The sequence below is a fragment of the Planotetraspora sp. A-T 1434 genome, from assembly GCF_025420585.1.
Classification (GTDB): Bacteria; Actinomycetota; Actinomycetes; order Streptosporangiales; family Streptosporangiaceae; genus JAOEGB01.
The window spans coordinates 1-56,436 of the sequence record NZ_JAOEGB010000033.1 but is presented as its reverse complement, the minus strand read 5'-3'; the positions used below and the strand labels follow the sequence as shown (position 1 = coordinate 56,436).

At 71.1% G+C, this 56,436-nt stretch carries 53 protein-coding genes (1 of these 53 only partly in view); 21 read left to right on the top strand and 32 right to left on the bottom strand.

Annotated features, from left to right (window positions below):
- A protein-coding gene (locus N5079_RS31100; RefSeq protein ID WP_261587743.1) for an SAM-dependent methyltransferase crosses the window boundary here: on the top strand, positions 1-127 show its final stretch. The gene continues 692 nt to the left of window position 1, outside the view; only the last 127 of its 819 coding nucleotides appear in the window; its start codon lies off the left edge, out of view; its stop codon occupies positions 125-127.
- Between the two features lie 15 nt (positions 128-142).
- Here N5079_RS31100 and N5079_RS31095 read toward each other — a convergent pair whose 3' ends face one another.
- Positions 143-739: a TetR/AcrR family transcriptional regulator gene (locus tag N5079_RS31095; protein ID WP_261587742.1), complete on the bottom strand. Its 597-nt coding sequence runs from the start codon at positions 737-739 to the stop codon at positions 143-145.
- Between the two features lie 73 nt (positions 740-812).
- On the opposite strand from N5079_RS31095, the gene N5079_RS31090 reads away from it, so the two are divergent.
- Positions 813-1,307, top strand: coding sequence for an FBP domain-containing protein (locus N5079_RS31090; protein WP_261587741.1), 495 nt, complete (start codon positions 813-815; stop codon positions 1,305-1,307).
- Positions 1,308-1,793: 486 nt separating this feature from the next.
- Here N5079_RS31090 and N5079_RS31085 read toward each other — a convergent pair whose 3' ends face one another.
- The gene (locus tag N5079_RS31085; protein WP_261587740.1) at positions 1,794-2,735 is read right to left on the bottom strand and encodes a M56 family metallopeptidase; all 942 of its coding nucleotides are present in this window, start codon (positions 2,733-2,735) and stop codon (positions 1,794-1,796) included.
- A 10-nt stretch (positions 2,736-2,745) separates the two neighbouring features.
- Complete coding sequence (locus N5079_RS31080) at positions 2,746-3,135, bottom strand: BlaI/MecI/CopY family transcriptional regulator (protein WP_261587739.1); 390 nt, start codon at positions 3,133-3,135, stop codon at positions 2,746-2,748.
- 292 nt (positions 3,136-3,427) lie between these two features.
- Here N5079_RS31080 and N5079_RS31075 point away from each other — a divergent pair, with 292 nt between their 5' ends.
- The 3 genes from N5079_RS31075 to N5079_RS31065 all read left to right on the top strand — a co-directional run bounded on the left by N5079_RS31075 (position 3,428) and on the right by N5079_RS31065 (position 6,827).
- Positions 3,428-4,729, top strand: coding sequence for a glycosyltransferase family 4 protein (locus N5079_RS31075; RefSeq protein WP_261587738.1), 1,302 nt, complete (start codon positions 3,428-3,430; stop codon positions 4,727-4,729).
- Complete coding sequence (locus N5079_RS31070) at positions 4,726-5,562, top strand: undecaprenyl-diphosphate phosphatase (RefSeq protein WP_261587737.1); 837 nt, start codon at positions 4,726-4,728, stop codon at positions 5,560-5,562. The genes N5079_RS31075 and N5079_RS31070 overlap by 4 nt, the downstream gene beginning before the upstream one ends.
- 107 nt (positions 5,563-5,669) lie before the next feature.
- A complete protein-coding gene (locus tag N5079_RS31065) occupies positions 5,670-6,827 on the top strand; it encodes a mandelate racemase/muconate lactonizing enzyme family protein (protein ID WP_261587736.1) in 1,158 nt (385 codons plus the stop codon).
- Positions 6,828-6,869: 42 nt separating this feature from the next.
- On the opposite strand, the gene N5079_RS31060 is transcribed toward N5079_RS31065, so the two are convergent.
- From N5079_RS31060 to N5079_RS31040, 5 genes are all read right to left on the bottom strand, one after another.
- Positions 6,870-8,039 (bottom strand): hypothetical protein, encoded by a 1,170-nt coding sequence (locus tag N5079_RS31060; RefSeq protein WP_261587735.1) that lies wholly within the window; start codon positions 8,037-8,039, stop codon positions 6,870-6,872.
- Positions 8,036-8,356, bottom strand: a complete 321-nt coding sequence (locus tag N5079_RS31055) for a PadR family transcriptional regulator (protein WP_261587734.1) — start codon at positions 8,354-8,356, stop codon at positions 8,036-8,038. The genes N5079_RS31060 and N5079_RS31055 overlap by 4 nt, the downstream gene beginning before the upstream one ends.
- 142 nt (positions 8,357-8,498) lie before the next feature.
- Positions 8,499-9,215, bottom strand: a complete 717-nt coding sequence (locus N5079_RS31050; protein WP_261587733.1) for a ferritin-like domain-containing protein — start codon at positions 9,213-9,215, stop codon at positions 8,499-8,501.
- A 274-nt stretch (positions 9,216-9,489) separates the two neighbouring features.
- Positions 9,490-10,314, bottom strand: a complete 825-nt coding sequence (locus N5079_RS31045) for a ketose-bisphosphate aldolase (RefSeq protein ID WP_261587732.1) — start codon at positions 10,312-10,314, stop codon at positions 9,490-9,492.
- Between the two features lie 111 nt (positions 10,315-10,425).
- Positions 10,426-11,424, bottom strand: coding sequence for a 1-phosphofructokinase family hexose kinase (locus N5079_RS31040; RefSeq protein WP_261587731.1), 999 nt, complete (start codon positions 11,422-11,424; stop codon positions 10,426-10,428).
- Between the two features lie 335 nt (positions 11,425-11,759).
- On the opposite strand from N5079_RS31040, the gene N5079_RS31035 reads away from it, so the two are divergent.
- Positions 11,760-12,539 (top strand): mechanosensitive ion channel family protein, encoded by a 780-nt coding sequence (locus N5079_RS31035; protein ID WP_261587730.1) that lies wholly within the window; start codon positions 11,760-11,762, stop codon positions 12,537-12,539.
- Between the two features lie 83 nt (positions 12,540-12,622).
- Here N5079_RS31035 and N5079_RS31030 read toward each other — a convergent pair whose 3' ends face one another.
- The gene (locus N5079_RS31030) at positions 12,623-12,931 is read right to left on the bottom strand and encodes a DUF6401 family natural product biosynthesis protein (RefSeq protein ID WP_261587729.1); all 309 of its coding nucleotides are present in this window, start codon (positions 12,929-12,931) and stop codon (positions 12,623-12,625) included.
- Positions 12,932-12,957: 26 nt separating this feature from the next.
- Positions 12,958-13,551 carry a nucleosidase gene (locus N5079_RS31025; protein ID WP_261587728.1) on the bottom strand — a complete coding sequence of 198 codons (594 nt, stop codon included), beginning with the start codon at positions 13,549-13,551 and terminating at the stop codon, positions 12,958-12,960.
- Between the two features lie 390 nt (positions 13,552-13,941).
- On the opposite strand from N5079_RS31025, the gene N5079_RS31020 reads away from it, so the two are divergent.
- The 9 genes from N5079_RS31020 to N5079_RS30980 all read left to right on the top strand — a co-directional run bounded on the left by N5079_RS31020 (position 13,942) and on the right by N5079_RS30980 (position 21,419).
- Positions 13,942-14,508, top strand: a complete 567-nt coding sequence (locus N5079_RS31020) for a CGNR zinc finger domain-containing protein (protein WP_261587727.1) — start codon at positions 13,942-13,944, stop codon at positions 14,506-14,508.
- Between the two features lie 288 nt (positions 14,509-14,796).
- A complete protein-coding gene (locus N5079_RS31015; protein ID WP_261587726.1) occupies positions 14,797-15,231 on the top strand; it encodes an ester cyclase in 435 nt (144 codons plus the stop codon).
- 77 nt (positions 15,232-15,308) lie between these two features.
- Positions 15,309-16,013 carry a response regulator transcription factor gene (locus N5079_RS31010; protein ID WP_261587725.1) on the top strand — a complete coding sequence of 235 codons (705 nt, stop codon included), beginning with the start codon at positions 15,309-15,311 and terminating at the stop codon, positions 16,011-16,013.
- The gene (locus N5079_RS31005; RefSeq protein WP_261587724.1) at positions 16,010-17,527 is read left to right on the top strand and encodes a sensor histidine kinase; all 1,518 of its coding nucleotides are present in this window, start codon (positions 16,010-16,012) and stop codon (positions 17,525-17,527) included. The genes N5079_RS31010 and N5079_RS31005 overlap by 4 nt, the downstream gene beginning before the upstream one ends.
- A 41-nt stretch (positions 17,528-17,568) precedes the next feature.
- Positions 17,569-18,123, top strand: coding sequence for a hypothetical protein (locus tag N5079_RS31000; protein ID WP_261587723.1), 555 nt, complete (start codon positions 17,569-17,571; stop codon positions 18,121-18,123).
- Entirely contained in the window at positions 18,120-19,160 is a 1,041-nt protein-coding gene (locus tag N5079_RS30995; RefSeq protein WP_261587722.1) for a peptidoglycan-binding domain-containing protein, read from the top strand. The genes N5079_RS31000 and N5079_RS30995 overlap by 4 nt, the downstream gene beginning before the upstream one ends.
- The gene (locus N5079_RS30990) at positions 19,157-19,906 is read left to right on the top strand and encodes an ABC transporter ATP-binding protein (protein WP_261587721.1); all 750 of its coding nucleotides are present in this window, start codon (positions 19,157-19,159) and stop codon (positions 19,904-19,906) included. The genes N5079_RS30995 and N5079_RS30990 overlap by 4 nt, the downstream gene beginning before the upstream one ends.
- On the top strand, positions 19,900-21,123 hold the full coding sequence (locus N5079_RS30985) for an ABC transporter permease (protein ID WP_261587720.1): 1,224 nt from the start codon (positions 19,900-19,902) through the stop codon (positions 21,121-21,123). The genes N5079_RS30990 and N5079_RS30985 overlap by 7 nt, the downstream gene beginning before the upstream one ends.
- 104 nt (positions 21,124-21,227) lie before the next feature.
- Positions 21,228-21,419, top strand: coding sequence for a DUF4236 domain-containing protein (locus N5079_RS30980; RefSeq protein ID WP_261587719.1), 192 nt, complete (start codon positions 21,228-21,230; stop codon positions 21,417-21,419).
- A gap of 80 nt (positions 21,420-21,499) precedes the next feature.
- On the opposite strand, the gene N5079_RS30975 is transcribed toward N5079_RS30980, so the two are convergent.
- Both N5079_RS30975 and N5079_RS30970 read right to left on the bottom strand, forming a co-directional pair.
- Complete coding sequence (locus N5079_RS30975) at positions 21,500-21,880, bottom strand: hypothetical protein (protein ID WP_261587718.1); 381 nt, start codon at positions 21,878-21,880, stop codon at positions 21,500-21,502.
- A 107-nt stretch (positions 21,881-21,987) separates the two neighbouring features.
- Entirely contained in the window at positions 21,988-24,744 is a 2,757-nt protein-coding gene (locus tag N5079_RS30970; RefSeq protein ID WP_261587717.1) for an AfsR/SARP family transcriptional regulator, read from the bottom strand.
- A gap of 68 nt (positions 24,745-24,812) precedes the next feature.
- Between N5079_RS30970 and N5079_RS30965 the strand changes: the two genes are divergently transcribed.
- Together N5079_RS30965 and N5079_RS30960 are read left to right on the top strand one after the other, a co-directional pair.
- A complete protein-coding gene (locus tag N5079_RS30965) occupies positions 24,813-28,406 on the top strand; it encodes a WD40 repeat domain-containing serine/threonine protein kinase (protein ID WP_261587716.1) in 3,594 nt (1,197 codons plus the stop codon).
- 58 nt (positions 28,407-28,464) lie between these two features.
- On the top strand, positions 28,465-28,878 hold the full coding sequence (locus N5079_RS30960; protein WP_261587715.1) for a CoA-binding protein: 414 nt from the start codon (positions 28,465-28,467) through the stop codon (positions 28,876-28,878).
- Between the two features lie 36 nt (positions 28,879-28,914).
- Here N5079_RS30960 and N5079_RS30955 read toward each other — a convergent pair whose 3' ends face one another.
- From N5079_RS30955 to N5079_RS30920, 8 genes are all read right to left on the bottom strand, one after another.
- The gene (locus N5079_RS30955; RefSeq protein WP_261587714.1) at positions 28,915-30,096 is read right to left on the bottom strand and encodes a globin domain-containing protein; all 1,182 of its coding nucleotides are present in this window, start codon (positions 30,094-30,096) and stop codon (positions 28,915-28,917) included.
- A 69-nt stretch (positions 30,097-30,165) separates the two neighbouring features.
- Complete coding sequence (locus N5079_RS30950; RefSeq protein WP_261587713.1) at positions 30,166-30,594, bottom strand: RrF2 family transcriptional regulator; 429 nt, start codon at positions 30,592-30,594, stop codon at positions 30,166-30,168.
- Between the two features lie 36 nt (positions 30,595-30,630).
- Positions 30,631-30,831, bottom strand: a complete 201-nt coding sequence (locus N5079_RS30945) for a response regulator transcription factor (RefSeq protein ID WP_261587712.1) — start codon at positions 30,829-30,831, stop codon at positions 30,631-30,633.
- A gap of 195 nt (positions 30,832-31,026) precedes the next feature.
- Positions 31,027-31,965 (bottom strand): NADP-dependent oxidoreductase, encoded by a 939-nt coding sequence (locus N5079_RS30940; RefSeq protein ID WP_261587711.1) that lies wholly within the window; start codon positions 31,963-31,965, stop codon positions 31,027-31,029.
- Positions 31,966-31,998: 33 nt separating this feature from the next.
- Positions 31,999-32,799, bottom strand: a complete 801-nt coding sequence (locus N5079_RS30935; protein ID WP_261587710.1) for an alpha/beta hydrolase — start codon at positions 32,797-32,799, stop codon at positions 31,999-32,001.
- Between the two features lie 298 nt (positions 32,800-33,097).
- On the bottom strand, positions 33,098-33,877 hold the full coding sequence (locus N5079_RS30930) for an oxidoreductase (protein ID WP_261587709.1): 780 nt from the start codon (positions 33,875-33,877) through the stop codon (positions 33,098-33,100).
- Positions 33,878-33,962: 85 nt separating this feature from the next.
- On the bottom strand, positions 33,963-34,847 hold the full coding sequence (locus N5079_RS30925; RefSeq protein WP_261587708.1) for an alpha/beta fold hydrolase: 885 nt from the start codon (positions 34,845-34,847) through the stop codon (positions 33,963-33,965).
- Positions 34,848-35,440: 593 nt separating this feature from the next.
- Positions 35,441-38,389 carry a CBM35 domain-containing protein gene (locus N5079_RS30920; protein ID WP_261587707.1) on the bottom strand — a complete coding sequence of 983 codons (2,949 nt, stop codon included), beginning with the start codon at positions 38,387-38,389 and terminating at the stop codon, positions 35,441-35,443.
- Between the two features lie 556 nt (positions 38,390-38,945).
- Here N5079_RS30920 and N5079_RS30915 point away from each other — a divergent pair.
- Positions 38,946-39,791 (top strand): mechanosensitive ion channel family protein, encoded by an 846-nt coding sequence (locus N5079_RS30915; RefSeq protein WP_261587706.1) that lies wholly within the window; start codon positions 38,946-38,948, stop codon positions 39,789-39,791.
- A gap of 62 nt (positions 39,792-39,853) precedes the next feature.
- Here N5079_RS30915 and N5079_RS30910 read toward each other — a convergent pair whose 3' ends face one another.
- Entirely contained in the window at positions 39,854-40,156 is a 303-nt protein-coding gene (locus N5079_RS30910; protein WP_261587705.1) for a DUF6401 family natural product biosynthesis protein, read from the bottom strand.
- Between the two features lie 170 nt (positions 40,157-40,326).
- Positions 40,327-40,674, bottom strand: a complete 348-nt coding sequence (locus N5079_RS30905) for an STAS domain-containing protein (RefSeq protein WP_261587704.1) — start codon at positions 40,672-40,674, stop codon at positions 40,327-40,329.
- Positions 40,675-40,923: 249 nt separating this feature from the next.
- On the opposite strand from N5079_RS30905, the gene N5079_RS30900 reads away from it, so the two are divergent.
- Positions 40,924-41,949, top strand: coding sequence for a right-handed parallel beta-helix repeat-containing protein (locus tag N5079_RS30900; protein WP_261587703.1), 1,026 nt, complete (start codon positions 40,924-40,926; stop codon positions 41,947-41,949).
- Between the two features lie 95 nt (positions 41,950-42,044).
- Positions 42,045-42,701, top strand: a complete 657-nt coding sequence (locus tag N5079_RS30895; RefSeq protein ID WP_261587702.1) for a hypothetical protein — start codon at positions 42,045-42,047, stop codon at positions 42,699-42,701.
- Positions 42,702-42,758: 57 nt separating this feature from the next.
- Here N5079_RS30895 and N5079_RS30890 read toward each other — a convergent pair whose 3' ends face one another.
- The 5 genes from N5079_RS30890 to N5079_RS30870 form a co-directional block, all read right to left on the bottom strand.
- Positions 42,759-43,415 (bottom strand): fasciclin domain-containing protein, encoded by a 657-nt coding sequence (locus tag N5079_RS30890; RefSeq protein ID WP_261587701.1) that lies wholly within the window; start codon positions 43,413-43,415, stop codon positions 42,759-42,761.
- 42 nt (positions 43,416-43,457) lie between these two features.
- Positions 43,458-45,089: a molybdopterin-dependent oxidoreductase gene (locus tag N5079_RS30885; RefSeq protein ID WP_261587700.1), complete on the bottom strand. Its 1,632-nt coding sequence runs from the start codon at positions 45,087-45,089 to the stop codon at positions 43,458-43,460.
- 123 nt (positions 45,090-45,212) lie between these two features.
- A complete protein-coding gene (locus tag N5079_RS30880; protein WP_261587699.1) occupies positions 45,213-45,980 on the bottom strand; it encodes an anti-sigma factor domain-containing protein in 768 nt (255 codons plus the stop codon).
- On the bottom strand, positions 45,977-46,594 hold the full coding sequence (gene sigK / locus N5079_RS30875; RefSeq protein WP_261587698.1) for an ECF RNA polymerase sigma factor SigK: 618 nt from the start codon (positions 46,592-46,594) through the stop codon (positions 45,977-45,979). The genes N5079_RS30880 and sigK overlap by 4 nt, the downstream gene beginning before the upstream one ends.
- Before the next feature lie 112 nt (positions 46,595-46,706).
- Positions 46,707-46,895, bottom strand: coding sequence for a transposase (locus tag N5079_RS30870; RefSeq protein ID WP_261587697.1), 189 nt, complete (start codon positions 46,893-46,895; stop codon positions 46,707-46,709).
- A gap of 163 nt (positions 46,896-47,058) precedes the next feature.
- Here N5079_RS30870 and N5079_RS30865 point away from each other — a divergent pair, with 163 nt between their 5' ends.
- On the top strand, positions 47,059-49,221 hold the full coding sequence (locus N5079_RS30865) for a glycogen debranching N-terminal domain-containing protein (RefSeq protein WP_261587696.1): 2,163 nt from the start codon (positions 47,059-47,061) through the stop codon (positions 49,219-49,221).
- Here N5079_RS30865 and clpB read toward each other — a convergent pair.
- From clpB to dnaK, 5 genes are read right to left on the bottom strand one after another with little or no spacing between them, the layout of a single operon-like run.
- Positions 49,218-51,887: an ATP-dependent chaperone ClpB gene (gene clpB / locus N5079_RS30860; RefSeq protein WP_261587695.1), complete on the bottom strand. Its 2,670-nt coding sequence runs from the start codon at positions 51,885-51,887 to the stop codon at positions 49,218-49,220. The two genes, N5079_RS30865 and clpB, sit on opposite strands and share 4 nt — an antisense overlap.
- Complete coding sequence (locus tag N5079_RS30855; protein WP_261587694.1) at positions 51,869-52,207, bottom strand: chaperone modulator CbpM; 339 nt, start codon at positions 52,205-52,207, stop codon at positions 51,869-51,871. Before N5079_RS30855 ends, clpB begins: the two co-directional genes overlap by 19 nt.
- Complete coding sequence (locus tag N5079_RS30850) at positions 52,204-53,328, bottom strand: J domain-containing protein (protein ID WP_261587693.1); 1,125 nt, start codon at positions 53,326-53,328, stop codon at positions 52,204-52,206. The genes N5079_RS30855 and N5079_RS30850 overlap by 4 nt, the downstream gene beginning before the upstream one ends.
- Positions 53,328-53,873, bottom strand: a complete 546-nt coding sequence (locus tag N5079_RS30845; protein ID WP_261587692.1) for a nucleotide exchange factor GrpE — start codon at positions 53,871-53,873, stop codon at positions 53,328-53,330. The genes N5079_RS30850 and N5079_RS30845 overlap by 1 nt, the downstream gene beginning before the upstream one ends.
- Before the next feature lie 15 nt (positions 53,874-53,888).
- On the bottom strand, positions 53,889-55,817 hold the full coding sequence (gene dnaK / locus N5079_RS30840) for a molecular chaperone DnaK (RefSeq protein WP_261587691.1): 1,929 nt from the start codon (positions 55,815-55,817) through the stop codon (positions 53,889-53,891).
- Between the last annotated feature and the right edge of the window lie 619 nt (positions 55,818-56,436).

The window sequence follows — 56,436 nt, the reverse complement described above, 5'->3', positions numbered from 1 at the left end:
TTACTTCGACGGCCTGGAACTCTTGGACCCCGGCGTCGTGTCAGTGTCGCGGTGGCGGCCGGAGCCCAGCCCGTGGGGTGACCCTCCCCTGGTCGCCTGTGCCGGCGGAGTCGCGCGCAAGCCGTAGGGCACCGTCAAAAGGTCATTGCTCCGCCGCGTGACGTGACGGATCCGCGGGCCAGTTCTCCAGCAGGATGTGGAGGCCGTCAAGGCCCCGCTCCCAGGACCTCTGCACGTCGCGGGAATGCCTGAACCCACCGTTGACCTCCAGGGTGATGTAGCCGTGGAAAGCGCTGCGCAGCAGGCGCCCCGCGTCGGTCAGGTCCGGCTCGACCAGCCTGTATGCGCGCAGCATCGCGTGGGTGAGTTCGATGGTGCGGATGTAGGCGGTGGACCCGGCGAGGACGGCGGGGTCCGGTTGGACCGCCTGGGTCGCCGCGTAGCGGCCGGGGTGGGCCAGCGCGTAGTCACGGTAGGCATTGGCGAACGCGGTCATGGCGTCCTTGCCCGCCCGGCCCGCGACCGCCGCGCCGATGTGGTCGGCGAGCTCGCCCGCAGCCAGCAGCGCGACCCGTTCCCGCAGGTCCTGAAGATTCCTGACGTGCGAGTACAGGCTCGCGTCCTTGACCCCGAAGCTCCGTGCCAGCGCGGACACGGTCATGTTCTCGAACCCGACGGCGTCCGCGAGGTCCGCGGCCGCCTCCGTCACGCGCTCGGCCGTCAGACCCGCACGAGCCATCCGCCACCCCCCATGCTTCCTAGAGTCATTAAGTAGTTGCTTACTATATCTAGGCAGTTGTAGCGTCCGCGCCATGAAAGCACTGAGTGAACAGGAGATTCGCGCGTCGTTCGTCAACTGCTCAAAGGGGGAGGCCAAGCGGCTGGCGCTCCCGCGGGGCCTGGCCGAGCAGCCCTGGGACGACCTCGACTTCCTGGGATGGCGCGACCCCGGCGCGCCGGATCGCGGCTACCTTGTCACAGATTTCGGCGGCCAGGTCGTCGGCCTGGCGCTCCGCGTGGCCGCCCGGCAGCGCGGATATCTCCACAGCGGCATGTGCTCCGTGTGCCTGACCACGCACCCCGGCAGCGGCGTCTCCCTCATGACCGCCCGGCGAGCGGGTCAGGCCGGCCGGGACAGCAACTCGGTCGGCGTGTACGTGTGCAGCGACCTGGCCTGCTCCCTGTACGTGCGCGGCGTGAAGATCCCGGATCTGGGATGGCGTCTCGAAGCGTCCCTGACGCTGGAGGAACAGATCGATCGCACCAGGGCCAGATTGTCCGCCTTTCTAAGCAAGGTCATGGCGTGAATGTAGGCGGTGCGCACGGGCCTGCACGCCGCGGCCCGAGACAACGGTTTCCCCGCCGGCTAGTGCGCAGCTTGTCCGGTGGGCACGCGATCAGGTCGTGTTCAGGTGGCCGGTGCGACGCTACGCGGTATGACCACCTCATACGAAAGGCCTGGACACCATGCCGTGGGCCGCCGGATGCTCAACAAGGTTCCAGAGGTAACAATCTACTTCTGGATCATCAAGATCCTCTGCACCACCGTCGGGGAGACGGCTCCTCCGAACCTCCGCTCCTGTACGGCTCAGCCGCGGAGGCCGGCTTGTTCTTCGCAAAGCTCTTAGACATCTTCGTCCGCCTTCCGCGACTCCCGTCCGCTGATCAAGGTTCGGGTCAACGAGCGGTCGATGCTGCCTCGTATGGATGGCGGCCGAGGTCCCGGCAGTGGCCGACAGCACAGAGCCGATCACGTCGGGGTGCGCCCGTCTACACCACATGGCGCGGGGTGGCTACCAGGCGCCGACGACCTCCAGCAGGCGGTGGAGGTCGTCGGCGGCATCGGCGGTGGACCAGGCCACTGCGGCGAGGAGCGCCGCGGTGGCGAACACGAGTCCGGGGTGGCGGCGAAGCGGTGGGGCGAGGAGGGCGGCGACCCGGCGGGGAACCGGGCCGGCGGCGCTGAGTCCGCTGCGGCGGCCGAGGATGCCGAGGGCGGCGCCCGAGACGCGGGTGCGGGCGGGGGCGTGGTGGCCGGCCAGGGCCGCCTTGCCGACGGTGCGGGCGACCCGGGCCCGGTCACCGGCGGTGATGGCTGCGCTTTCGTCGGCCCAGCGTTCGACGGTGTAGGTGACGGCGGTGGCGAGCGGGCGCAGCAGGGGGTTGGCGGCGGCGCCCAGCCCCGCGAAGGCGACGAAGAGGTAGTGGTGCGCCGCCAGATGGGCCCGCTCGTGGGCGAGCAGGATGTCATGCTCGCTCTCTTCCAGCGCTTGAAGCATGCCGGTGGAGACGATGACGCGCCCCGGCAGTCCGGGCAGGGCGAAGGCGTCCGGAGTCTCGTCCTCGACGACGACGAGACCGTCGGGTGCGGGCATGCACGCGGCTTCCTGGGCCGCCGCGGCGAGTGAGCGGGCCCGGCGCCACAGCACGCGCGCTGCGGCGAGCACGGCGCCGCCGAGCAGTACGCCGGCGAGCAGGGCGACGGAGAGCTCGGCGGGGTCGTCGCGCTGAGCGGCACGGGCCGACCAGTGGCCGAGGTGTGCCAGCAGCGGGAAGCGGATCACCCCGGTGACGGCCAGGAGGCCCAGGGAGATGGTGCTCGCCGCCGCCAGCACCACCGCGGAGGTGGTGAGCAGCCAGGTGGCGAGGCGGGGCTCGCAGCGTTCGGCCAGTAGCCGTGCGCCGAAAGGGGCGAGCAGGGACAGCAGCAGCGGGAGATAGACGGCGATGCGCATCCAGTCGGCCCTACCGGTCGGACTGTGGATCGGACCCGAGCAACTGGCGCAGCAGCTCGGCGTCCGCACTGGACAGGCTGTCAGCGAAGCGCGCCAGGACTGCCTCGCGGTCGGGCCGCTCCTCCAGGACGGTCCGCATGCGGCGGGCGGCGAAGCCGGGGTCGTCGGTGACGGGTGTGTAGGCGTAGGCACGGCCACGGGGGCTGCGGGTGAGCAACTCCTTGGCGTGCAGGCGGGTGAGGATCGTCACCACCGTGCTGTAGGTCAGCTCGCCGCCGAGGCGTTCGGTGACCTCGCCGGGGGTCAGCGCACTGTCAGCCTGTAACAGCAGGTCGAGGATCTCGGCCTCCCGCTCGCCGTTGGCCCGTTTCGGGCCCCGCTCCTGCGCGTTGGCACCCATGAGTTTGTCGTTCCCTCGGCTATCTTCTACAGTCGTGTAAAACTTCTACGGCGGTGTAAAAGCTGCCGCGTTCCAAGTGTGCCATGCGCCCATGCCCCCAGACAGCGCACGGCAGGAAAGGACCCTGGGGTGTCACAGGCGCTCAATCCGCTGGACGCCACCTCGCTGCTGACCACCCGTACCAGTGGTGCGCGCCTTTCGCTGCCCCGGGTGCCAGCCGCCGCCGTATCTGCCGCCCCCGGGCGGCGTGGTTGTCACCGTCTCTCTGAAGAGACCCGATGAGGGACGCGTCATGAAGATCACTTTTCTGATCCACAACGTCTACGGGATCGGCGGCACCATCCGCACCACGCTCAATCTCGCAGGCGCGCTCGCGGGGCGTCACGAGGTGACGATCGTCTCCCTGTTGCGCGATCGCGACCGCCCCCGGTTCGCGATCGACCCGCGGGTGACGGTGACACCACTGGTCGACCTGCGTGAGGACGCGCCCGACGCGGCGAATCCGCTGCTGCGCCGGCCCGCCGAGGTCTTCCCCGCCGCCGAGAAGCGCTACGGGCAGTACAGCAGGCTCACCGACCAGCGGGCCGAGGAGTATCTGCGCGCGTGCGACGCGGACGTGATCATCGGCACCCGGCCGGGCATCAACGTCTACCTGGCCCGCTTCGCCCCGCCACATGCGCTGCGCATCGCCCAGGAGCATCTCACCCACGACTCCCACAGCAAGGGGCTGCGCGCCGGACTCGCACGCGCCTACCGCATCCTGGACGCGGTGGTCACCACCACGGAGGCGGACGCCGGCGTCTATCGGGCCAGGATGCGGCTGCCGGGCGTGCGGATCCTCGCCATGCCCAACAGCGTGCCCGACCCCGGCCTGCCGTCCGCCGACGGCACTGCCAAGGTCGTCGCCGCCGCCGGCCGCCTGGTCCGCGCCAAGCGGTTCGACCTGCTCATCGAGGCGTTCGCCGAGGTCGCCGGCGCGCACCCCGACTGGTCGCTGCGCATCTACGGCGTGGGGACCGACAAGCAGCGCCTTCAGCAGTTGATCGACAGCCATGGCCTGCGCGGGCACGCGAGCCTGATGGGCGCGGTCTCGCCCATCGAGGCCGCGTTCGCCCAGGCGTCGATCGTCGTGAGCGCCTCCGACGCCGAATCCTTCGGCATGACCCTGGTCGAGGCGATGCGCTGTGGCGTCCCTGTAGTAAGCACGGACTGCCCGCTCGGCCCCGCGGAGATCATCGACGATGGCGCCGACGGCCGCCTGGTCCCCGTCGGCGACCGTCAGGCGCTGGCCGGCGCGCTTCTCGACCTGATCGCCGACGAGCCCGCCCGTCGCCGGATGGGGGAGGCCGCCCGCATCGCCGCTCGGCGCTTCGATCCCGCCCCCATCGCCCGCGCCTACGAGGACCTGTTCACCGAACTGGCCGCCACGCGCCGCTCCCGCGACCGGCTGCGCCACCAACCCCGGTGGCACAGCCGAGTGCGCCGGGCTCTGGGCAGCCTGCGGCGTAATCTGAGCGCCCCCCTTGTGCGCCATCCCGGCACGGCGCATGCCGTTCGCCCGCCGGACCACCCACCTCAGAGATGGATCCCATGAGTGCTATCAGTGTCAGCCAGGCCGTCGTGCTGGGAGTCGTGGAGGGGGTGACGGAGTTCCTCCCGGTTTCCTCCACCGGCCATCTGAAGATCACGGAAGGACTGATGGGCATCCCGGTCGACGACACGTCCGTGGTGGGGTTCACCGCCGTGATCCAGGTCGGCGCGATCGCCGCGGTGCTGGTCTACTTCTTCAAGGACATCGTGCGGATCGTCTCCGCTTGGGGCCGCGGCCTGGCGAACCGGCGGGAGCGCGACAACCATGACTACAAGTTCGCCAGGTGGGTCATCTACTCGACCATCCCGATCGTGGCCGTGGGTCTTGCCGCCAAGCCGTTGATCGAGGGGCCGCTGGCCTCGCTGTGGGTGGTAGCCGGCTCGCTGATCGCCGGTAGCGGCGTGATGTGGGCGGCCGATCGGATGGGCCGCCACAAGCGCGGCGAGGAGGACACCTCCCTCAAGGACGCGATGCTCGTGGGCTGCTCGCAGATCCTCGCCCTGCTCTTTCCCGGCTTCTCCCGCTCGGGCGCGACGATGTCCACCGCCCTGATCTTGGACCTGGACCGGGTAGCGGCAACGAGGCTCTCGTTCTTCCTCGGCATTCCCGCGCTGACCGGTGCGGGGCTGTACGAACTCAAAGACGCCGCCGGCGCCGGGGTCGGCGCCGCGCCGCTCATCGTGGGCACGGCCGTCTCCTTCGTGGTCGCCTACGCCTCCATCGCGTGGCTGCTGAAGTTCGTCGCCCGGCACTCCTTCAATGCCTTCGTCATATACCGGATCATCATCGGAACGCTGCTCTTCGCGCTGCTGGGCACCGGAGTCCTCACCGCCTGAACGATGACCATGCGCCCCGGCAGCACCCTCCGCAGCCGTGTCGAACGCGTCCAGGGCGAGGTCGTCCTGCGCGCGAGCAGCGCACCTCCTCCGGTGAAAGGATGTCCGTGAACCTGAACGACCTGACTGTGGACCGTGTGGAAACCTACGCGGTCGCCCTGCCCACTCTGCGCTCCTTCGGCGTCTCCGGCGGCTCGGTCGCCGTCGCCGGGCGCCCGAGCATCCGCGTCCTGGTCAAGGTGAGCGCCGACGGCGTCCACGGCTGGGGCGAGGCGACTCCGATCCCCGCCTGGACGTACGAGACGGCCGAGTCGATCGTCACGACCATCGACCGCTATCTCGCGCCGGCGATCCTCAGCCGCCCCGCCTGGGATCTGGACGGCGTCACCAGGCTGTTCGACCGGGCCATCAACCGGGGGTTCTCCATCGGCGCGCCGCTGGCCAAGTGCGCGGTCGACGTCGCGCTGCACGACCTGCTGGGCCGGGCGGCGGGCGTGCCGGTCGGGGTGCTCTGGGGGCAGCGGCGGGCCGAGGAGATCCAGCTCGCCTGGATCGTGTCCGGCCAGACCCCCGCCGAGGTCGCCGAGGCCGTGGCGGAGGGAAAGGAGGCGGGCTACCGCGCGTTCAAGGTCAAGATCGGACTGCACGACGAGGAGACCGACCTGTCGGTGGTGGCCGCCGTCCGCGACAGCGCCCCCGAGGCGCCGCTGTGGGTGGACGCCAACCAGGGCTACACCTGCGACGCCGCGCTACGGCTGGCCGGACGGCTGCTCGACCTGGGGGTGACCGCGTTCGAACAGCCACTGCCCGCGAACGACGTTGCCGGGCTGCGCAGGCTCCGTGACTCCTCGCCCCTGCCCGTGGCGCTCGACGAGAGCCTGCGCCACCCCACCGACCTGGCCACCTTCGTCAAGCTCGGGGCGATCGACGTGGCCATCGCCAAGGTCCAGCGCAGCGGCGGGCTCACCCTCTCGCGGCGGCTGTGCCAGCTCGCCGAGGACTCGGGGGTCCGGCTCATGGGCTCCGGGCTGACCGACTCAGACCTCGGCCTGGCCGCGTCGCTGCACCTGTTCGCGGCCCACGGGATCACCGGCCCGGTGGACCTCAACGGGAGGCAGTTCATCGCCTCGCCGTACGCCTCGGGGACGACCGTCAAGCTCGCGGCCGGCGTCGCCCAGGTCCCCACCGCCCCCGGTCTCGGCGTCGAGGTGGACGAGTCCGTCGTCCGCGAGCTCGCGGTGAACGTTCTCGAACGGCGCGACTGAGACATGCCGCTCCGGCGGAGCGTGCCTTGCCGGCCGCCGGATTCACGAGCCGACCTGACCGCCCGCCCCCGAGGGGATCCGTTCTCCTCGCGGGCCGGCGAACAGGGCGAGCATCCCGGCCACCAGCGTGGCGACGACCACGAGGACGGCCGCGCCTTCCTCCCCGGCGGCCGCGCCGATGAGGGCGAGAACCGCGCCCGCGACGGTCAGCGCCTGGAGGCCGCGCGTGAACCGGCGGGTCGCGGGGCGCATCATCGCGCCGAGCACGGCGACGAGCAGACAGCCCCAGATCAGGCCCGCTATGTACTCGTCCCCGGCCTCCAGCCGGGACAGCGCGTGCCGTACGGCGGGCGGCCCGGCGCCCCGCGGGACGATGCCGGGCATCTGGTCGGGGAAGAGCAGGAACGCCCCGTAGCCCAGCAGGGCGACCACCGCCGCGCAGACGGCGCCGGCGCACAGCACTGTCATGAGGGCCTGCCTGGCGCTGCGCGTCCGCCAGGCGACGACGACCATCGCCGCCCCCGGCGCGCCGGCCACGACCAGGAGCAGCCAGAGGCCGTGCCCCGGCAGGCCGTCCGCGAGCGGCGGCAGGACGCGCTCGAAGGGCAGGACCAGGAAGCACGCCAGGCCTGCGACCAGACCCGCGCCGATGCCGGACAGCAGGCAGGCGGGGCCGGCCGTCGAGCCGCGGGCCGTGATGGCCAGTGTCACGACGGTGTAGAGCACCAGCGTGATCATGCCGGGCAGGAGGCCGTCTTGCGGTCCCAGGAGCTGCGGTCCCCGGTGGTCCATGACGGAAACCACCAGGTAGCCGCATGCCAGGGCGTACCCGGCAGCTCGCACCGCACGGGATGTCCGGGACCGTCCCACCGGGCCGAGCAGGCCCGGCCTGCCGCCCCGCCAGGCGAGCGCCGCGAGGACCGCCACCAGGGCGATGATCTCGAATCGGGCCCCGGGATAGGTGACGCCGCCGGCCAGCACCAGCGTCACCGCGGCGGCCGTCGCCGCGAGGTGGCCCAGGGCACGCAGCGCCGCCGGCTGCGCCAGCGCCACCCGCACGCAGCCGAGGGCGAAGCCCAGACGGGCCCGTCCTCCCTCGACCTGGAGGAGCTCGGCCCGCATGGCCTGGCCCCAGCCCCGTCTGGCGGCGGGAAGGAGCCGGACGGCCAGGGCGACCAGCGCGCCCGCCACGTCGCGTGGCGGCCGGCTCACCAGGCGCTCCGCAACTCGCCCCGGACGCCGGGCCTGTCCCGCTCGACGGCGTCGGCCGCGACCTGTGCGGCCAGCGCGAGGCCACTCCCGGTGAGCCGGTACAGATGCCGGGGAGGCCGGCCCACGGGAGGATCGGACTCCCACGAGGCCTCAAGCAGGCCCCGGTCGGTCAGCCGCATCAGGATCGGATACAGCGAGCCGGCCTTGATCCCGACCTGCTGGCCGAGCTCGTAGCCGTAACGCCAGGTGGAGGGGTCGGCCGCCAGGGCGGCCAGGACTTTCACCGTCTGCGGGGAGGGGCGTCTCGTCCGGGTCACCCAATAACTCTATCTAGGTAGACTTTCCTCTGGCAAGGTCGCCGAGGCGCGTGAGCGACCCGCGCGCCGCCAGGATCAGGGCTGCCACCCGAGCTGGTTCGGCGCCCGCAGATCGCGCCAGAGGTCTACTGGACGGAAAGGGTCACCGGGTCGGTGACATCACGTCGGCGACGACGGTGCGGAAGCGCGCCATGACGTCGTCGATGAAGGCGGTTCGGGACACTCCGACCTCGCGTAGGGCGTGACCGTGGTCGAGCGCGACCACGGTCACCGTGCCGGCCAGCAGCAGCCACCACAGGGCCGAGGCGGTCGCCCGCGACAGGCGGGAGGACCGCTGGAAGGACCGCCGCAGCCGGTAGCAGTGGAACGGCACGTGGCGAAGCTCGTCGGCGAGGATCCGGCCCGCGACCTCCGCGGCGAGGGGGTCGCGGACGCCGTCACGCACGCTGCGGTAGTAGCTGAGCGCGACCACCTCCGCGAGCATCAGGACCATCAGTTCCGCGCGCAGGCCGAGGAGCCGGCGCAGCCGGACGAAGGCGGTGTCGGTCCAGTGGTACGGGATCGTCGCCGCACTCGCCGCATCCAGCAGGCGGCCCAGCAGGCGGGCGTGCTCGCGCTCCTCCGCGACGAACAGGCGGACCGCGTCCGCGTACACGGAGTCTCCCGCGCGGTCGGCCTTGGCCGTGAGGCTGCGACCGTCGCCGTCCTCTCCCACCTGGAACCGCTGGAGGCTCCGCACCAGGGCGGGCGCCAGCCGCGCTCCCCGGCTCCAGTCGGGGTCGCCCCACGTCCACCGGAGCAGCGCCGCGCCCTCGAAGTCGCGCAGCCAGGGCGTGAAGTCGCCGGTATCGGCTGTCATGGCCCGCAATCTAGAAAGCCGGTGTGCAGATTCCGGGGGTGAAGTTGTAGAGGTTCGGCGTTGGTGGGATGCGAAGCGGGATCACATGGCGGGGCCTGCTCGAACCGCCCGATCGACTCACCGACGTCCTCCGGTCGCGGCGGAGGCGCCCCAGCCCGCTGAGATGGACGAGTGGGGCAGCCCGGTCCGGGAGCCGACGCTCGGCGAGGCATTCGGCGGCCGGTAGGCCTCGGGGTGTCCGTCGATCCGGGCGCGTGGCTCGTCGACCCCGTCCTCAGCCCGCGAGGACGCCGAGGAGATGCGTGACCTCGCGGGCGACGGCGTCACGGCCGTGCCTGACGTAGGTCCGCGAGTCCACCGCGGAGGGGTTCGCCGCGAGGTAACCGCGGACGGCTTCGGTGAAGGCCTTGTTGAGGTGGGTGGCGATGTTGATCTTCTTCATGCCGTGCCGTACGGCGGCGCGGATGGTCTCGTCGGGGACGCCGGAGGAGCCGTGGAGCACGAGAGGCACCGGCACGGCGGCGTGGAGCTCGGCGATCAGGGCCAGGTCGAGGACGGCGTCTCTGGTGGTCATCGCGTGAGAGCTGCCCACGGCCACCGCGAGGGCGTCGACGCCCGTCCGCGCGACGTAGCCGGCGGCCTCGCCGGGCCTGGTCCGGGCGCCGGGCGCGTGCGCTCCGTCCTTGCCGCCGATCTCGCCCAGCTCGGCCTCCACCCAGACGCCGCGTTCGTGGCACCACGCGGCCACGTCGGCGGTCGCCGCCACGTTGGCCGCGTCGTCGAGGGCCGAGGCGTCGAACATCACCGAGCCCAGGCCCAGCCGTACGGCCTCCTCGACCAGCGCGCGGTCGGTGGCGTGGTCGAGATGCACGGCCACGGGCACGGCCGCGGCGTGGGCGACCGCGAGTGAGGCCGCGGCGATCGGCGCCAGCGCGCCGTGGTACTTGACGGCGTTCTCGCTGATCTGCAGGACCACGGGAGCCCCGGCGGCCTCCGCCCCCGAGACGATGGCCTCCGCGTGCTCCAGCAGGATGACGTTGAACGCGCCGACACCCGCGGGCGCGTTCCGAGTGATGTCGTCGATGCCGACGAGGGGCATGGCCGGTGTCTCCGTTTCCAGGGGTCGAGCGAGTGGGGGAGCGGGCGGGCGGAACCGAGATCAGAGGACCGGAGTAAGGGATCGGCGTCGGGGATCGGCGTCATGTAGGCGTCATGGAAACGGTGTGATGGTGATCGCGGGGTGGAGGGCGTCGTAGACGCCGAGGTCGAAGTCGCCCGCGACGGGAGCGGCGACCGCGGCGGCGCCGAGCGCGGTGGCGCGCCTCAGCCGCTCCGGCCACGGCATCCCCTCCACGAGGCCGAGAGCGAGCCCCGCGACCAGGGCGTCTCCCGCGCCGGTGGGGTTGCCGGCCAGCGCGTACGGCACGCGCGCCCGCCATGATCCTTGAGGGGTCACGGCCAGCAGCCCGTCGGCGCCGAGCGAGACCACGACCGACTCGGCTCCGGCGTCCCGCAGCACCGCCGCCTCTGCCGCGCCGGGAGGCGGCTGCGGGACGCCTGGAGGCGGCTGCGCCGAGCCGGCCGGGATACCGGGGAGCACGGCGCGGGCGAGCTCGTCGGCGTTGGGTTTGACGATCGTGGGACGGCCGGTCACGGCGTGGCGGAGGGAGGCGCCGTCGGCGTCCACGATCGCGGGAACGCCGTGGTCGGCCGCCATGGCGGTCAAAACGGCGTAGAAGTCGGCGCGTACGCCACGAGGCAGGCTGCCGGACATGACGACGGCGTCGGCCTGAGCGAGTAGCCCTCGGTAGTGCGAGAGAAAACGGGCGATCTCCTCGGCGGTCACGACCGGGCCCGGCTCGTTGAAGAGCGCGTTTCCGCCGGCCGTACGGTGCGACGCGGGGACGGCGGGATCGATCTCGGGGTCGGAGACCACGAGCGTGGTGCGGGACTCGGCGGCGATGGGCGTGAAAGCCGCGGCGATGCCCGCCAGGGCGAGGTCGGCCAGGACGGCGTCGCCGGTAGGCCCTCCGGCGACGCCGGTGGTGATGACCTCGTGGCCGAGAGCTGCGAGCACGCGGGCGACGTTGACGCCCTTGCCGCCCGCGCGCCGGTGGACGGCGCGGACACGGTTGACCCCGTTCCAGTCGACGCCGTGGACGAGGTACGTGACGTCGAGAGCGACGTTCAGCGTGACGGTAAGGATCATGCCCGGGGCCGGGGGGCGTTACAGGGGCGTTCGTCCGTCATCGGCGGTTTCCTTCGTGTCGCCGCTACGCGGGGGAGGACGGGGGTGGGTGCGGACGGTCATGCCGAGGGGAGTTCATTTCTGCATCTTTCATAACACTATTGGACACTTTTGTGCAGATGCCGTCCGTGAATCAGGCGTGCTCGGGCCGGAGACGCGGCGGACTTTCCAGGCTCCGATGTGGTCCGTCCTGGAAAGGGCAAAAGTTCGGTGGGATGTCGGGAAACCTGCGTCCCCCTCGTGTCCCGCGGTGAGTGGACTCGCCCGCTTCGGAAACACCCCCGTTTGGTGAACCCATGAGGGGGGTCATGGCCATGGACCTACGTCAGGGCCTGTTGGACGCATGGCGGCAGATAGCCACATTCGTTCCAAAGTTCATCGGCTTCATCGTCGTGCTGATCATCGGCTGGCTGGTGGCCAAGCTGCTGGAGAAGGTCGTCGACAAGCTCTTGGAGCGGGTCGGCTTCGACCGGGCGGTGGAACGCAGTGGGGTGGGCCGGATGCTGGAGCGAAGCCGTTATGACGCCAGCAGCCTCATCGCCAGGCTTGTCTACTACGCCGTCCTGCTGTTCACGCTTCAACTCGGCTTCGGGCTGTTCGGCCCCAACCCGGTCTCCAACCTGCTGGCCGCGGTGGTCGGCTGGCTGCCCAAGGCGATCGTCGCGATCATCATCCTGGTGGTGGCGGGAGCGATCGCGCGTGCGGTCGGCGATCTGATCAACGGGGCGCTCGGGGGCACACGTTACGGCCGGTGGCTGGCCACCGCCGCGTCGGTGTTCATCTGGGCGCTGGGCATCATCGCCGCACTCAACCAGATGGGCATCGCGACCACCGTCACGACTCCCGTCCTGATCACCGTTCTCGCCACGCTGGGCGCCATCCTGGCCATCGGCCTCGGAGGCGGCCTGGTGCGGCCGATGGAGCAGCGCTGGGAACGCTGGCTGAGCAGGGCGGAGGCGCAGACGCCCGAGATGAGGGTCCAGGCGGAGGCCTACTACCGGGGACGGCAGGACGCCAGGCAGGCGCGGGCGGCGGAGCCGCAGGCCGGGGCGGCCAAGTCGGTGCCGCCCGAATGAGGCCGCCGAACAGGGCCGCCCGATAAGGCCGTCGGCTCTCGTTGGCCGACCGTCCGTGAGAAAGCGCGAATGAGGGCGCGGGCTCAGGCCGGTAGATCGTCGGTGAGGAAGCCGGACTCGCGTGCGAGCCAGCAGATCGCCGTCAGCCGGATCTCCGCGAAATCGTCGTCACCGGTGTACGTCCAGCCGGTTTCGCGAAGCTCGTCCAGGAAGCCCAGGAGGTAGTCGCCCAGCGTCTCCTGGTCCAGCGTGATCGCGTCTCGCACGGCGGCGGCGTGCTGGTCCACCGCCGCGAGCAGTCCCGGATCGCCGGCGGCCCGGGCGAGGTGGGCCCCCATCCTCTCCTCCAGCCACGTTAAAGGGGAGGTCGACCAATCCTCATCGAACACCATCGGTCCACCATAACGTCCCCCTCAAATCACCTGTCACCGGCCAGGTGGGAGGTGGCCCAGGCGGCCAGCGCGCGGGCGCAGTCCGCCACGGACTCCCGCCAGTTCCTGGCCGCGCCGTCTCCCGCGTCGTCGCTGACGTGTTTGACGAGACGGATGGGGACTCCCGCCTGGCTCGCGACGGAGGCGAGGGCGTACCCCTCCATGTCGACCAGGTCGGCGCGGGCGGCGAGCCGGTCCCGAGCGGCCTCATCGGAGACGAAGACATCCCCGGTGGCGAGGACGGGGCCGCCGGGGGACAGCGTCAACGGCGCCCCGTAGGTCTCCCCGGTGAGGCCGCGGAGCATCTCCGTGTCCAGATCGTGCTGGAGCACCGTGCCGACCTCGTGGGTGCCGGACCAGCCGGGGCGGAGCGCCCCGGCCGTGCCGAGGTTGATCACCAATGAGGGCAGGGGGCCGCGGCCCAGGACGGTCGCGAGCGAGGACGCCGCGTTCACCTTGCCCATGCCCGTCAGCAGCACCGGCAGGCCGAGGTCCAAGAAGTGGTCCAAGAACTGCGCCTCTTCCTTGACGGCGAGCACGAGGAGAGGCCGGTCGGGGGTGACTATGCCAGTTAGGTCCATGAGCGCACACATTAGATCCATCCGGGCGCACGGGCACTGTCCCAGGCTCAAGCCGTGAGAAGGTCGACGCCGAGGGCGATGACGCCCACGGCCCGCGAGGCGGCGCCGAGCCACAGGATCGCGATGAAGCGGTTGGGCCCGGTGACGTCGCGCCCGGCGGCGGAGGCGAAGAACCCCCGGACATCAGAACGGCAGCCACCGGAACACCCAGCCGCGCGGCCCGGCCCGCCCCGCCGGTGAGGGCGGTCGCGTCAGCCGGGAGTTGGCAGACCAGCCCCAGAGTGACCAGCACGCCGGCACGGGTCTTCCCTTTCCTCACTGTCTAGTTACGATATGCCAGTGACGTTAGATGCGACCGCCATCACTAGTCAACAGACTTTTGATAGTTACGTGGCCGAGTTCGCCGGGCTCGCCCTCCGGCTGGTGAACGACCTGGCCACCGAACGCGCGCACGGCCAGCGCGTCGAGCCGCCAAGGTCCGGGACCGATCAGCTGGAGGTGATCCGGCGTGCGCTGTCGGCGCACGACGGCCTGCACACGGCGCCCTTCGGCCCAGACGGTGCCGAAGTGCTGGTGGCCGCGGTGCGACGGCTCCGTGCCGCGATCGACGCATGCGTGGACGGCGACGTCCTGGGCGCGGCCGACGTGCTGAACGATCTGCTCGCGGCCCACCACGCCATGCCGAATCTCCACGGCCGGCCCGGGCTCCCGCTGGTGCTGGCCTTCCACGCGGTCGGCCAGGGCCCGGTGGACTCCTACATCGCCGATATGGCCACCAGCATCGCGATGATCATTGGCGCGGGTCGCGGCGCCAGGCTCGGCCGGTGCTCGGCCAACGAGTGCGATCGGGTCTTCTACGACACCACCCGCAACGCCTCGCGGCGGTTCTGTGATCTGTCCTGCCAGAACCGCGCCAAGGCGACCGCCTACCGGGCCCGGCGCTCCCGCGGCGGCTGAGTCCTCGGCACCTGTGAACCTGCCCCTACGCCACGCCGCCGGCGTGGCGCCGTACCTGAGAACCGGCAGGGGAGGGAATGGCAGGTCTACAGGGCGCGGCCTCGCCCGGGGGTGCTTGCTACGCGGCGGCGTCGGCGATCTTACGGCGCTCGCTGCCATCCAGGATCGCGTCGCGCACCTCGTCGACAGTCCCAGGTCGTTGCATTGCTATATGTCATGGTTTGTCACGATAAGTCTGGTAGGAGGCTGACGACGCCAGGTAGCGTTGCCGCCATAGGGAGGGTCAGCATGCTCACTGCATGGGAGACAAAAGATCGACTGTACGACGCGCTGAACGAACACGATCTGCACCGAATGCTGGAGTACTACAGGGCGGACGCCGTCCTGGTGACCCCGGTGGGCGTGGCCGAAGGTCTTGAGCAGATCGCCTGGTTCTACGAGCAGTACTTCAAGGCCTTCGCCGATCTGCGGGTCACGCCCTGGTACAAGGTCGCCTGCGACGATCCCGCGATCACGGAATGGACGCTCACCGGCACACATGGCGGGCCCCTCCTTCTGCCCAGCGGGGACGTGGTCGAGGGAACCGGCAGACATATCGCCGTCCGCGGATCCTGCGCGGCGCACGTCGAGAACGGCAAGATCGTCACACACCGGGAGTACTACGACCAGTTGGAGATGTACAGCCAGTTGGGGTTTCGGCTCCAACCGATCGGGCGGCAGTGACGCCTCAGCGATGTGAGGATTCTGAGGGCGCCCAGGCTTTGAGCGGGCGTTGAGGAACGTCCGGTAGACCAGGAGTCATGGAACGGCCCCCCAGTCCCATGGCCAAGGTGCTCGTCGTCGACGACGAGCCGAACATCCGCGCCCTGCTCTCACAGACATTGCGCCTGGTGTCCTTCGACGTGAGAACGGCCGAAAGCGGGTCGCGGGCGCTGACCGTGGCCAGGGAGTTCGAGCCCGACATCGTGGTCCTCGACGTGATGCTCCCCGATCTCGACGGGTTCGAGGTGGCGCGGCGGCTCGGCCAGGTGCCCGTGCTGTTCCTGACGGCCCGGGACACGGTCGAGGACCGGGTCCGGGGGCTCAGCATCGGCGCGGACGACTACGTCGCCAAGCCGTTCAGCCTGGAGGAGGTCGTGCTGCGGATCAGGGCCATCCTGCGCCGCAGCCGGGTGGCCGAGCCGCACAACGGCAACGTGCTCACCTACGCCGACCTGCGGCTGGATCCGGACGCGCACGAGGTGCGGCGGGCCGGGGAGCAGGTGGACCTGTCGCCGACGGAGTTCAACCTGCTGGCCTACCTGCTTACCAACGCCGGCCGGGTGGTGAGCAAGGCGCAGATCCTGGACAGCGTGTGGCGGTACGACTTCGACGGCGACTCCAGCATCGTCGAGTCCTACGTCTACTACCTGCGCAAGAAGATCGACAAGTGGGATCCGCCGCTGATCCATACCGTGCGCGGGGTCGGCTACACGTTGCGGCTTCCGCGCGGGGGCGACGCGTGAGAGGGCCGGACCAGTGGACGGTCCGCACCCGGCTGGTGGTCGCCGCGGTGGCGCTGACCGGCGTCGCGCTGGTGCTGGCCAACGCGGCCGGCCTGGGCCTGCTGCGGGACTACCTCGTGGACCGGCTGGACGAGCAGCTCCGCACGACCACCCAGATGGCGTCGATGACCCAGCCCCTGCCGTTCCCCCTGCCGGAGGGGAGAGGCGTCACGGTCCTGCCGTTCGAGAAGAAGGTCGTCGCACGAATCGTCGGAGACAGGCAGATCTTCCTGTTCACATCGCAGGGGAGGCTGGCCGGCGAGTTTCCGTCGGCACCGGGCAACCGGCCGGATCTCGGGCCGTACGACCAGATGCGGAAGGGCGAGCCGTACACGGTGCCGGGCACGGACGGGCCGTCGTGGCGGGTCATGGCGGTCGACCTTCCCGACGGCGGAGCCGTCGTGATGACGGCGTCGCTCGCCGAGGTCGAAGCCATCCAGAGATGGCTGCTCGCCATCGACGGCGGGGTCATGGCCGGCGTGCTCCTCCTGCTGGGCCTGGCCGCCGCCGCTCTGGTGAGGCTCGGCCTGCGCCCGCTGACCAGGATCGAGGAGACGGCCGGGCACATCGCCGCCGGCGACTTCAGCCGCCGTGTGCCGGACGCCGACCCGCACACCGAGCCCGGCCGCCTGGGCATCGCGATGAACGTGATGCTCGACCGGGTGGAGCGGGAGATCGCCGCGCGGGCCGAGTCGGAGGCGCGGATGCGCCGCTTCCTCGCGGACGCCTCGCACGAGCTGCGCACCCCGCTGACCTCGGTCCGCGGCTTCGCCGAGCTCTATCGCAGGGGAGGGACCCCGCCGGGGCCTCCGATGGACGAGACCATGCGGAGGATCGAGGAGGAGGCCACCCGGATGGGGGTGCTGGTCAACGACCTGCTCGCGCTGGCCGACCTCGACGAGGAACGGCCCATGGAGGCCCGCCCGGCCGACCTCCTGGAGATCGCCGCCGACACGATCCGCGACGCCCGCGCCCGCGTCCCCGATCGGCAGGTACGGCTGGCCGGGCTCGGCTCCTCGCTGAGCCCGGTCCTGGTGCTCGGCGACGAGGCGCGGCTGCGGCAGGTCGCCGCCAACCTCGTCGCGAACGCCCTCGCGCACACCCCGCAGGACGCGAAGATCACGGTCCGGGTGGGCACGGGCACGGCCGACACCTTCCCGACGGCCGCCGTCGGCTCGGGCCGGCCGGAGCCGATGGGCGTCTTCGAGGTGCGCGACACCGGGCCGGGGATCCCGGCCGAGCACGCGCCGCGCGTCTTCGAGCGCCTCTACCGGGTCAGCGAGAGCCGCTCCCGGGCCGCGGGCGGTGCGGGGCTCGGGCTCGCCATCGTGGCCGCGATCGTCAAGGCCCACGGCGGCCGGGTCGAGCTGCGCACGGCCCCTGGCTCCGGGGCCGCCTTCCGGGTCCTGCTGCCCTTGCGGGCGTCCCCGCACGAGATCACCCCGAGACCGGACTCCGAGGGTGCTCCGAGGTAGCTCCGGGCTCGTTCCGATCAGCGCCCACCAGCATCGGTCCCATGAGAAGGACACTTGTGGCGGTGGCGCTCCTCGCGCTCGCCGCCGGATGCGGACAGCAGGACGACACGGCGGGGGTCGCCTCCGTTAAGGGCACCGGGACCACCGGGACCACCGGGACCACCGCCCAGGCGAGCGCCGGTCCGACCGCCTCGGTGGATCCCGAGGAGCAGGGCAGGAAGTTCGCCCAGTGCATGCGGGACCACGGCGTCGACATGCCCGACCCGGATTCCGACGGCGGTGGCGGGGTCAAGATCCGCGTTGACGCGAAGGGCGACCCTTCCAAGGTCGACAAGGCGATGCAGGCCTGCCGCAGCCTGTCCCCGTTCGGCCAGAAGGGGCGCGAGATGACTCCCGAGCAGCAGGAGAAGGCGCGCGCGTTCGCGCAGTGCATGCGGGACAACGGCGTGGACATGCCCGACCCGGACTTCAGCGGCGGCGGCATCGGTCTCAGGATCGGCGGCCCCAACAGCAAGATCAAGCCGGACGACCCCAAGTTGAAGAAGGCCATGGAGGCATGCAGGGACAAGATGGGCCCGATCGGAGTCCCCAAGTGAGGGCGGTGAAGCTCGTCGCGGTGACCGGTGGCGCCGCGCTGCTCGCCGCCGCCGTGGCCGCCGCGGCGATCGGCGTGGGAGGAGACACCGGCACGGCCGCCGCCCAGCGGACGCCCCCGGCGACCGCCAAGGTCGTCCGGACGACGCTGACCGAGACCAAGACCGTCGACGGCACCCTCGGCTTCGGCGACACCGCCACCGTAACTGGGCGGGGGCAGGGGACGATCACCTGGCTTCCGTCGCCCGGCGCGACGATCACCCGTGGCCACGCCGTCTACAGCGCCGACGCCCATCGCGTGCCCCTCCTCTATGGGGGCACGCCCCTCTACCGCGTCCTCCAGAACGGCGTCGAGGGACGGGACGTCAAGCTGCTGGAGGAGAACCTGGCCAAGCTCGGGTACGACGGCTTCACCGTGGACGACGAGTTCACCTCGGCCACCCGGGAGGCCGTCGAGCAGTGGCAGGACGACCTGGGGCTCGCGGTCACCGGCCGGGTCGAGCCCGGCGACGTCGTCGTCCACGACGGCCGTCTGCGGGTGGCAGAGCTCAAGACCGCGCTCGGCGCCCAGGCGAGCGGCCCCTTGCTCACCTACACGGGCGCGACCCGCGAGGTCACCGTCGCCCTCGACGTCGCCGACCGGCATCTGGTGCGGAAGGGCCTGAAGGCCACCGTCGAGTTGCCCGACGGCGCCACCGTGCGTGGCACCGTCACCGGCATCGGGAAGGTGGCGACCGAGACCACCACGCAGAACGACACCACGACCACGATCGAGGTCGTCATCTCGGTCCGCGACGACAGGAGACTCAGGACCTACGACACCGCGCCGGTGGAGGTCACGATCGTGTCCGCGCGGCGCGAGAACGTCCTCGCCGTACCGGTCGGCGCCCTGGTGGCGCTCGCCGAGGGCGGGTACGGCGTGCAGGTCGTCGAGGGCCCCGCCACCCGCTATGTGCCGGTGAAGACCGGGATGTTCGCAGACGGCGACGTCGAGGTAACCGGAGCCGACGAGGACGCGACCGTGGTGGTGCCCAAATGAGCGAGGAGGGACAGGCCAAGGGATGGCAGGCGGAGAAGGGACCGGCAATCGTGGAGCTCCGGGACGTGAGCAAGGTCTACGGCGGCGATGTGGCCGCCCTGCGCGGAGCGAGCATGACCGTCCGGTACGGCGAACTCGTCGGCATCGTCGGCCCGTCCGGCTCCGGCAAGTCCACGATGCTGAACATGATCGGCACGCTCGACCGCCCTACGGGCGGAACCGTGCGGATCGCGGGCCACGACGTGGCGCGGCTCTCCGACAAGGAGCTGTCGGCCCTGCGCGCCACCACTGTCGGCTTCGTCTTCCAGCAGTTCCATCTGGCGTCGGGGGTGCCGGTCGTGGACAACGTGGCGGACGGACTGCTCTATTCGGGCGTCTCCATCCGCGAGCGGCGCAGGCGCGCGAAGGAGGCGCTGTGCCGGGTGGGGCTCGCCCACCGGTTCACCCATCGCCCGCACGAGCTCTCGGGCGGTGAGCGGCAGCGCGTGGCGATCGCCCGGGCGGTGGTGGGCGAGCCCGACCTGCTGCTCGCCGACGAACCCACCGGCAACCTCGACTCGGAGTCGGGCACCGGGGTGATGACGCTGCTCCGCGAGCTCCACGAGGGCGGCACCACCGTCGTGATCATCACGCACGACCGGGACATCGCCGCCGGCCTGCCCCGGCAGATCGGGATGCTCGACGGCCGCGTGGTCGACGACTCCCAAAGGGATCGGGCGCAGAATGAGCGGGTGCCGGCATGCTGACCACTCCGGAAGCGCCGCGTGCCGTACGGCTCGCGCCGGCCAGGCTCAGCCCCGGCGACGTGGTCCGGGTCGGCGGGGCGGGGCTGCGGGCCCGGCCGTTGCGCGTCTTTCTGTCCGCGCTTGGCATCGCGATCGGCATCGCCGCCATGCTTGGCGTGGTCGGCATCTCCGCCTCCAGCCAGGAGGACCTCAACCGCCAGTTGTCCGCCCTCGGCACCAACCTGCTCAAGGTCTCGCCCGGCCAGACGCTCTTCGGCGAGGGTTCCCACCTCCCGGCCGAGGCGGAGGGGATGATCGGCCAGATCGCGCCGGTCACGTCGGTGACCGCCATCGGGAACACCAGCGCCAAGGTCTACCGCAACGACCACATCCCCGAAGGCCAGACCGGCAGCATCTCGGTCCAGGCCGTCCGGCTCGACCTGCTGAAGGACGTGGGCGCCACGGTCGCCGGCGGCGCCTGGCTCAACGAGGCCACCCACCGTTACCCGGCCGTGGTTCTCGGGTCCAGGGCCGCCGACCGGCTCGGCGTCGCCGGGGCCGGCCCCGACCAGCGGGTGTGGCTCGGCGGGCAGTGGTTCACCGTCGTCGGCGTGCTCGCCCCGGTGCCGCTCGCTCCCGAGTTGGACACCTCCGCCCTCGTCGGCTGGCCGGTCGCGGAGGAGCGGCTGGGCTTCGATGGCTACGCCACGACCATCTACACCAGGGCCGCGGAGCGGCAGGTGGTCGCGGTGCGGGACGTGCTGGCGGCCACCGCCAACCCGGAGAACCCGAACGAGGTCGAGGTCTCCCGTCCGTCCGACGCGCTCGCCGCCAAGCAGGCCACCGACGCGACGCTGAACGCGCTGCTGCTGGGGCTCGGCGGCGTCGCCCTGCTGGTCGGCGGGGTCGGCGTGGCCAACACCATGGTGATCTCAGTGCTGGAACGCCGCGCCGAGATCGGCCTGCGCCGGTCGCTGGGCGCAACCCGGGGGCAGATCCGGTTGCAGTTCCTCGCCGAGTCGCTGCTGCTGTCGGCGATCGGCGGGGTCGGGGGAGTGGCCCTCGGCATCGGCGTGACCGCGGCCTACGCCACGTCGCAGGGCTGGCCGTCCATCGTCCCGGTCTGGGCGATGGCGGGCGGTGTGGTGGCGACGCTGGTGATCGGGGGAGTGGCCGGGTTCTATCCCGCGGTCCGCGCGGCCCGGATGTCGCCCACCGAGGCGCTCGCCACATCGTGACGGTCAGCCGTACGGCGTGGCCGTGGGCCCAACCGGTGCCGCGATCGGCGTTTGTGATCGACATCCGGGGTAGCTGCCGTGCACTGAGAACCACGGAGGGTCACATGGGCTGGAGTTACCGTAAGTCGATCAAGATGGGGCCGTTCAGGCTCAACCTTTCGCGGGCCGGTGTCGGGCACAGCTACGGCGGCCGTGGGTTCCGCGTGACGAAGGCCGCCGACGGCCGGCGCACCGTCACGGTGAACCTCCCCGGTGGCTTCCATTGGAAGAAGACCCTCGGCGGCAGCCGCGGCTAGTTGGTCTGAGGCGCTGGAACACCGTGCCCTCCGCCGGTGTTCCAGCGCCTCGGATCTCGCGACCGTCTTCCGGCCCCGGCTCAGCAGTTGTGCAGGGCGGAGAACTTGCGCGGCCACGGCCAGGACCAGTAGTAGGTCTGGCCGGCGGCGTAGTAGGTGCACTTGAAGTCCTTGCCGTGCGCCAGGATCACCTTGAACCAGTGACCACTCCCGCACCCGTTGGTCACCTTGAGGTGGTCGGTGAAGCCGCTGTCGTTCAGCTTCCAGTGGACGCACCCGGGAAGGGGGCTGCGCGCCTGGGCGGTCGCCGCGGAGGCCGCTCCGCCGGTGAGCAGGAGCAGCGAGGTGGCTCCCACGGCGGCCGCGACGGAGGCGCGGGCGATCAGCCCTCGGTTCCGGCGAAGTGCCCGCGACCGGCCGGCCTGGCCGGCCTCGCCATGGAGGTTCGGAGCTGCGGTCATCGTCGTCTTCCTTTCTCTCGTGCTGCTGTCTGAGGGGAAGGTAGACGGGCGGGTGTTGAGGAAATGTTGAGGATTCGCTTAGGGGTCCACCGAGCGACCCGCCGAGCCTAGAGGCCCGCTCGTCGGGCCCTGGCGAGCACGTCGATCGTCCTCGTCCGGCCCTGCTCATCGGCCGCGCTCTCGAAGATCTCCAGCGCCTCCTCGGCGAGCTGTACGGCACGCAGTGGCATGCCGTCCGCGAGGTTCACCTCGGCCAGGGCGACCAGCGCGTGAGCGTCCAGAAGCCGGTCGCCGAGGCGGGCCGCGATGCTTCTCGCCTCCTGAGCCGCGTCCCTCCCCTCGGGGACCAGCCGCTGGGACAGGCGCACCGCGGAGAGCGCGAGCAGAGCGTCGGCCCGCTTGTGCCGGTCGCCGATGTCGGAGAGGACGGCCGCCGCCGCATCGAGCTGCGCGGCCGCTTCTTCGAGGCGGCCCGCGCGGTGCAGCACCGTCCCCAGAGCCAGGCGCGCGTCCGCGGCGCCGGTCGCGTCGGAGCGGTCGCCGGACCAGGCGAGGCAGGCGGTGAGGTCGCGCTCGGCCTCGGCCAGCCGGCCCTGTTCCAGGTGCACCTGGCCCAGCCTGCGCCTCGTGTGCGCCGCGTCGCGGACGCCGCCCGACCGCAGGAACATGGCGAGGGCGTGCCTGAGCCGGTCGTGGGCGAGGTCCCACCGCCGTTCGGCCCGGCTCAGGTCGCCCAGATCCCGCAGGACGAGCGCCTCGCCGCGGGTGTCCTCCGCCCGGCGTGCCGCGTCCAGGGCCAGCTCACCCGCGCGCCGCCAATCGCCGAGGAAACGGTGGCGTTCGAAGAACGGCGTCAGCAGGTGGGCGAGCCGCCAGGCGTCGTCCCAGAGCGCGGCCCCGTGCAGGTCTCCGATCAGGCTGACCAGGAAGGCGCGTTCCGCGATCAGCCAGTTCACCGAGTCGCGGATGTCCGTCGTGGACAGGAACGCGCCAGCCCCAGTCCCAGCTCCAGCCCCAGTCCCAGCTCCAGTCCCAGTCCCAGTCCCGGCGCCGGAGCCCGGGGAGAACCGCGAGGCGCAAACCATCGCCATGACCAGGGGCGACAGACGCGTGAGGGCCTGATGGACCCCGTCCGCGCCCGTCTCGGCGAGCAACCGCTCGCGCGCGTACAGGCGGGTCAGGTCATGGAGCCGGTAACGGACCTGGCCGGCGACGTCCACCACGTGGGTCTCCAGCAGGCCCGCCTCCACGAGGGTCTCCGCCTCCTCCCCGAAGTGCGCGGCCACCCAGTTGGCGAAGTCGGGGGCCGACAGCGCGCCCAGGAGGCGCAGCATGCGCCGCCCGCTCTCCGGCAGTCCTTCGTAGCCGACGGCGTACACGCTGCGGACGGTCTGGTCGCCGGAATGCAGCAGGTCGAGACGCCGATGCTCGTCCTCCAGGAGGCCGACCAGATAGTCGACCGTCCACCCGGGGCGGGCCGCCAGGCGAGATCCGGCGACGCGCAGCGCGATGGGCAGGCCGCCGCAGAACCGTGCGAGCCGGCGGGTGGCGGAACGATCCGCGGTCGCCCGCTCCTTGCCGATCAGCCGGATGAGAAGATCCACCGCGTCGTCCTCGGCGAGCACGCCCACGGGCAGCCGTTGCGCGTCGGTGAGGCCGCCCAGTGCGGACCGGCTTGTGACGAGCGTCAGGCAGGAGGTCAGCAGCGGCCGAACCTGGCCCTCGTCCGAGGCGTTGTCGAGCAGGACGAGCACCCGCCGGTTGGCCGTGTAGGCCCGCAGGAGCCTCTCCCGCTGCTCGACGGTCGCGGGCATCGCCTGGGCCGGGCAGCCCAGCCAGCGCAGGAAGTCCTCCAGGACCCCGGCCGGTTCCAGCGGCTCACCCCGGTCGCTGCGCAGGTCCGCGTAGAGGATCCCGTCGGGGAACCGCTCGCGGTGACGCCAGGCGGCGTGTACGGCGAGCGCCGACTTGCCCACTCCCGCCTGGCCGTGGATCACGATTCTGGCCGGCTCCCCTTGATCGGGCATCAGCCCGTCCAGGAGGCCCACCAGGTCGTCCCTGCCGGTGAAATCGGCCACGTCGTACGGCACCAGCACGGGGGGACCCGCCGACACGTGCAGTGAGACGTCGTCGTGGAGCAACCGGTGGTGCAGAAGCTGCAGCTCCGGATCGGGATCGATGGCGTGCCCGTCGCTGAGCGCGTCCCGCAGGCCGGCGTACGCGTCGAGCGCGTCGGCGCGCCGCCCGCTGCGGTAGAGCGCCAGCATGTACTGCCCCCTGAACCGCTGCCACAGAGGATGCAGCTCGGCGAGCCGGCGGAGCTCGGCCAGGACCTCCCGATGGCGGCCCGCCTTGAGATCCAGGTCGATTCGGCGCTCGACCGCCAGGAGGCGGAGCTCCTCCAGCTCCTCGCGCAGACGGCGGGTCTCCCTCCATCGGTGCCCGTCCGGGTCGACGTCCTCGAGCGCCGGGCCGCGCCACAGGCCGAGCGCCGCACGCAGCCGCTCGTGCGCCTGTTCGTCCCGCCCCGCCCGCGCCGCCCCCAGTCCCTCCGCGACGAGCCGCCTGAAGCGGTGCACGTCGATCAGGTCCTCGTCGACGGACAAGGTGTAGGTCCCGGACACCGTCGTGATGACGTCCTCGCCGATCAGCTGCCGGAGCCGGCCCACGTATCCGCGGACGAGGGAGTCCGACCGCTCGCCGTCCTCGCCCGGCCACAGTGACCGGCGCAGCAGCGCGAGGGTCATCGGCCGCCGTGGGCTGAGCAGGAAGACCGCCAGAAGATCTCGATGCTTGGGGGCGGTCGGGGTGTGGTCGCGCGTGCCGTCCCGCACCTCGAGCGCACCCATGATCCGAAATTCCATGACGGATTCCTTGATGTGCAGCAAGAATCGCGGAAAAGTGCCAAGCATTCATATCACGGGAGGATCCGGTGGCCCTGTCGCCGCTCACCCCCTCGGATCCGCACAGGCTGGGCGGCTACTGGCTGGCGGGCCGGCTCGGCGCGGGCGGGCAGGGCGTGGTCTACGAGGCGTACGGCGAGGCGGGCGAACGCGTCGCGGTCAAGGTGCCCCGGCTGGACGATCCCGCCTCGCGGGCCAGGCTCACCAAGGAGGCCGCGGCGGCGAGGCGGGTGGCGTCGTTCTGCACGGCTCGGGTGATCGAGGCGAGAACCGACGTCCCGGAGCCTTTCATCGTCAGCGAGTACGTCCCCGGACCGAGCCTGCGGGAGGTGATCGGAGAGGCGGGGCCGTACGAAGGGGACATGCTGCGGCGGCTCGCCATCGGGGTCGCCACGGCGCTGACCGCCATTCACCAGGTGGGCGTCGTGCACCGCGACCTGAAACCGGACAACATCATCCTCGGTCCCGACGGGCCGCGAGTGATCGACTTCGGGGTGGCACGGGAACCGGGGCTGCCGGGGACCACGACGGGGCCCCTCATGGGCACGCCCAACTACATGGCTCCGGAGGCCCTCGCCGGTCGTGGCGTGGCGGCTGCCGCCGATATCTGGGCCTGGGGGCTGGTCGTGTTGTTCGCCGCGCTCGGGCACGACCCCGTCCCCGGCCGGGAACCGTTCGCGGTCGTGACCCATGTCATGGGCTTCCGGCCCGACCTCAGCGGCGTGCCCGACCCGCTCAGGGGCCTGGTGGCGAGCGCGCTCTCGCAGGATCCCGCCGCGCGTCCGCCCGCCCGGGCCGTCCTGCGGGGACTCCTCGGAGGCCCGGACGGCGACCTGCTGCTCGCGGAGGGAGTCAGCGCGGCAGCGGGGGGACGGCGTCCCGGCGCGGGCGGCGACACCGAGCCCGACCTGGGCGCGATCGCGGAGGGGATCTACGAGCAGCTCTCCGAGAGCGAACGCGCCGCCGCGCCCGAGGTCTTTCTGCGGATGGTCACCGCCACCGAGGACGGTGAAGAGACGATCAGGCGGGTCTCCCGTGATGAGCTGCTGGACGAGCCGGGGAGCGAGGCGGCCGCCTCGCTCCTGGCCGTGTACGGCTCGGCCGGGCTCATCGCCGAGTCCGGCTCCGGATTCACACCGGCCCATCCCGCTCTGATCCGAGCCTGGCCCCGGCTGCGGAACTGGGTGGCGGACAACCGTCAGGGCCTGCCGATCCACCGGCGGCTCACCCAGGCGGCACGGTCCTGGGATCGCCACGGACGCAAGCCCGCCGACCTGCTCCAGGGTTCGGATCTCGACAGGACGCTCCAATGGGCCGCCGGTGAGCGGCGGGACATCACACTGATCCGGCTGGAGCGGGACTTCCTCGACGCGGCGTCCACGCTGATGAGGCGCCGGTCGCGGCGTCGCGGCATGCTGGCGGCGGCCCTCTCCGTCCTGCTGGTCGCGGCTCTCGCGGGGCTCGGGCTGGCCGAGTACCAGCGCCGGATCACCGACCGGGAGCGTGACGACGCGACCGCTCGCTCGCTCGCACTGCGCGCCGCCGACCTCCGCGAGAGCAGCCCCCGGATCGCCATGCTGATGAGCGTGGCCGCGTGGCGGCTCGCTCCGGCGCTCCCCGAGTCGCTCGGCGCGCTGTACGACTCGATGGCGCAGAGCGAGACGGACTCGTTCACCGACCCGGACGTGTCCAGCGACACCACGTACGCGACGAGCCGGGACGGCCGGACGCTCGTGGCCGTCCGCTCCGGGGTGGTCACATTGTGGGACGTGCCGGGACACCGGAGGCTTCGCCGGTTCTCCGGAGTAGGGGAGAAGGTGGTGAAGGCCGCCCTCAGTCCGGACGGACGTGTCCTGGCACTCCAGGACGATCACGCTGTGCGGTTGTGGGACGCCGCCGCGGGCACGGCGCTGGGAGGTGGCTTCGCGGGAGGAGCCTTCCGCGGCAACCTCGGCGTGTTGTCGTTCGACCCCGGCGGGCGGCGTCTCTCGATCCCTGAGGGGAGCGTCGCCGCGCGGTGGTGGGACGTCGGCCGCCGCGAACTGATCCGCGCCGGGTCGGGCGCCGGTGCCGACGCGGTCAACGCCGACGGGACGCTGGGCGTCGTGTTCTCCACGGGAGGCGGCCGGGCCGAGCTGTGGGATCTGAGATCGGGGCGGCGGCTCCGGGCCGGCTGGCTGCCCGCGAAGAAGAACATCAAGGACGCCGAGTTCAGCGAGGACGGGCGGGCACTCGCCGTCACGGAGAACATCCCTTCCCTGCACGGGCTGAGGCTGTGGCTGAGGGGCGTGCCGTCGGGAACGGCGCTGAGCGGAGACGGCGCCGGGCCGGTGTGGGACGATATCGCCTTCGGCTACCACGGCCGGTTCCTCGCGCTCTCGCGGGACAGGCACCTGATCGTCCTGCGCCTCGCGGACGGGCAGGTCGTCCTCCAGCGCGATCTGGGTGCGCCCGTGGAGGACCTCCGCTTCGACGAGGCGGACCGCGCCGTGCGGATCCTGACGGACGCCGGCACGGTCTTCACGGTGGATGTGAAGAGCCTGCTCGACCGGCCCGCGCTGCCCGGATCCCCGGACGGCATCGCCCGGTTGGGACCGGGTGGCCGGATGCTCGCCCTCTACGGCGCCGGTGAGGTGCGGCTGTGGGACGTGCGCGCCGCGCGAGGCGTCGGTCGACCCATCAAGCTGGACGGCTCCGCGTGGCAACGTCCCGCGCTCGCCTTCAGCGGGGACGGGAGCAGGCTGGCCGTCGGGGGAACCCTTCCGGACGGCTACGCCGTGCCCCGCGTCGCGGTGTCCGTGGTCGAGACGGCGACGGGGAAGACGATCGGCTCCTTTCCGGTCTCGAACCGGGAGGCGCAGGGGGTCGACGGCCTGGCTTTCAGCCCCGACGGCACCGGCCTCGCCGTGGCGCCCACGGCACTGGGGACCGAACTCCCCCTCGAACTGTGGACCGTGGACGGCGCAACGGTGAGAACGGTGAAGGGGGTGACCGGATCGGCGGCCATGGCGTACCGGCCGGACGGGAAGCTCCTGGTCGCGGGCTTCGCCCCCGAGCTGACACTGGTCGATCCGGTGAAGGCGGCGCGGATGCCGCGGCCCAGCGGGTCCGGGAGCCTCGCGTCCGGGCCCTACTCCTTCAGCCCCGACGGCGCACGCGTGGTGATCGGTGGCGCGGGGCTGTCCCTGTGGGATTCCCGGTTCAGGGGGAGCGCCGGGCCGCCTTTCGCCGGTGACGGCGGAATCTCCGCCCTCGTCTGGTCTCCGGATGGACGCATGGTCGCCTCCTACGAGGCCGGTGACGTCATCCGGCTGTGGGACATGGCCGCCGACCCGCCTCTCCCGCTGGGGGCCGTGTTCGACGGGCAGACCTCCGGCGGCCGGAGCGAGGGGGGATTCGGGCAGGACGCGGCGCTGGCGTTCGGCCCGGACGGCCGGACGCTCTACAGCGCGACGCCGGAGGGCGTGGTCCGGGCACACGTCCTCGACGGCGAGCGCGCCGCCTCGGTCGTCTGCGACCGGGCCGGGCAACCGCTGAGCCGGCAGGAGTGGAGGCGATACCTTCGCGAGGTGGAGTACCGCGACGTCTGCGGGCGTGCCGTAGCCGGTGGGGGCCTCCCGTAGCTGGAGGAACCCGTGTCGCCATGGATGACGCGAGAGCCTCGCGGTGTTGCAACGAGGCATGGGAGATCGCTTCGCGGATCGCAATGTCATCAAGCGGCTGCTCGAGGAGTCGCGCACCTGGGCGTTCGTGGGCCTGGCCGACAACCCCACCCGGACCGTCTACGACCAGGCCCGGCTGCTTCAGGGACGCGGCAAGAGGATCGTGCCGGTGCACCCGTCGGCTGAGACCGTCCTCGGGGAACGGGGTTACGCGACCCTCGCGGAGGTGCCGGGCCCGGTGGACGTGGTCGGCGTCTACCGGAGATCGGAGTTCGCCGGTGAGGTGGTCGACGAGGCCATCGCCGCCGGGGCGAAAGCCGTATGGCTGCCCCTGGACGTCGTCGACGAGGCCGCCGCCCAGCGAGCGCTGGACGCCGGCCTCGACGTCGTCATGGACCGCTGCCCCGGCGTCGAGTGGGCCCTGCGCCGCTGAACACTGCGCCGCTGAACACTGGGACGCTGATCGGTCTCAGTCCTGGCCGAGCCAGAGGTCGGGTCCGAACACCTCGTAGTGGATGTCCGAGGCGGGCACCCCGCGCCGGAGCAACTGGGAGCGGACGCTCCGCATGAACGGCACCGGCCCGCAGAGGTAGGCGACCACCCGCTCCGGCAGCTCGACCCGCGCGAGGTCGACCTGGCCGACGTTGGGCGCCGGGTCGCAGGCACAGCCGGGCGCCTCCTCGTACCACCGGTGCAGGGTGGCGCCGGGCAGGCCGTCGACGAGGCGCCTGAGCTCCTCCCGGTGAGGGTGGTCGGCCGGGGCGCGGTCGGCGTGGATGACGGTCACCTGTCGCGTGGACTCGGTGGTCGCCAGGTGGTCGACCATCGACAGGATGGGCGTGGCGCCGATCCCGGCCGAGGCGAGGAACAGCGGAGTGTCCCCCGGAGGCAGCGTCAGGTCACCGAAGGGAGCCGAGATCGTCAGCATGTCGCCGGGAAGGACGTTCGCGTGCAGCCAGTTCGACACCTCGCCGTCCGGGGCGGCGCCGCCGCGCACCCGTTTGACGGTTATCCGCCAGTCCTGCCGCTCGGGGGCGCAGGACAGGCTGTACTGCCGGATCTGGCGGGCGCCGTCGGGCAGGGTGACGGCCACGCTGACGTACTGGCCGGGCTTGAAGGACAGGGGCAGCCCCGGCCGCAGGGTGAAGGAGACCGCGTCCGGCGTCACGTTCCGCCGCTCTACCACCGTCGCCTGGAGCCACCCCACGTGCGAGTCGCGGCCGATCTCGGCCTCCAGGGCGATCAGCGCGTTCGCCATCAGCCAGTAGACCTCGTCCCAGGCCGCCGCGACCTCGGGGGTGACGGCGTCGCCGAGGACTTCGGCGATCGCGGCGAAGAGGTACTTGTGGACCAGGTCGTACTGGTCGGGGGTGATGCCGAGTGAGACGTGCTTGTTCGCGATCCGGGCGAGCATCGTGTCCGGCCGGTCGTCCGGGCGCTCCACCAGGATGGCGGCGAAGGCGGCGATCGAGCCCGCCAGCGCGCTGCGCTGCTCACCGTTGGCCTGGTTGCCCCGGTTGAACAGGTTGCGCAACAACTCCGGGTTGTCGGCGAACATCGAGCCGTAGAAGCGCGCGGTGATGTCCTCGATGGCGGCGCCGACCACGGGCAGGGTCGCGCGGACGATCGCGCTCGATTCCTGGGAGAGCATGGTTCCTCCAAATCAACATGTGATCTTCATATTTAATCCCGCGAGTGATGACTCGCCATGTGCCTCCGATCAGCTGAGGCCGAGCAGCACCGGCCCGGCCGGCGAGGCGACGAGGTCGTTCACCGTGAGCCGGTCGAGGGAGGCGTAGAAGGCCTGCTGGGCCTGGCGTAGCGCGCCGCGCAGGCGGCAGGCGGCCCGTAGCGGGCAGGGGGTCTCACCCTCGCAGGCGACGACCTCCTCTTCGCCTTCCAGTTCGCGGACGAGCCATCCGAGTGACGCCGAGCGGCCGAAACCGGTCAGTGCCAGGCCGCCGCCGCGCCCCCGGTGGGCCTCCACCACGCCGAGGTGCTGGAGCCGGGCGATCGCCTTGGCCGTGTGCGTGTAGGGGATGGCCATCGCCTCGGCCACCTGCCGGGTGGTGAGGGTCGTCCCCTGCTCCGTGACCGCCAGGCGCATGGTGACGCGCAGGGACAGGTCGGTGAACTTCGTTAGTCGCACACCATGACGCTAACAAATTGGAGTCTTGGATTCCAATTAATCCGGTGTGTCTCTCACCACTCCCCACAGTTGCGACCGCGACGTGATGCCCAGCTTCGGGAAGATGCGGTAGAGATGCGACCCGACGGTGCGGTGCGACAGGAAGAGCCGCTGCCCGATCTCCGGGCCGTCTCCTCCGCGAGCCGGCGGCCCTCCTGCGCCGCCTGCCTGGCGACGCTCAGGTTCCCGAGATGCCACGCGCTGCTCGCCCGCAGGACGAGCGCCCCGCGCCAGCGGGCCGAGACGGCCGCACCAGCGCGCCGCCTTGCCCGTGGACTCCGTCCAGTAACCGGTCGAGGAGGCGCGTTTCCCGCTCTCGTCCGTAGAGGGTAGGCCCCGCGCCCACCCAGAAATGGTCTCAGACCATGTTGAATGGGGCCAAACCAGGCGCGCTCAGCGGACGACGAGGATGGTCTTGCCGGGCGGGTGCGGCTGCTTGCCGCTCAGGAAGGCGTTCCGGCCCTCGGCGAGGGGGAACGTCTGGCTGACGACCGGCCGCAGCAGGCCGCCGTCCACCATCGTGGCGATGTGGGCCAGCTCGGGGCGGTCGGGCCGTACGACGAAGAACATCGCGTTGACGTCGTGCTTGTCGGCCAGCTCGGCGGGCGGCGGGGCGCCGAGCGTGACCAGGCGGCCGCCCCGGCGCAGGACGCCGAAGGAGCGCTCCAGGGTCGCGCCGCCGACGGTGTCGAGGACCACGTCCAGCCCGGAGGTGGTCTCGTCGAACGCCTCGGTGGTGACGTCGATGAAGCGCTCGGCCCCGAGCTCCTTCACCATGCCGGCGTGCACGGGTAGGTCGGTGGCGACGACCTGGGCCCCGAGGCTCGCGGCCACCTGTACGGCGTACACGCCCACCCCGCCGGCCCCGCCGTGCACGAGCACCTTCTCACCGGACGTGAGGCGGGCGTGGTCGGCGAGCGCCTGCCAGGCGGTGAGCGCGGCGAGCGGCAGCGCGGCCGCCTCCACGTGCGACACCGTGCGGGGCTTGTGCGCCAGGGCGTCCACCGGAACGGTCACGTACTCGGCGGCCCCGCCGTCGCGGGTGAACTCGATCAGCCCGTAGACCTCGTCGCCGACGGCGAAGTCCGTGACCCCCTCACCCTGCGCGGCCACGACTCCGGAAACCTCGTGCGAAGGGATGACCGGCGTCCGGTCCGCGCCCTGCTCATCGGTCCACGACTTGTCCCACAGGAGCTCGGTGAAGGTGATCGCCGCCGCGTGGACGGCCACGAGCACCTCGCCCGGCCCCGGGACCGGGACGGGGGCGGTCTCGTATACCAGCTGCTCCGGGCCGCCCCGGGTATGTGCTCGCAGCGCCATCATCGTGTCCATCGACAAACCTCCTCGCTTGATCGGTGAATGCTTTTAAAGTCCCTGCTTCCGCAGCCAGTCGAGGCAGGTGTCCGCGACCGCCCGCCATCCGCTGTCGATCGTGAGCGAGTGGCCGCGGTCTTCAAACTCGACGAGGTCCGTGACCGCCGTGGAGTGGCGGTACTGCTTCAGCGTCGACTTCGTGATGGCCTCCGGAACCGTGTGGTCCTGGCCGCCCATGATCAGCAGCAGCGGCCCGCGCTCGCTATTGCCGGTGTCGACCTTCGCCGGCGAGTGGAGGGAGAAGTTCGCCGCCGCGGCCTCGAACAGCGGTCTGCCCGGCGCCGGGATCGTCCAGCGCTCGTAGAGGGCGTCGGACTCCTCGGGGCTGACCGCGTTGCCGAAGCTGTAGCGGAACTGCTCGGCGGTGAGGGACACCGCGCGGTGCTTGTTCGCCGGGTTGCTGAACACCGGCAGGGTCGACTTCAGAGACGACAGGGGCAGCGGCAGCACGCCCTTGATCTGCGCCGCGTCGATGGCGATCGCGGCGGCCCCGTAGTTCATGCCGAGCAGCTTCTCGGCGATCATGCCGCCGAAGGAGTGGCCGATCAGGATCGGCTGCCGCGGCAGCCTGTCGATGATCGCCGCGTAGTGGCCGGCCACGTCGTCGATGCCCTTGTCGGCGATGTCGTCCGGGTCGGCGCGGGCGGCCTCGACGGAATCGGCGACGCCCGGCCAGCCCGGCGCGATCGGCTGGTAGCCCTCGGCCTCGAACAGGTCGACCCACGGCGCCCAGGAGCTGGCGTGCAGCCACAGGCCGTGGATGAAGACGACGGGAGTCGGTGCGCTGGTCATGGTGGTGGCCCGTTTCGCTGGGGAACATTATCTCTGAAAACAAGCGTGCCGGGACAGTCGTCGCGTCTGCTTCAGTCAACCGACTGATTCCGAAACCGTCATCGGCGGCACGGGGCGGTGCGGCGCTCCCGCCCCCGCCGTTGGGCCCCTCCGCCGTTGGGCCCCCTCGCCGTACCCTGCTCTGAACTGGCCTCCTACCTGCCGGGGCGTCCAAGCAGTGGCTGGTAGGAGGCCCGGCGCCCTACCCGGGGCTCGCCGCCATATGGCGGGCGTAGCGCGAACGGGTCAGTAAGGACCGTCACCACGTGGGGATGAGACCCCCGTCGATGGTGAAGTCGGCGCCCGTGACGTTGGCCGACCGGTCGCTCGCGAGCAGCAGGACGATGTCGGCGATCTCGTCCGGCTGCGAGAAGCGTCCGGTCACCGAGCTGTGCGCCGCCTGGCCGACGACGTCCTCGGGCTTCATCCCCGTCGCCCGGGCCACCGTGTCCGCGACCCCGCCCGCGCCCAGCCACAGGGCGGTCGCGACCGGGCCCGGGCTTACGGTGTTGACCCTGATGCCCTTGGGGCCGACCTCCTTGGACAGCGCCTTGGAGAAGTTGACCAAGGCCGCCTTGGCGGCGCTGTAGTCGATCACCGCTGGGTCCGGCAGCGTCGCGTTGACCGACCCGATGTTCACGATCGAGCCCCGGCCCGCGGCCAGCATCACCGGCAGGACGCTCCGCGTGGTCCGTACGGCCGGCATCAGGTTGAGGTCGATCGTCGCCTGCCACTGCGCGTCCGTGACATCGAGGAACCCGCCGGTGCGGGCGGGCGCGCCGCCCACGTTGTTGACGAGGATGTCGATCCGGTCACCTGCCTGCCGTACGAGCCGGTCGGGACCGGAGTCCTCGGTGAGGTCGACCTGGACGAGCCGCACCTGGCCCGCTTTCACCAGCTCGTCCAGCTCGGGGGAGCCGCCGCGCGCCCCGGCGACCACCTGTACGCCTTCGGCGGCCAGCGCCCGCACGACCGCGAGGCCGATTCCTCTGCTCGCTCCGGTGACGACCGCCACCCTGCCGCTCAGTCCGAGATCCATCGTTGGTCCTTCCTTTCGGGTGCGCCCGGGGGGCCGGACCGTCGTGCGGCCCGGCCCCCGGTGTGGATCGCCAGTCTGCGCCGGTTCAGCTGACGTGGCTGACGGCGTCGAGCACGATCCCGACCACAGCTCCAGGGTGCGACACCATCACGGCGTGCGAGGAGTCCACGGTCCGGATATGGGCGTGCGCGCGCTCCGCCATGAACCGCTGACCGGCCGGAGGGATGGCGTTGTCGGCGAGCGTGATCAGATCCCAGCTCGGCAGCGTCTTCCACGCGGGCTCACCGGACGGGTCGTTGTTGGCGCTGAGCGCCAGCGGCCGCTGGGTCGCGGCCATCAGGGCAGCCGTGCCCGCCGCCACGTCACCGGCGAAGACCGGCCGGAAGCTCTCGGGCTTGATGTAGACGTCGACGTCCACGCCGTTCGGCGCGGCGGCGTTCGGGAACGGCCGGCCGATCGTCGTGTCGGGTCCGATCAGAGAGCCGGGGTACTTCTGCGGGTCCAGCACATTGCCGACGGTCTCGTCCTTGTCGGGGATGAAGGCGCCGACGTAGACGAGCGCCTTGACGTTGGCCACGCCGCGAGCCGCGTTGGTGATCACCGCGCCGCCGTAGGAGTGCCCGACCAGCACGATCGGGCCGCTGAGGGTCTGCAGGATCGAGCGGACGTAGTCGGCGTCGCCGGTCAGGCCGCGCAGCGGGTTCGGCGCGGCGATCACCGGATAGCCGAGGCTCCGCAGTTTGGCGACCTCCGCGTTCCAGCCGCTCGAGTCGGCGAAGGCGCCGTGCACGAACACGATCGTCGGTTTCGCGGCCCTCGCCCTGGTCTTGCCCGTGGCCTCGATCTTGCCCGTGGCCGCGTGCGCCGTGGAGGCGGCGCCCGCCATCGCGAACGTCAGCACGGCGGCCGCGGCGATCGGGACAAGGCGCTTCCACCGCGTCGCGATGGGGCGAAGAGTTCCGGTTGACATGGGTTCCTCTCGTCCGGCCGTGCAGGCCGAGGTGGGGGAGACGCGCCGCTCCGGGCGGCGCCAACGAGAGATCACGGTAGGTCTTCGCCCGAATCGGACACATCCGTCATCCGACTGAGAGCTGCGGGATTGCGTCGGATGACCGAAGAAGCGGCCGGGCCCGGATTCAGGGAAGAAGGTGTGGGCCCCTTCCGGCCCAACCTTGCCGCGTGATCATGCACGTGTTCCCGCAGGCACCGTCCTACCTGGCGCTTTCTGCGACGTGATCATGCACGTGTTCCCGCAGGCATCGTCGAACCTGGCGCTTTGCGCGGCGCGATCATGCATGACGAGAGTGCGCCCGACGGACAGACACTGCATGATCGCAAACTGTTTCGGTGCTGATCAGACCGCGTACGGCGGAGTCCATGCATGATCACGACCCGGGGAACCGCACGTCCCCGGGCTTCCCGGGAAACCCTGCATGATCACGGCGACGGTGGGGGCAGGCCGCCGCGATCGGATCGCCGGGCGGCGCGACGGCCGTTCTGCCGGAAACCGGGACGACGATCACGCCGTCCCGGTAGCTCCGGTCTCCGTCAGCCCGTGCCTTGTCAGCCCGTGGCCTGTCCGATCGACAACCGGTCGAGGTCGGGGGCCCCCTCCGCGTTGTTGTAGATCTTCACGGTGTTGGCGCCCGCCGTGAGCGTCACCGGGATGGACGCCGTCTGCGGGGTGGCGTTGCCCTGGCCGTCCACCTTCACCTCGACCGGGGCGCCGCCGTTGACGCTGACGAAATACGACCTGGGGCCGTTGACGGTGTAGTCGATGTACAGCGTGTACTGACCGGCGGTGTCCACGGCGACGTTCTCGAACAGCACGTAGGCGTCCGGGCTGCCGCCGATGTTGCGGACCTTCTGGCCGCCCGAGCACTTGCCGCAGCTGGTGAGGCCCGCACTGCCGATCTTGTTGCGCGAGTCCTCGGCCTCCCGCATGAACACCCGGTCGGCCGGCCGCGGTCGTACGCCGAGCTGCTTGGTGACCTGGGCGGGCCGGCCGAGCGTCTGGAACGACGCCGTGATCGGGATGTCGGTCGAGGTGACGTTCTGGCCGGGCGGCGAGGTGACGGTCCACGAGCCCGACAGCGTCTGCCCGAGCCGCAGGGAGGCCGCCGTCACGGCCGGGCCGTCGACCGTCCAGCCCGCCGGGACCACAGGGGCCAGCTTGACCTGGTCGATCGTGTCGTCGGCGTCGAGCCGCAGGGTCGCCGACACCTTGAGCGACTGCTGGCCGGCGCTGACCCACTGCAACCCCGCCGGGTCGACGGTCAACGTCGTCTTCGGCACGTACGATGCCGGCGGGAGCGGCGCGACCGCGATGCGGTCGAGCCCCGGCCCCCGGGCCGCCGTGCTGAAGACCGTGATCGTGTTGGCGCCCGCGCGCAGCGGTACGGGGATCGCCGTGGAGGCGGGGACGTCCGGGTTGCCCCCCGCGACCGCCACGTCGACCGGCGCGGCGCCGTTGACGCTCACCGACAGCGAGGTGTCCGCGGCGGCGGTGTAGTCGAGCTGGAGCCGGTAGTCACCGGCCTGCGCGACCGTCACATCGCGGTAGGTCAGCGCGTTGCGGGTCCCGCCGCCGAACCCGGTGACCTGCTGCGTGCCGGAGCAGGCCGCGCACCGGTCGGGGTGGACCCGGCCGTCGCGGGCGTTCCGCCACGACTCGGCCTCCAGCGGCACCGCGGTGCCCGGCGACACCGGGTAGTCGTAACCGGCCTTGATCTCGTCGATCTGGAGCTGCTTGTAGAAGATCGGAGCCTGCTGACCGGCCCAGGTGTTCAGGACCTCCAGCCGGATGTAGCGCGCGTGCTGCCGCCCGATGTCGACGAATTGGACGCCCCGCGCGCTCCGCATCGCGCCGGAGCGGACGGGCTGCCCCCAGTGCCTGCCGTCGTCGCTGACGTAGACGCGGTAGTCCTTGATGCGGGCGGAGTCCTCGGGCCGGCCGAACGTGTCCCGCGCGTACGTCGGCGACCACTCGTGCTGGTTGACCGCGAGGAACGTCGCCGTCTTCGGCCTGCCGAGGTCGAGGGTGACCGAGACCGGCAGGGTCGCGTCGCTGTCCCAGTAGTTCTCGAAGCTCCCGTCGACCAGGTTGCCCGCCGGGTGGCCTTCACGAGAGGCCGACGCCGTGGCCTTGAGGCCGGTCAGGAAGCCCCGCTGGCCGGCGGTCTCGACCTTGAAGACCGTGTCGTAGGTGTCCCACTTGGTGATGTCGAGGATGGTCAGGTATCCGCCGGACTGGCTGAACCGCATGCGCTCGCCCGTCCGCAGGTCGGTCACCCCCGTCACCTGGTAACCGTTGTCGCGCAGTCGGACCAGGTTGGTGGTCGGCGGGGTCACCACGTGGACGTACTGCGTCTTGGCGCCCGGCTCGACGGTGACGACCCCGTGGGCGCCGTCGTTCCAGAAGCCCGGCTGCATGCCGCCGTACATGTAGCCGCCGCCCTCGGTGCCCTGGAGCGAGGACTTGATCGGCGGCACCCACCCGGCCATGAACGCGTTGAACTTCTCCTGGCTCGGGGGGAACTTGCCGTTCACCATCGGCGTCTCGGCCATCAGCGACTTCATGGACGAGCCCGCGTTGGTGACGTAGCGGCCGGTGCTGAGGCGGAAGTCCACGGGTGAGTCGCCGCCGCTGTACCACCAGTCGCCGACGGTGGGCAGCTTGTAGTCGGCCTCGGTGAGCCGGGGCAGCGGCGTGAACGCGGCCTGCGGGTAGTCATAGGACGGCGTCATGCCGGTCTTCTGCTCGTTGCTGACCGTGTCCATGATCGGGGTGTCCTCGTTGTTGTTGCTCAGCAACCAGGACGGCCGCTTCTCGCGGATCTGCTCGTAGAGGTGGTTCTGCTCCCAGTACTCGTTGTCGTTGTCGATCCAGAACCCCGACAGGTCGGGGTAGTTCTCCATCACCTCGAAGAACAGGTCATAGCTGAACATGCCGAAGCCGGGGCGGGTGGTCAGATCGACCTGCTTGCCCTTGTACGCCGAGTAGGCGGCCGAGTCGAGGGTCTCGATGCCCTGCTCGTTGTGCCACTGGGGGTCGTCGGTCATGTACAGGATGACGTGGACGCCCTTGGCCTTTCCGGCCTGCACCAGCTCCCCGAGGAAGTCGCGCTTCGTGGAGCAGCTCCCCGGGATCTTGGACGGCCACGGCCGGGCGTAGCCCAGGCGGCTGTGGAAGGTCGCCAGCACGATGTACGACGCGCCGAGCTTGTTGGCCTCGTCGACCCAGTAGTCCGGGGTCCATCCGCCCTCGGTGACGTCATGCTCCCACTGCGCGCAGTCGAGGTGTTTCGGCGCGGTGAACATGCCCCAGTGCAGGAACAGGCCCGCCGTGGAGTTGCGCAGCCACTGCTGCCGGGGATGCTCAACCTCGGCCGTGGCGGGCAGGGCTCCGGTGAGGATCGCCGACGCGGCCAGGGCGGCGCCCAGCGCGCGCCATCCGCGCGGCCGGGGATGCGATGTTAGGCGCCGGGCACGGCGTCGCAGTCCGAATCGCATGGCAAATCGCATGGCAAATCGCAGGGCAAATCGCATGGACATCGTCTCTCAGAGAGCTGACCGGGGGATGAGCGGCAGCAAGTCTGCCAGTACAGAGATCCGATGATTACAACGCCGACGACTCCGGTCAAGACCCTTCGTCCAGACCGTCACCGCGCATGGTTCGCGGTTCTTTGGCCGAGAATGACCGGCATCACTTCTCCCTGCGGGGTCTGTGCGGCTCATCCGGCCTGTCCTGCCGGGTCCGCGAGGCCTGCCCCCAGTCGTTCGTACGGCACAGCCGGATCGATAGGTAGGACCACCGCACGGAGGAGGATCGGGAGCCGGCGGCACCCGCCGCACGGTCTTCGCATGTCTACTTGGCCCGCGACATCAAGCGATTTGAAACTTTTCGGTCAGCGGGCTTTCCGTAACTGGCCTGCGATTATGCGCATCCGCCGATATGCCGCTGAAAAGGATTCGGGTATGGAATTCGATCGATCGGGTAGCCGGGTCGGAGAACGCCGCCGCCAGCCGGCGGGCCGGTGGAAGAACCAACCGAGGAGGACCACCCCCTATGGCCGCTCCGGTCGATTGGGGCAGAGGGGTGGCCGACGCTTGGTCGTCGGTCGTCACCTTCGTCCCCAAATTCCTCGCATTCGTCGTCATCCTCGTTGTGGGATGGCTGGTCGCCAAAGCGCTGCTGAAGGCGGTCAACGCCATCCTCGAACGGGTCGGGTTCGACCGCTGGGTCGAACGCGGCGGCATCGGGCGCACGCTCCAGCACAGCCGCTATGACGCCTCCGACCTGATCGCGAAGCTCATCTACTACGCCGTCCTGCTGATCACGCTGCAGATCGCGTTCTCGGTCTTCGGGCCGAACCCGGTCAGCACCCTGCTCGCAGGTGTGGTGGCGTGGCTGCCGAAGGCGGCCGTCGCGATCGTCATCATCGTGGTGGCCACGGCCATCGCGCGCGCCGTCAAGGACGTCATCAGCGGCGCCCTCGGCGGCCTGCCGTACGGCCGGACGCTGGCCACTGTCGCCTCGGTCTTCATCATCGGCCTGGGCGTCATCGCCGCCCTCAACCAGATCGAGGTGGCGACCACGGTGACCACGCCGGTGCTGATCGCCTTCCTCGCGGCGGTCGCCGGCATCCTCATCGTGGGCGTTGGCGGTGGTCTCGTCCGGCCGATGCAGCAGCGCTGGGCGCGGTGGCTGGACCGGGCCGAGGCCGAGACCGACGCCATCCGCACCCAGGCGGCGGCCTACGACCGCGGGCGCGCCGACGCCATGGAGACCGCGCGGGTGCCGCGGGTGACCGCCACGGCGCCCTCGGCCCCGGCCACCGGCGAGCCGGACCCGCGCGCGACGTCGTCCTGGCCGACGCCGCCGCAGGAGCCGCCGTCGTCTACGCAGGTCTGAGCAGAGATGGACAAGGGGCGCCCGCTTTAGCGGGTGCCCCTTCCCGCGTCGGCGGACGGAAGTCAGGCAGCGGGGACGGACTCGAGCATGAGGCAGACCGCGCTCAGCCGGAGGGCGGCGAAGTCGAGGGGCTGTCCCGGCTGCGGCGCCCGCCACCCCTTCTCGTGGGCGCCGTCCCAGTAGCCGATCAGGTAGGCGAGCAGCGACACCGGGCTGACGCGCTCGCCCAGTGCCCGGATTGCCTGCCGTACGGCGGCGGCGTGCTGGTCGAGGGAGGCGCCGATCCCGGGATGCTGGGCGCGCAGGTCGAGGACCCACTGGGCGAACTCGGAACGGATCCGTGCAGGCCAATGTTGATCGGACACAGGTCTCCCCGGGGGCGTCGTGCGGTGGTATGCACCTCACGATAGACGGGACAGAGGCCCGGGCAAGGCGAAATCGGCTACATCGAGGTGTGAGACCGATATGTCCGGGTAGCAGATCTTCCGGTCATTACGGGTAATAGGGCGCTGCCAGCTCGCCGCCCGCGATCGAATCACCCCTGGACCGGGTGAGAGAGGGCGTCCTCGCAGGTGGGGTAGATGGCGATCTGGCCGGCCAGTCCGAGGACGTCGAACACCTTCCGCACGATGGGCGTCAGCCCGCAGACGGAGACATGGTCGCCCCGCCCCAGATGGTGGTAGGCCTCGAAGATGACCTGCATCCCGCCGCTGTCGATGAAGCGGAGCCGGGACAGGTCGAACACCAGCCGTGGGATCTCCTGGGCGAGTAGCGCCTCCACCTGTGTCCGGAACTGGTCGATGGTGGCGATGTCGAGCTCTCCGGCCACCGCGATGATCGCGAACGGGTGGCGCAGTGCTATGGAAACCCGGAAATCGTCCATTCTGTCTCACCTCCGTCGGGTGACAGAACTGGGTGTCTACAGCAGCCTATGCCTGACCTGGGGCGATCCCTCTGGCGGAGGTGCCGCCCCGGCGCGGGAGCCGTGGCCGCCGCGGATCCCTTGACACTTTCGTTAAGCATTCTTACATTTACGGCTGTTCAGCATCCTGACTGTCATTCATACATGTGAATAGTGAGGGGTTTTATCATGCGCCGTTTCCCCCGGTTGGGCGGCTTAGCCGTGAGCTTCATGACCGCGGCCGTCCTGGTCGCCGCCGCGGTCCCGGCCGCCGCCCAGGCCAGGCCGTCCCGTCTTGTCCCGGTCGCCACCTCGGCCGAGCTCGCGGAGGCGGTGCGGACGGCGCAGCCCGGCGACGTCATCCAGCTCGCCGACGGGGAGTACCGGGGTGAGACGGTCGCCACGGTGCCGGGCACCGCCGAGGCCCCCATCACCCTGCGCGGCTCCGCGAAGGCGGTGCTGGTCAACGACTGGTTCGAACAGACGTCGCTGCCCTGTCCCGCTCCCGGGGCGCACTCGGCGTACGGTCTCTGGCTGTACGGCGCCAGCCACTGGCGGGTCCAGGGGATCACGATCGCCCACTCCAAGAAGGGCATCGTGGTCGACCGCTCGACCGACGTGATCATCAGTGGGGTCACCGTCTACGACATCCAGGAGGAGGGCGTCCACTTCCGGGCGTCCACCACCGACAGCGCGATCATCGGCTCCCGGATCTACGACACCGGCGTCGAGAAGCCCGGGATCGGTGAGGGCGTCTACATCGGCTCGGCGTTCGGCAACTGGCGCTGTTACGGCGAGGCGGGCGCGGGCACGCCCGACCGGAGCGACCGCGTCCGGGTGATCGGCAACCGGTTCGGCCCAGGGATCGCGGCCGAGCACATCGACATCAAGGAGGGGACGGTCTCCGGCTCGGTCATCGGCAACGTCTTCGACGGGCGCGGCCTGAGCGGCGAGAACTCGGCGGACAGCTGGCTCGACATCAAGGGCAGCTTCTACGAGATCACCGGCAACCGCGGCAGCTACAGCGCCACGCCGGGATCGGTCTTCGCCAACGGATACGAGACCCACGAGCAGTACGGCCAGGGCTACGGCTGCGGCAACGTCTTCACCGGGAACTACTCCGACCTGGGTGGGGTCGGCAGCTACGCCTTCTACATCACCAACCAGCCTCAGTGCGCGGCGCACCCGAACGTGGTCCGGCAGGGCAACTTCGTCGTCGGCGCCACAGTCGGAGTGACCAATATCGAGGTCGGCTGACCGTTTGACCGGACATTGGCCGCCAGGTGCGTGATCACACCGGCATGGGACGCTTACCGTCTTCCTCGTACGGTCCATGACCTCGGGGGAGCATCATGCCAATCTGTACTGCCGTTTTCGCCGCCGCGCTCCTGGCCGGACCGGCGGCCAGGCCCGCCGACCCGGCGCCGACGGTGCCGAAGAGCGTCGCCGCCAAGATCGAGAAGGCCAGAAAGGCGGTCGACGACTACGAGAAGGCCCAGACGCGGCCGGCCGGGCACCAGCTCGTCACCCTGCCCGTGCAGGTGAGCGACGGCTCGAAGCCGGACAAGCCCGCCGGCTCGTCCTCGGTTCCTGAGGGAGCCCCGGAGAAGGGGGCTCAGCAGGGCGCCCCGGAGACGGCGCCGGAGACGGTGCCGGAGACGGCGCCGGAGATGGCGCCCGAGATGGGGGCACACGAGATGGCGCTTCCCCCGGAAGGGGGGAGCGCCCAGCTCAAGGAGACGGCGGCGAAGCCGCCCGTGGGGACGCCGATCAAGATCCAGAGCCGGAGCCCCAAGAAGTTCAAGATGCCGGTCGTCGATCCCGAGTCGCCGAATGTCGTCTTCGTGCCGATGTCCAGCGACGGCGTGTCCGCCACCCCCGTAAACCCGCTGTCCCTGCCTCAGCTCAAGGGGCAGCAGGTGGCACAGTCGTTCAACGTGTACGGCCCGCGGACGCGGCATTCCGCTCCGCGACACCACCGTCAGCGGGGGGCGCATCGCCCGGTGTGACGAGCGACGGGGTGAGCCGGTCCTCCGGCTCACCCCTTCTGGATCACCGGCCGGTCGTCACTTCCTGGGCATCAGCACCGTGTCGATGATGTAGACGGTGGCGTTGCGGGTGGTGACGTCGCCGCAGACCACCCTGGCGTCGTTGTTGATCGTGAAGCTCTCGCCGGAGCCGGTGGCGGTCACGTGGCCGCCCTGCAGGGTCGGGAAGGTGCCGTTCCGCAGGTCGGCGGGCGTCTTACGCCCCTTGACCACGTGGTAGGTCAGGATGCTCGTGAGGGTCTTCTGGTCGGCGAGGACCTGGTCGAGCTGCTGCTTGGGGATCTTGGCGAACGCGTCGTTGGTGGGCGCGAACACCGTGATCCCGTCGGCTGCGTTGAGCGTGTCCACCAGCCCGGCCTTCTTCACCGCGGTGACCAGGGTGGAGAGCACGGGGTTGTTGGACGCGGCGGTGGCCACGGGATCGGCCGCCATCCCCGCGAAGCTGCCCTTTCCCGAAGCCGGTACGGCGGAGCAGGCGGTGCCGAAGGGCGCGGCGGCCATCGCGGACCGCGTGGCCGCGGCCGACGCGGCGCCGTTCGCCGCCGGAGCCGCGGCGGCGCTGTTGTCGGCGCTGTTGTCGGCGCTGTTGTCGGCGCTGTCGCCGCTGCCGCCGCATGCCGTGGTGACCGACAGCGCCACGGTGACAGCGGAGAGGGCGAGAAGACGGGTCTTCATGATGGGCTCCTTCGTGATGAGTGAATGGTGGGCGGGAGGGGGTCAGAGGACGGTCACGAGAACCGAATGCCTGCCCGTCGCGCCGCTGGGGAACGGCGGCACGCGGTCGGCGGTCTGGGTGAGCCCGGCGGTGTCGGTGGCGCGGACCTCCAGGCGGTGGTCGCCGGGGGTGGCGTCCCAGGTCATGTGCCACTGGCGCCAGGTGTCGGGGCCGGGGGAGGGCGCCAGCCGGGCCTGCCGCCACGGCCCTCCGTCCACCCGCACCTCGACGGCGGCCACGCCCCGGTGCGGGGCCCAGGCGACTCCGGCGATGACCGCGGGGCCGGCCCGTAGCCGGGCGAACGGCTTGGGCACCTCGATGCGGGAGGCGGTCTTGACGGGCGCCCGTTGGGCCCAGCCTCGCTCCGCCCAGTAGGCCCGCTCGCCGGCGAACCGGGTGAGCTTGATCTCCGTCACCCACTTGGTCGCCGACACGTACCCGTAGAGGCCGGGGACGATCAACCTCGCCGGGAAGCCGTGTGCCGGAGGGAGCGCCCGGCCGTTCATGCCGACGGCGAGCAGCGCGGCGCGGCCGTCCAGAACGGTCTCCACCGGCGTCCCGCAGGTCCAGCCGTCGGCGGAGCGCGACATGATCTGGTCGGCCCCCGCGCTCACTCCCGCCTCTCGGAGCAGGGCGGCGAGGTCGATGCCGAGCCAGCGCGCGGTCCCGGCGTACGGCCCGCCGACCTCGTTGGACACGCAGGTCAGGGTGATGTCCCGCTCGATCAGCGGGCGACGGAGCAGCTCCTCGAAGGTGAGCTCGACGGGCCGGTCCACGAGGCCGTGGACGCGTAGCCGCCAGTCGCGAAGCGGGACGCGGGGGATCACGAGCGCGGTGTCGACCCGGTAGAAGCCGTCATCGGGCGTCGTGAACGGGCTGAGGCCGGGGATGCGCAGGTCGCTGCCCGGGGGAAGAGGCGGGGCGGATTCCGCGGGTCGCGGGAGGACGAGGCCGGTCCCGCGCGCGGCGCTGTCGCGGGCGGCCGTGATCGCGCGTCCGCTCCCTCCGGTGAGGGCGGCGAAGGCCAGCGTCGCCGTACCGGTGCGGAGTAACGCCCGCCGATCGGAGAGCCCGCCCTCAAGGAGACCCGGCGTGGACGGGGCGAACGCCTCCTGCCCCGGAGCCGTCGTACCGATCTCCGGGACAGGAGGCAGCTGAGAGGGGCGCACGGCCCGCCGGCTCAGGGAGCCGAGCAGAAGGCGGAGGGCCAGAGCGCCGACGACGGCCGCGACCAAGGAGGGCAGCGCGTCGGTGGGGGCCGCGCCGGGCCGGGACAGCGCGGCGGCGGCCGCCGTCAGGCCCAGGGCGGCCGGGAGGGCCGGGGCGAGACGGGGGCGGCGGCGCGCGGCGAGGCCCGCCACGGCGGCGATCGCCAGAACCGTGGCCACAATCCCGATCAGGAGCACGAGCTTGTCGTCGGCCCCGAAGGCGCGGATCGCGGCGTCTTTCAGCCGGCGAGGGGCCAGGTCGATGAACGCGGACCCCACCGCCACCAGGGGACCGGCCTGGGGCCGGAGCGGAGCGGCGGTCAGCTCCGCGGCTCCCAGCGCCGCCGCCACGGCCGGCACTCCACACAGCGCACCGAGCGCCCGGCCCGCGCCGGGCCCTCCGACGGGGGGCTTTCCGAAGTTCACGACACGCCTTCGGAGCGCCTTCCGGCTCGGATTGGCGCGGTGGCGGCAAAAGCTGGAGGCCCAGCCAGACAGCGCGCCGGCCCCGGCTGGAAGGGCCGGGGCCGGCGGGCAGCGGGCGGCGGGTCAGGCGGTGCGCAGGTCCAGGAGGAGCAGCGGCCGTGTGGTGGGCTGCGCCGAGCCCCCGGCGGGCTCGACCGTGAGGCCGACCTGATCGGCCCGGCCGGCCCCGGCGGCGACGACAGGCGGGATGGCCCCCGAGGCGTCCGGGCGCAGCAGCCCGGCCGATCGCATCCGCCCGGAGGTGATCTCCCAGAGCTGGTAGGTCTTGCCGTCCGGGAGGGCGGCCAGCCCGCTGGAGGCGAACACCAGCCGGCCCTGCGACCGGGAGACCACCACGGTCCCCGTCGCGCCGTGGCCGTCCACGCCGGAACCGGTCACCGTGCGGGCGTCCGGCGCCGCCAGGACCGCGGCGATCTGGCGGTTCCCGGCCCTGGCCTGTTCGAGCTGGTCACGGGTCTGGATCAGGACCGCTCCGAGAGCCACGGCCGCGATCAGGCACGCCGCGGCGAGCCCGGCGGCGAGGCGGGGCCACCAGCGGGTGAACGGCGAGGGGCCCGGACCGGAGGAGCCGGGCAGCAGGAGCGGGGGCAGCTGCCGGACCTGGCCGATCTCCGCCATCACCCGCTCGCGCAGCGCGGCCGGAGGCTCCACGGCCGCGGCCTGGCCGAGCCGGGCGGCGGTCTCCACCAGGCCGCGCAGCTCCTGAGCGCATTCGGCGCACCGGGCCAGGTGGTGCTCGAACCGCAGACGGTCGGTGTCGTGGTCGATGGCATCCAGGGCGTACGCGCCCGCCAGCGTGTGCGGGTCGCGACTACGCGTCTCGTCGGTCACCGTTCCACCCCCATGCAGTCGCGCATCCGGATCAGCCCGTCGCGCATCCGCGTCTTCACCGTCGCGAGCGGCACCTTCAGAAGCTCGGATACCTCCCGGTAGGAGTATCCGCCGTAATAGGCGAAAGTCACCGATTCGCGCTGCAACTCTGTCAGGCCGTCCAGGCACCGGCGTAGCCGTTCGCGTTCCAGCCGGCCCTCGACCGACTCGGCCACCTCGTCGAACGGCCGCCGCACCTCCAGCCGCGCCACCCGGTCCTCCCGGTCCACGGCCGACTGGGCGGTGCGGACCCGGTCCACCGCGCGGCGGTGGGCGATCGTCATCACCCACGACATCGCCGAGCCGCGCCCCCGCTCGTAGCGGGCGGCGCTGCGCCAGATCTCCACGAGCACCTCCTGGGCGACCTCCTCGCTCTGGGCGGGATCGCGGAGGACCCGTAGCACCAGGCCGTAGACCGGCCCCGCCACGAGGTCGTAGAGATGCTCGAAGGCCGCGCGGTCGCCGCGGGCCACTCGTTCCAGCAGTTCCTCGGGCCCCGATCCGTCCTCGGGGCTTTCCCGCGCGGTTCCGGGGCCCCGCCCGCCCGCGAGACGCAACGCCCGTTTAGCCCTCATTCACCCTCCCGGCCGCCAGGTCGCCACCAACGTAGGTACTTCGGAGCGGGACCGGCATCCGGATTGCGGTTACACAGATGTCGCTCGCGTGCCGTACTGGCCGGGGAAAGGCTCAGGCGGTCGGCTGCTGGGGGAGATCCACGACCTCGACGAGCTCCGCGAGGTCGACGTAGCGGGCGACGTCGGTCACCGACCCGCAGAAGGCGATGTGGTAGCCGAGGTGACGGACCCGTAGCAGCTGACGGCCGTCCAGGACGATCATGTCCACCTCGTAGCCGTTGACCCCGACCCACTTGCGCATGGCCGAAGACTAAGAAACCGCAGGTCAAGGCCGGGCAAAAGGACAGACCCCGGGATCGCGACGGAGGGTGGCGGCCTCGCAGCCGGTCACTCCTACGCGTAAAATCGCCCATCAGGTAGAGAAGACGGCCAATAGCACGAAATCGGAACGAAAGGGCCGAATCGTGGATGGATGGACGTTCGAAGGACAGCCGAGAGCGCTCGGCGAGGCGACCATGACGCTCGTGGCGGGGGGCTCCTTCTGTGTCTCCACGAGAAACGGGGACATCCTGCCGGGAGGGGCGCAGGGCGTTTTCTTCGCCGACACCCGGCTGCTGTCCCGTTGGGAGCTGCACATCGACGACGCCCCGGTCGAGGAACTGCAGGTCCTGGCGGCCGAGCCGTACCACGCGACCTTCATCGGCCGCGCCGCCCGGCGCCCCGGGCAGGCCGAGAGCACGCTGCTCGTGATCAGGGACCGCTTCACGGGCGGGGGCATGTGCGAGGACGTCGTCCTGCGGAACCTCTCCGACGAGCCGGCCGGATGCGTGGCGTCGCTGAACATCGCCTCCGAGGTCTGCGACCTGTTCGAGGTGAAGACCAACCACATCTGCAGGGTCACCGACGTGGAGGCGGCCCCCGAGGAGCGGGCGCTGCGTCTCTTCTCGGCCAGCCGGGGGAGGGGCGTTCGCGTGGTGGTCGGCGGCGAGGACACGCCCGTGCTGGCCGTACCGCCCGGACTGCTCGTCTTCCGCGTGGTCGTGCCCGCCAGGGGTGACGTGCGGCTGTGCCTGCAGGCGAATCCCATCATCGACGGTGTGGAGTCGGAGCCCTGGTTCTCGGCCGCGTGCCTGCCGCAGCAGGCGGAGGCCGCGCGGTGGCTGTGCGAGTGGGAGGTGGACACCGGAGCCATCACCACCTCCAACACGACGCTGGCCACGATCCTGGACAGATCGCGGACCGACCTCGGGTCGCTGCGGCTGTTCGATCCGGACTACCCCGACGAGCCGCCGTCGATCGCGGCCGGAGCGCCCTGGTTCATGACGCTGTTCGGGCGTGACTCGCTGCTGACCTCGTGGCTTGCCCTGCCGCTCGACCAGAACCTCGCCGTCGGCACGCTCCGCCGCCTGGCCCGGCTCCAGGGGGTCAAGACCGACCCTCTCACGGAGGAGGAGCCCGGAAAGATCATGCATGAGCTGCGGTACGGCGTGAGCACGGCCCCCTCGGACTCGGGCGCGCGGGCCTACTACGGGTCGGTCGACGCCTCCCCGCTGTTCGTGGTGCTGCTCGGGGAGCTGCGCCGCTGGGGGGCGCACCATGACGTGGTGGAGAAGCTCCTGCCGCACGCCGACGCGGCGCTGGACTGGATCGAGCGGTACGGCATGCGGGACGGCTTCCTGTGGTATCGCCGCAAGACCGACCAGGGCCTGGCCAACCAGGGCTGGAAGGACTCCTTCGACGGGATCAACTTCGCCGACGGCGCGATCGCCCGGCCGCCGATCGCCCTCGCCGAGGTGCAGGGCTACGTCTACGCGGCCTACCTCGCCCGGCACTACTTCGCGCGGGAGGCGGGAGACGCCGAGACCGAGAGGCGTTACGCGGCGAAGGCGGCGGAGCTGCGCGAGGCGTTCAACGAGAGGTTCTGGCTGCCGGACCGGGGCTACTACGCCATGGGCCTGGACCGGGACGGACGGCCCATCGACGGCCTCGGCTCCAACATGGGCCACTGCCTGTGGTCCGGCATCGTCGACCGGGACAAGGCCGGACAGGTGGCCGAGCATCTCATGTCACCTGCCATGTTCACGGGCTTCGGCGTGCGGACCCTGGCCGCGGACATGGGCGCCTACAACCCGATGAGCTACCACAACGGGTCGGTGTGGCCGCATGACAACGCGCTGACGGCCGCCGGGCTCATGCGGTACGGCTTCATCGAGGAGGCCCAGACCATCGTCCTCGGCCTGCTCGACGCGGCCCGCGCATTCAACGGGCGGCTGCCGGAGCTGTTCTGCGGGTTCGACCGCCATGAGTTCCCCGTGCCCGTGCCGTACCCGACCTCGTGCTCTCCGCAGGCGTGGGCGTCGGCCACGCCGATCCAGCTCGTGCGGATCCTCCTGCGCCTGGACCCGTGGGTGCCGCGCGGCAAGCTCTGGATCGCCCCGGTCCTGCCGGACGGGTTCGGCTCGCTGCGGATCTCCCGCCTGCCCCTCGCCGGGGCGCGGATCACCGTGGAGGTGGACGGCGGCTTCGGCGATCCCGTCGTCATCGGGCTGCCCGAGGGGATGTGCATGATCGCCGGGCCGCGGCCCGCGATGACCGCGTCCGTCCACGCCGGACAGTGGATCGGCTAGAGGTTTTCGGCCCGATCCGTCGACGCCCGGCTCCGTTCGATGTCATCGTCAGCCTCCGGGTTCTCGTAGGACACCACGAGCCGGCCCCCGGACAGGTCCACCCGGATGACCGCGCCGTCGAGGACGTCCCCGGCGACCAGCGCCCGAGCGATGCGGGTCTCGACCTCGCGGGCGATGAACCGGCGCAGCGGCCTGGCCCCGTAGACGGGGTCGAAGCCCTGCTCGGCGATGAAGCGCAGCGCGGGCTCGGTGACCTCCAGCGTCATCCGCCGGTCGGCCAGCCGCGCCCTGATGTCGTTGAACATCAGCGAGACGATCTGCTCGATCTCCGGCTGCGTCAGCGGCTTGAACAGCACGATCTCGTCGACCCGGTTGAGGAACTCCGGCCGGAAGCGCCCGCGCAGGTCGGCCATGACCAGCTCTCTCGCCTCCGGTTCGATCTCCCCCTGGGGCGTGACGCCGTCCATCAGGTAGGGCGACCCGATATTGGACGTCATGATGATCACGGTGTTGCGGAAGTCGACCGTACGGCCCTGCGCGTCGGTGAGCCGTCCGTCGTCGAGCACCTGCAGCAGCGCGTTGAACACGTCCGCGTGCGCCTTCTCGATCTCGTCGAACAGCACGACCGAGTACGGCTTGCGCCGCACCGCCTCGGTCAGCTGGCCGCCCTCCTCGTAGCCGACGTAACCCGGGGGCGCCCCCACGAGCCGGCTGACGGTGTGCCGCTCCTGATACTCGCTCATGTCGACGCGGACCATGTTGTCCTCGGTGTCGAACAGCGCCTCGGCGAGCGCCTTGGCCAGCTCGGTCTTCCCGACGCCGGTCGGGCCCAGGAAGATGAACGAGCCGATGGGCCGCCGGGGGTCCTTGATGCCCGACCGGGCCCGGATGATCGCGTCCGAGACCAGCCGGACGGCCTCGTCCTGGCCGATCACCCGCTCGTGGAGGATCTTGTCGAGCCGCAGCAGCTTCTCCCGCTCGCCCTCCTGGAGACGGCTGACCGGAATGCCCGTCCAGCGGGACACGATGTCCGCGATCTCCTCCTCCGTCACGACCTCGCGTAGGAGCCGGTGGCCGCCCTGCTTGGATTCGAGCTGCTCCTCGGCCGCCTTCAGCTTGCGCTCCAGCTCCGGGAGCCTGCCGTGGGTCAGCTCGGCGGCGCGGCTGAGGTCATAGACCCGCTGGGCCTGCTCCGCCTCCCGGCGCACCGCCTCGATCTCCTGACGCAGCGACTGCGCCCTCCGTACGGCATGCCGTTCGGCCTCCCACTGGGCGCGCATGGCGTCCGCCTGGGCGCGCAGGTCGGCGAGCTCCTTGCGCAGGGCCTCCAGGCGGGACCTGCTCGCCGGGTCGTCCTCCTTGGCGAGCGCCGCCTCCTCGATCTCCAGGCGCATCACGCGGCGGGTGAGCTCGTCCAGCTCGGCCGGCATGGAGTCGATCTCCGTGCGGAGCATCGCGCACGCCTCGTCGACCAGGTCGATCGCCTTGTCGGGGAGGAACCGGTCGGAGATGTAACGGTGGCTCAGGACGACGGCGGCCACGATGGCGCTGTCGGTGATCCTCACGCCGTGGAACACCTCCAGGCGCTCGCGCAGCCCGCGCAGGATGGAGATGGAGTCCTCGACCGAGGGCTCGTCCACGACGACGGGCTGGAAACGGCGCTCCAGGGCGGCGTCCTTCTCGATGTACTTGCGGTATTCGGCGACCGTGGTGGCGCCGATCAGGTGGAGCTCGCCGCGGGCCAGCATCGGCTTCAGCATGTTGCCCGCGTCCATCGCCCCCTCCGCCGCCCCCGCTCCGACGACGTTGTGCACCTCGTCGATGAACAGCAGGATCCGGCCCTCGGAGGCCTTCACCTCCGTCAGGACCGCCTTCAGCCTCTCCTCGAACTCGCCGCGGTATTTCGCCCCCGCGATGAGGGCGCCCATGTCGAGGCTGAAGACCGTCTTGTCCTTCAGCCCCTCGGGGACGTCGCCCCGGGCGATGCGCTGCGCCAGCCCCTCCACGATCGCGGTCTTGCCGACTCCGGGGTCGCCGATGAGGACCGGGTTGTTCTTGCTCTTGCGGGACAGGATCTGGATCACCCGGCGGATCTCGGCGTCCCGGCCGATCACCGGATCGAGCTTGTCCGACAGCGCGGCGCCCACGAGGTCCCGGCCATACTTCTCCAGGGCCTCATAGGCGACCTCGGGGTTGGCCGAGGTCACCCGCTGGTTGCCGCGCACCTGCGTGAGCACCTCCAGGAAGCGCTCCCGGGTCAGCCCGTGCCCCTGCAGCAGCCGCCCTGAGGGACCCTCGGCCCCCTCGTCGAGCAGCGCGAGCAGCAGATGCTCGACCGAGACGTATTCGTCCTTGAGCCGCCTGGCCTCCCGATCGGCGGTGTCGAGCAGGCGCGACAGCCGCTGGGTGAGGTGGACCTGGCCGGGCGCGGCGCCCGGACCGCTGACGCGTGGCCGCCGCTCCAGCTCGGCCTCCAGCTCCAGGCGGAGCTTCTCCGAGTCGGCCCCGGCGGCCGAGAGCAGGCGCGGGACCAGCCCGTCCGGCTGCGTGAGCAGCGCGAGCAGGAGGTGCTCGCCGTCGACCTCCGTATGCCCGTACCGGATCGCCTTGGTCTGGGCGTCGTGCAGGGCTTCCTGTGACTTCTGCGTCAGGCGGTTGGGGTCCACGTCGTCCCTCCGGTGGTCCTGGAGCGGGATCGCAGAGCTGCCTCCAGCTCCGCGATGCGGTCAAGGAGGTCCATCACCAGGCCCAGGGAGGCGTAGTTGAGGGCCAGCCCGGCGCGCAGGCGGCGCATCCGGGCCACGGCGGATACCTGGGAGAGGGGGATGCACAGGTCGCCGGCCGAGTCCCGCGAGGCCTCGATCAGGCCGAGCGCCACCAGCCGGCGCACCATCTCGGGATGCAGCCCCGTGGCGGCCGCGAAGGACTCCAGGTTCGTGTGCGAGAGCCGTACGAGCGGGTGGGCGGAGTGCGTCGTGTGGGTCATGGCCGGGTCCTCGGAGTCCTGGGATTGCTCGGAGTTCGGGGGTTGAAGGTGGACAGGCTGGCGAGCCGCTCGTAGAGGCGGCGCTCCTCCTCGCTCGGCGTGGGCGGCACCATGATCCGGGCCTCGGCGAGCACGTCTCCGGGCTTGCCGCGCGGGTTCGGCATGCCCTGGCCGCGCAGGCGCAGGCGGCGGCCGCACGAGGTGCCCGGCGGGACCTTGACCTTGGCCTCCCCGCCGGGGGTGTCGACCGCGACGGTCGCCCCCAGCGCGGCCTCGGACGGGGTGAGGGGCAGCTGGACGTGGATGTCCCGTCCCTCCACCCGGTAGCGCGGGTGATCCGCGATCCGAGCGATCAGGTACAGATCGCCCGGCTGGCCCCCGTCTCGGCCCTGGCCGCCCTGCCCCGCCAGCCTGATGCGCTGCCCGTCGACGACCCCCGCCGGGATCTTGACGTCGAGCGTCCGCGTGCCCCCGTGGCCGGGGAGCGTGATCGTGCGGCGGCCTCCGCGGTACGCCTCCTCGACCGTGAGCGGCAGCTCGGCCTCCTGGTCGGCTCCCTGCGCGGGGCCCCACCCGCGGCCGGCCCACCCGCCGAAGCCCGTGGGGCCACCGGCTCCGCCTCCCCTTGCCCGGCCACCGGCTCCGCCTCCCCTTGCCCGGCCACCGGCTCCGCCTCCCCTTGCCCCGGCGCCGAACATGCCGCCGAGCAGGTCTTCGAGATCGATGTCGATCCCCTCGCCGGTGCTGAACCTGATCTCCTCGTCTCCCCGGCCGCGGGCCCTCCCGGCTCCGGCGCCCCCGGCTCCGGCGCGCCCGGCTCCCGCGTATCCGGCCCCGGCGTATCCTGCTCCGGTCCGGCGGGCACGTGCCCACGTCGCCGGATCCACGCCCTCGGGCACCTGGCGGAAATCCCGCCCGAACGCGTCGTACCGGCGTCGCGTCTCCGGGTCGGAGAGCACCTCGTAGGCCTCCGAGACCTCCTTGAAGCGGTCCTCCGCGCCCGGGTCCTTGTTGACGTCCGGGTGGTAGGCCCGCGCGAGCTTGCGGTAGGCCCGCTGGATCTCCTCCTGACTGGCCGACCTCGAGACCCCGAGGGCCTCATAGAAGTCGCGGTCCGCCATCAGTCCTCCACCTTCGTGGCCACGATCACCGACGCCGGGCGGAGCTGCCGCCCCCCGTCGCCGTAGCCGGGCCGTACGACCTCGAGGACCGTGCCCGGCTCGGCGTCCGGGTCCTCGACGGTGCTCACGGCCTCGTGCCGGGACGGGTCGAACCGCGTCCCGACGTCCTCCCTGCGCGGGAACCCGAGGCGGCCCAGCACACCGACCGCCTGGTCACGGACGGCGCGGACGCCCTCGATCACGGCGCCCGCGTCCGCGTCCGCGTGCTTCAGCGCCAGCTCCAGGTTGTCGATCACCGGCAACCATTCCGCCGCGACGCGGGCCCGCTCGTCGAGCCGCTGCCGGTCCAGGTCGCGGACCATCCGCTTGCGCAGGTTGTCGAGCTCGGCCACCGCTCGGAGCCACCGGTCCTGGAGCTCGGTCAACCTCTCCTCGACCGCCTCGGAAGCCTCGGAAGCCTCGGAAGCCTCGGATATTTCGGACGCCTCGAACTCCGGACCGGGCCCGGCCGACTCCGGAGGCGGGGCCTCGTTTCGCGCGTTCATGTCACTGCCCCCATGTCACTCGGGGCTGGTGAACTCGGCGTCGATAACGTCCTCGTCCGACGCGGCTTGGCCGGCCTGGGACTGCCCGGCCTGTCCCGGCTGTCCTGCGCCCGGCTGTCCCGCGCCCGGCTGTCCCGCCTGGGCCTGCGCGGCCGCCGCCGACGCGCCGAGGCCGTGGTAGACCTGCTGCAGCTCGGCGGTCAGGCTCCGCAACCGGTCCATCGGCGCCTCCTCCTTCACCGCCTGGCGCGCGTCCGCGATCAGCGCCTCCGCCCGGGCCTTCTCGTGAACCGGAACGACGTCCCCCAGCTCGGTCAGGCGGCGCTCGACCTGGTAGGCGATCGAGTCGAGCTCGTTGCGGGCGTCGATCGCCTGCCGGAGCTGGGCGTCCTCCGTACGGTGCCGCTCCGCGTCGGCGATCATCCGCTCGATCTCGCTCCTGTCGAGATTGGAGCTCTCGCTGATCGTGATGCGCTGTTCCGCACCCGTGTCCTTGTCCCGGGCCGACACGTTCAGGATGCCGTTGGCGTCGATGTCGCTGGTGACCTCGATCTGCGGGACCCCTCGCGGCGCCGGCCTGATGTTCTCCAGCCGGAACCGGCCGAGGGCGCGGTTGTCGGAGGCCCGCTCACGCTCGCCCTGCAGGATGACGACGTCGACGGCCGACTGGTTGTCCTCAGCGGTGCTGAACACCTCGGTACGGCGGGCCGGGATCGTGGTGTTCCGTTCGATGATCTTGGTCATGACCCCGCCGAGCGTCTCGACGCCGAGCGACAGCGGTGTCACGTCGAGCAGCACGACGTCCTGGACCTCACCCTTGATGATGGCCGCCTGGACCGCGGCGCCGAGCGCCACGACCTCGTCCGGGTTGACCGTCATGTTCGGTTCCTTGCCGGTCATGCGCCGCACGAGCTGCTGTACGGCCGGCATACGCGTCGCGCCTCCGACGAGGATGACCTCGTCGAGGTCGTCCTGGGTAATCTTGGCGTCGGCCATGGCCTGCTCGACCGGATGCCTGAGTCGTTCGATCAGGTCGTGGGTGATTTCCTCGAAGGTCGACCTCATGAGCGTGGTGTTGAGGTGCTTGGGACCGGTGGCGTCCGCCGTGATGAACGGCAGGCTGACCTGCGTCTGGGTGACCGAGGACAGCTCCACCTTGGCCTTCTCCGCCGCCTCGAACAGCCGCTGCAGCGCCTGGGGATCGCGCCGCAGGTCGATGCCCTCCTGACGCTGGAACTCGTCGGCCAGGTAGTCGACGATCCGGCGGTCGAAGTCGTCCCCGCCCAGATGGGTGTCCCCGGACGTCGAGCGGACCTCCACCACTCCCTCGCCGATGTCGAGGATGCTGACGTCGAAGGTGCCGCCGCCCAGGTCGAAGACGAGCACCGTCTCGTTGCCCTTCTTGTCCAGGCCGTACGCCAGGGCGGCGGCCGTGGGCTCGTTGATGATCCGCAGGACCTCCAGACCGGCGATCTTGCCGGCGTCCTTGGTCGCCTGCCGCTGGGCGTCGTTGAAGTATGCGGGCACGGTGATGACGGCCTCGGTGACCTTCTCCCCGAGGAACTTCGCCGCATCCGACACGAGCTTCCTCAGTACGAACGCGGAGATCTCCTCCGGAGCGTACAGCTTCTCCTTGACCTTGAACCGGACAGCGCCGTCGGGCCCCGGCACCACGTCGAACGACACGGCCTTGATCTCATCCTGGACCTCGTCGTAGCGGCGGCCGATGAAACGCTTGGCGGAATAGATGGTCCCCTTGGGGTTCAGGATCGCCTGGCGTCTCGCCATCTGGCCGACGAGGACTTCACCCTGATCGGTGAACGCCACGACCGAGGGCGTCGTCCGCGATCCCTCGGCGTTGGGAATGACCGTCGGGTGCCCATCCTCCGTGGTCGCGATGACCGAGTTCGTCGTGCCGAGGTCGATGCCTACTGCCTTCGCCATCTCCTCATCCCCTTCACGAAATCTCCCCGCGTCCCCGGTCGCCTGGCGTCCCCGTCAGCTCGCGTCCGTCAGCTCGCGTCCGTCAGCTCGTGTCCGTCAGCTCGTGTCCGTCAGCTCGCGTCCGTCACGAGGCCCTCTTCGCGACCCTCAAGGGGCTACGTCCGCTCCGCTGGCGCATCGGCGGTGTGGCGAGTTGGTGTAGGCGCCGACGGCTTCCCGGCGTCCGGCCCGCCTTCGGGAGCGGCCGGCTGGATAATGGAACGCGTGACTGCACCCGGACCCTTGGCATGCGCCAGTGACCGGACGCAAAGGTCTATTTCTTGACATTCACCCCTGAGTAGGCGGCCACACCTCGACAGCCAGTCCTTTACCCGTCCTTAAAGCGCGCTTGTCGCATGTGGTCGACGGTCTCGCGCCCGAGACAGGGTTCTACCGCTGAGGCCACCACCGAGGGGTCCGCTCAGAGCTGTTCGGTCCCGGCACCGCCACGGGCACCGGTGCCCGCGTCTGTGTTGGCATCGGCATCGGCATCGGCCTGGGATCGGACCTGGGAAGAGAGGGATCGGACCTGGGATCGCCGTTTCCGACGGTTAGGGCCAATGCCGGTTAGTTAGGTTTA

Coding starts and splice junctions, on each gene's coding strand:
- N5079_RS30985 (WP_261587720.1), top strand. CDS start 19,900: ATGCTGACCACTCCGGAAGCGCCGCGTGCCGTACGGCTCGCGCCGGCC.
- N5079_RS31000 (WP_261587723.1), top strand. CDS start 17,569: ATGAGAAGGACACTTGTGGCGGTGGCGCTCCTCGCGCTCGCCGCCGGA.
- N5079_RS30930 (WP_261587709.1), bottom strand. CDS start 33,877: ATGGATCTCGGACTGAGCGGCAGGGTGGCGGTCGTCACCGGAGCGAGC.
- N5079_RS30955 (WP_261587714.1), bottom strand. CDS start 30,096: ATGCTCTCCCAGGAATCGAGCGCGATCGTCCGCGCGACCCTGCCCGTG.
- N5079_RS31010 (WP_261587725.1), top strand. CDS start 15,309: ATGGAACGGCCCCCCAGTCCCATGGCCAAGGTGCTCGTCGTCGACGAC.
- N5079_RS30870 (WP_261587697.1), bottom strand. CDS start 46,895: ATGCGCAAGTGGGTCGGGGTCAACGGCTACGAGGTGGACATGATCGTC.
- N5079_RS30920 (WP_261587707.1), bottom strand. CDS start 38,389: ATGCGATTCGGACTGCGACGCCGTGCCCGGCGCCTAACATCGCATCCC.
- N5079_RS31025 (WP_261587728.1), bottom strand. CDS start 13,551: ATGGACCTAACTGGCATAGTCACCCCCGACCGGCCTCTCCTCGTGCTC.
- sigK (WP_261587698.1), bottom strand. CDS start 46,594: ATGAGGGCTAAACGGGCGTTGCGTCTCGCGGGCGGGCGGGGCCCCGGA.
- N5079_RS31040 (WP_261587731.1), bottom strand. CDS start 11,424: ATGATCCTTACCGTCACGCTGAACGTCGCTCTCGACGTCACGTACCTC.
- N5079_RS31050 (WP_261587733.1), bottom strand. CDS start 9,215: ATGACAGCCGATACCGGCGACTTCACGCCCTGGCTGCGCGACTTCGAG.
- N5079_RS31070 (WP_261587737.1), top strand. CDS start 4,726: ATGAGTGCTATCAGTGTCAGCCAGGCCGTCGTGCTGGGAGTCGTGGAG.
- N5079_RS31080 (WP_261587739.1), bottom strand. CDS start 3,135: ATGGGTGCCAACGCGCAGGAGCGGGGCCCGAAACGGGCCAACGGCGAG.
- N5079_RS31035 (WP_261587730.1), top strand. CDS start 11,760: ATGAGGGGGGTCATGGCCATGGACCTACGTCAGGGCCTGTTGGACGCA.
- N5079_RS30970 (WP_261587717.1), bottom strand. CDS start 24,744: ATGGAATTTCGGATCATGGGTGCGCTCGAGGTGCGGGACGGCACGCGC.
- N5079_RS30855 (WP_261587694.1), bottom strand. CDS start 52,207: ATGACCCACACGACGCACTCCGCCCACCCGCTCGTACGGCTCTCGCAC.
- N5079_RS31085 (WP_261587740.1), bottom strand. CDS start 2,735: ATGCGCATCGCCGTCTATCTCCCGCTGCTGCTGTCCCTGCTCGCCCCT.
- N5079_RS30960 (WP_261587715.1), top strand. CDS start 28,465: ATGGGAGATCGCTTCGCGGATCGCAATGTCATCAAGCGGCTGCTCGAG.
- N5079_RS30990 (WP_261587721.1), top strand. CDS start 19,157: ATGAGCGAGGAGGGACAGGCCAAGGGATGGCAGGCGGAGAAGGGACCG.
- N5079_RS30925 (WP_261587708.1), bottom strand. CDS start 34,847: ATGTCAACCGGAACTCTTCGCCCCATCGCGACGCGGTGGAAGCGCCTT.
- N5079_RS31095 (WP_261587742.1), bottom strand. CDS start 739: ATGGCTCGTGCGGGTCTGACGGCCGAGCGCGTGACGGAGGCGGCCGCG.
- N5079_RS30915 (WP_261587706.1), top strand. CDS start 38,946: ATGGCCGCTCCGGTCGATTGGGGCAGAGGGGTGGCCGACGCTTGGTCG.
- N5079_RS31090 (WP_261587741.1), top strand. CDS start 813: ATGAAAGCACTGAGTGAACAGGAGATTCGCGCGTCGTTCGTCAACTGC.
- N5079_RS30940 (WP_261587711.1), bottom strand. CDS start 31,965: ATGGACACGATGATGGCGCTGCGAGCACATACCCGGGGCGGCCCGGAG.
- dnaK (WP_261587691.1), bottom strand. CDS start 55,817: ATGGCGAAGGCAGTAGGCATCGACCTCGGCACGACGAACTCGGTCATC.
- N5079_RS30890 (WP_261587701.1), bottom strand. CDS start 43,415: ATGAAGACCCGTCTTCTCGCCCTCTCCGCTGTCACCGTGGCGCTGTCG.
- N5079_RS30980 (WP_261587719.1), top strand. CDS start 21,228: ATGGGCTGGAGTTACCGTAAGTCGATCAAGATGGGGCCGTTCAGGCTC.
- N5079_RS31045 (WP_261587732.1), bottom strand. CDS start 10,314: ATGCCCCTCGTCGGCATCGACGACATCACTCGGAACGCGCCCGCGGGT.
- N5079_RS30975 (WP_261587718.1), bottom strand. CDS start 21,880: ATGACCGCAGCTCCGAACCTCCATGGCGAGGCCGGCCAGGCCGGCCGG.
- N5079_RS31015 (WP_261587726.1), top strand. CDS start 14,797: ATGCTCACTGCATGGGAGACAAAAGATCGACTGTACGACGCGCTGAAC.
- N5079_RS30935 (WP_261587710.1), bottom strand. CDS start 32,799: ATGACCAGCGCACCGACTCCCGTCGTCTTCATCCACGGCCTGTGGCTG.
- N5079_RS30845 (WP_261587692.1), bottom strand. CDS start 53,873: ATGAACGCGCGAAACGAGGCCCCGCCTCCGGAGTCGGCCGGGCCCGGT.
- N5079_RS31030 (WP_261587729.1), bottom strand. CDS start 12,931: ATGGTGTTCGATGAGGATTGGTCGACCTCCCCTTTAACGTGGCTGGAG.
- N5079_RS30905 (WP_261587704.1), bottom strand. CDS start 40,674: ATGGACGATTTCCGGGTTTCCATAGCACTGCGCCACCCGTTCGCGATC.
- N5079_RS30900 (WP_261587703.1), top strand. CDS start 40,924: ATGACCGCGGCCGTCCTGGTCGCCGCCGCGGTCCCGGCCGCCGCCCAG.
- N5079_RS30895 (WP_261587702.1), top strand. CDS start 42,045: ATGCCAATCTGTACTGCCGTTTTCGCCGCCGCGCTCCTGGCCGGACCG.
- N5079_RS31075 (WP_261587738.1), top strand. CDS start 3,428: ATGAAGATCACTTTTCTGATCCACAACGTCTACGGGATCGGCGGCACC.
- N5079_RS30850 (WP_261587693.1), bottom strand. CDS start 53,328: ATGGCGGACCGCGACTTCTATGAGGCCCTCGGGGTCTCGAGGTCGGCC.